Source organism: Sphingomonas sp. (assembly GCF_050725575.1).
Taxonomy (GTDB): Bacteria; Pseudomonadota; Alphaproteobacteria; order Sphingomonadales; family Sphingomonadaceae; genus Sphingomonas.
The window spans coordinates 1-57671 of the sequence record NZ_JBOHHW010000015.1 but is presented as its reverse complement, the minus strand read 5'-3'; the positions used below and the strand labels follow the sequence as shown (position 1 = coordinate 57671).

The 57671-nt window shown below is 62.8% G+C and carries 52 protein-coding genes (1 of these 52 running past the window's edge); 34 read left to right on the top strand and 18 right to left on the bottom strand.

Features of this window, described 5'->3' with window-relative positions:
- The 7 genes from ACRECS_RS12460 to ACRECS_RS12430 form a co-directional block, all read right to left on the bottom strand.
- Positions 1 to 67 carry the 5' end (the start) of a DUF899 domain-containing protein gene (locus tag ACRECS_RS12460; RefSeq protein WP_431583284.1) on the bottom strand. The gene continues 686 nt to the left of window position 1, outside the view, so 67 of the gene's 753 nt are visible here — the first part of the coding sequence; it begins with the start codon at positions 65 to 67; the stop codon falls past the left edge of the window.
- Positions 54 to 506 (bottom strand): SRPBCC family protein, encoded by a 453-nt coding sequence (locus ACRECS_RS12455; protein WP_431583283.1) that lies wholly within the window; start codon positions 504 to 506, stop codon positions 54 to 56. Before ACRECS_RS12455 ends, ACRECS_RS12460 begins: the two co-directional genes overlap by 14 nt.
- Positions 503 to 844, bottom strand: coding sequence for an ArsR/SmtB family transcription factor (locus ACRECS_RS12450; RefSeq protein WP_431583282.1), 342 nt, complete (start codon positions 842 to 844; stop codon positions 503 to 505). Before ACRECS_RS12450 ends, ACRECS_RS12455 begins: the two co-directional genes overlap by 4 nt.
- A 68-nt stretch (positions 845 to 912) precedes the next feature.
- Positions 913 to 1239, bottom strand: coding sequence for a hypothetical protein (locus ACRECS_RS12445; protein WP_431583281.1), 327 nt, complete (start codon positions 1237 to 1239; stop codon positions 913 to 915).
- A 63-nt stretch (positions 1240 to 1302) separates the two neighbouring features.
- The gene (locus tag ACRECS_RS12440) at positions 1303 to 1914 is read right to left on the bottom strand and encodes a hypothetical protein (protein ID WP_431583280.1); all 612 of its coding nucleotides are present in this window, start codon (positions 1912 to 1914) and stop codon (positions 1303 to 1305) included.
- A gap of 294 nt (positions 1915 to 2208) precedes the next feature.
- Positions 2209 to 8277, bottom strand: coding sequence for a hypothetical protein (locus tag ACRECS_RS12435; protein WP_431583279.1), 6069 nt, complete (start codon positions 8275 to 8277; stop codon positions 2209 to 2211).
- Positions 8278 to 8398: 121 nt separating this feature from the next.
- Positions 8399 to 12526: a beta strand repeat-containing protein gene (locus ACRECS_RS12430; RefSeq protein WP_431583278.1), complete on the bottom strand. Its 4128-nt coding sequence runs from the start codon at positions 12524 to 12526 to the stop codon at positions 8399 to 8401.
- Between the two features lie 217 nt (positions 12527 to 12743).
- Here ACRECS_RS12430 and uvrA point away from each other — a divergent pair, with 217 nt between their 5' ends.
- Together uvrA and ACRECS_RS12420 are read left to right on the top strand one after the other, a co-directional pair.
- Complete coding sequence (gene uvrA / locus ACRECS_RS12425; protein ID WP_431583277.1) at positions 12744 to 15836, top strand: excinuclease ABC subunit UvrA; 3093 nt, start codon at positions 12744 to 12746, stop codon at positions 15834 to 15836.
- Positions 15837 to 15925: 89 nt separating this feature from the next.
- Entirely contained in the window at positions 15926 to 16549 is a 624-nt protein-coding gene (locus tag ACRECS_RS12420) for a hypothetical protein (RefSeq protein ID WP_431583276.1), read from the top strand.
- Here ACRECS_RS12420 and ACRECS_RS12415 read toward each other — a convergent pair.
- The gene (locus tag ACRECS_RS12415; protein WP_431583275.1) at positions 16519 to 17196 is read right to left on the bottom strand and encodes a hypothetical protein; all 678 of its coding nucleotides are present in this window, start codon (positions 17194 to 17196) and stop codon (positions 16519 to 16521) included. The two genes, ACRECS_RS12420 and ACRECS_RS12415, sit on opposite strands and share 31 nt — an antisense overlap.
- A 675-nt stretch (positions 17197 to 17871) precedes the next feature.
- Here ACRECS_RS12415 and ACRECS_RS12410 point away from each other — a divergent pair.
- The 4 genes from ACRECS_RS12410 (at position 17872) to ACRECS_RS12395 (ending at position 20789) form a co-directional block, all read left to right on the top strand.
- Positions 17872 to 18744: an aldo/keto reductase gene (locus ACRECS_RS12410; protein WP_431583274.1), complete on the top strand. Its 873-nt coding sequence runs from the start codon at positions 17872 to 17874 to the stop codon at positions 18742 to 18744.
- A gap of 228 nt (positions 18745 to 18972) precedes the next feature.
- Positions 18973 to 19347, top strand: coding sequence for a DUF3592 domain-containing protein (locus tag ACRECS_RS12405; protein WP_431583273.1), 375 nt, complete (start codon positions 18973 to 18975; stop codon positions 19345 to 19347).
- 127 nt (positions 19348 to 19474) lie between these two features.
- The gene (locus ACRECS_RS12400; protein ID WP_431583272.1) at positions 19475 to 20281 is read left to right on the top strand and encodes an energy transducer TonB; all 807 of its coding nucleotides are present in this window, start codon (positions 19475 to 19477) and stop codon (positions 20279 to 20281) included.
- 232 nt (positions 20282 to 20513) lie between these two features.
- On the top strand, positions 20514 to 20789 hold the full coding sequence (locus tag ACRECS_RS12395; protein ID WP_431583271.1) for a hypothetical protein: 276 nt from the start codon (positions 20514 to 20516) through the stop codon (positions 20787 to 20789).
- 40 nt (positions 20790 to 20829) lie between these two features.
- Here the strand turns inward: ACRECS_RS12395 and ACRECS_RS12390 are convergent, their stop codons facing one another.
- Positions 20830 to 21321, bottom strand: coding sequence for a hypothetical protein (locus tag ACRECS_RS12390; protein WP_431583270.1), 492 nt, complete (start codon positions 21319 to 21321; stop codon positions 20830 to 20832).
- A gap of 704 nt (positions 21322 to 22025) precedes the next feature.
- Between ACRECS_RS12390 and ACRECS_RS12385 the strand changes: the two genes are divergently transcribed.
- Positions 22026 to 23420, top strand: a complete 1395-nt coding sequence (locus ACRECS_RS12385; protein ID WP_431583269.1) for a hypothetical protein — start codon at positions 22026 to 22028, stop codon at positions 23418 to 23420.
- Entirely contained in the window at positions 23395 to 23898 is a 504-nt protein-coding gene (locus tag ACRECS_RS12380) for a hypothetical protein (RefSeq protein WP_431583268.1), read from the top strand. Before ACRECS_RS12385 ends, ACRECS_RS12380 begins: the two co-directional genes overlap by 26 nt.
- 152 nt (positions 23899 to 24050) lie before the next feature.
- On the opposite strand, the gene ACRECS_RS12375 is transcribed toward ACRECS_RS12380, so the two are convergent.
- Complete coding sequence (locus tag ACRECS_RS12375; protein WP_431583267.1) at positions 24051 to 24608, bottom strand: hypothetical protein; 558 nt, start codon at positions 24606 to 24608, stop codon at positions 24051 to 24053.
- Positions 24605 to 25459 (bottom strand): peptidoglycan-binding domain-containing protein, encoded by an 855-nt coding sequence (locus tag ACRECS_RS12370; RefSeq protein WP_431583266.1) that lies wholly within the window; start codon positions 25457 to 25459, stop codon positions 24605 to 24607. Before ACRECS_RS12370 ends, ACRECS_RS12375 begins: the two co-directional genes overlap by 4 nt.
- Before the next feature lie 248 nt (positions 25460 to 25707).
- Between ACRECS_RS12370 and ACRECS_RS12365 the strand changes: the two genes are divergently transcribed.
- A complete protein-coding gene (locus tag ACRECS_RS12365) occupies positions 25708 to 26136 on the top strand; it encodes a hypothetical protein (protein ID WP_431583265.1) in 429 nt (142 codons plus the stop codon).
- Positions 26137 to 26177: 41 nt separating this feature from the next.
- Here ACRECS_RS12365 and ACRECS_RS12360 read toward each other — a convergent pair whose 3' ends face one another.
- Positions 26178 to 27302 carry a phosphatidylinositol-specific phospholipase C1-like protein gene (locus ACRECS_RS12360; RefSeq protein ID WP_431583264.1) on the bottom strand — a complete coding sequence of 375 codons (1125 nt, stop codon included), beginning with the start codon at positions 27300 to 27302 and terminating at the stop codon, positions 26178 to 26180.
- A gap of 479 nt (positions 27303 to 27781) precedes the next feature.
- Here ACRECS_RS12360 and ACRECS_RS12355 point away from each other — a divergent pair, with 479 nt between their 5' ends.
- From ACRECS_RS12355 to ACRECS_RS12345, 3 genes are all read left to right on the top strand, one after another.
- Positions 27782 to 28171 (top strand): iron chaperone, encoded by a 390-nt coding sequence (locus ACRECS_RS12355; protein ID WP_431583263.1) that lies wholly within the window; start codon positions 27782 to 27784, stop codon positions 28169 to 28171.
- Positions 28172 to 28243: 72 nt separating this feature from the next.
- Positions 28244 to 28879 (top strand): ArsR/SmtB family transcription factor, encoded by a 636-nt coding sequence (locus tag ACRECS_RS12350; RefSeq protein WP_431583262.1) that lies wholly within the window; start codon positions 28244 to 28246, stop codon positions 28877 to 28879.
- Between the two features lie 11 nt (positions 28880 to 28890).
- Positions 28891 to 29724, top strand: a complete 834-nt coding sequence (locus tag ACRECS_RS12345) for an SRPBCC domain-containing protein (protein WP_431583261.1) — start codon at positions 28891 to 28893, stop codon at positions 29722 to 29724.
- A gap of 10 nt (positions 29725 to 29734) precedes the next feature.
- On the opposite strand, the gene ACRECS_RS12340 is transcribed toward ACRECS_RS12345, so the two are convergent.
- Complete coding sequence (locus ACRECS_RS12340) at positions 29735 to 30235, bottom strand: N-acetyltransferase family protein (RefSeq protein ID WP_431583260.1); 501 nt, start codon at positions 30233 to 30235, stop codon at positions 29735 to 29737.
- 61 nt (positions 30236 to 30296) lie between these two features.
- Here ACRECS_RS12340 and ACRECS_RS12335 point away from each other — a divergent pair, with 61 nt between their 5' ends.
- Positions 30297 to 30746, top strand: a complete 450-nt coding sequence (locus ACRECS_RS12335; RefSeq protein WP_431583259.1) for a hypothetical protein — start codon at positions 30297 to 30299, stop codon at positions 30744 to 30746.
- 45 nt (positions 30747 to 30791) lie between these two features.
- Here ACRECS_RS12335 and ACRECS_RS12330 read toward each other — a convergent pair whose 3' ends face one another.
- Positions 30792 to 31127, bottom strand: a complete 336-nt coding sequence (locus tag ACRECS_RS12330; RefSeq protein WP_431583258.1) for a hypothetical protein — start codon at positions 31125 to 31127, stop codon at positions 30792 to 30794.
- Positions 31128 to 31223: 96 nt separating this feature from the next.
- Here ACRECS_RS12330 and ACRECS_RS12325 point away from each other — a divergent pair, with 96 nt between their 5' ends.
- The 9 genes from ACRECS_RS12325 to ACRECS_RS12285 all read left to right on the top strand — a co-directional run bounded on the left by ACRECS_RS12325 (position 31224) and on the right by ACRECS_RS12285 (position 37924).
- Complete coding sequence (locus tag ACRECS_RS12325) at positions 31224 to 32159, top strand: LysR family transcriptional regulator (protein WP_431583257.1); 936 nt, start codon at positions 31224 to 31226, stop codon at positions 32157 to 32159.
- Between the two features lie 144 nt (positions 32160 to 32303).
- Positions 32304 to 33014 (top strand): SDR family NAD(P)-dependent oxidoreductase, encoded by a 711-nt coding sequence (locus ACRECS_RS12320; RefSeq protein ID WP_431583256.1) that lies wholly within the window; start codon positions 32304 to 32306, stop codon positions 33012 to 33014.
- A 12-nt stretch (positions 33015 to 33026) separates the two neighbouring features.
- Positions 33027 to 33263, top strand: coding sequence for a tautomerase family protein (locus ACRECS_RS12315; protein WP_431583255.1), 237 nt, complete (start codon positions 33027 to 33029; stop codon positions 33261 to 33263).
- Between the two features lie 433 nt (positions 33264 to 33696).
- Positions 33697 to 34329 (top strand): M23 family metallopeptidase, encoded by a 633-nt coding sequence (locus tag ACRECS_RS12310; RefSeq protein WP_431583254.1) that lies wholly within the window; start codon positions 33697 to 33699, stop codon positions 34327 to 34329.
- Positions 34330 to 34423: 94 nt separating this feature from the next.
- Entirely contained in the window at positions 34424 to 34687 is a 264-nt protein-coding gene (locus ACRECS_RS12305) for a hypothetical protein (protein ID WP_431583253.1), read from the top strand.
- A gap of 27 nt (positions 34688 to 34714) precedes the next feature.
- Complete coding sequence (locus ACRECS_RS12300; protein ID WP_431583252.1) at positions 34715 to 35785, top strand: suppressor of fused domain protein; 1071 nt, start codon at positions 34715 to 34717, stop codon at positions 35783 to 35785.
- 130 nt (positions 35786 to 35915) lie between these two features.
- Complete coding sequence (locus ACRECS_RS12295) at positions 35916 to 36989, top strand: suppressor of fused domain protein (protein ID WP_431583251.1); 1074 nt, start codon at positions 35916 to 35918, stop codon at positions 36987 to 36989.
- An 84-nt stretch (positions 36990 to 37073) separates the two neighbouring features.
- Positions 37074 to 37427 (top strand): hypothetical protein, encoded by a 354-nt coding sequence (locus ACRECS_RS12290; RefSeq protein ID WP_431583250.1) that lies wholly within the window; start codon positions 37074 to 37076, stop codon positions 37425 to 37427.
- An 83-nt stretch (positions 37428 to 37510) separates the two neighbouring features.
- Complete coding sequence (locus tag ACRECS_RS12285) at positions 37511 to 37924, top strand: hypothetical protein (protein ID WP_431583249.1); 414 nt, start codon at positions 37511 to 37513, stop codon at positions 37922 to 37924.
- A 174-nt stretch (positions 37925 to 38098) separates the two neighbouring features.
- On the opposite strand, the gene ACRECS_RS12280 is transcribed toward ACRECS_RS12285, so the two are convergent.
- Entirely contained in the window at positions 38099 to 38695 is a 597-nt protein-coding gene (locus ACRECS_RS12280; RefSeq protein ID WP_431583248.1) for a DUF4126 domain-containing protein, read from the bottom strand.
- Between the two features lie 239 nt (positions 38696 to 38934).
- On the opposite strand from ACRECS_RS12280, the gene ACRECS_RS12275 reads away from it, so the two are divergent.
- The 10 genes from ACRECS_RS12275 (at position 38935) to ACRECS_RS12230 (ending at position 50908) form a co-directional block, all read left to right on the top strand.
- Positions 38935 to 41475 carry a penicillin-binding protein 1A gene (locus tag ACRECS_RS12275; protein ID WP_431583247.1) on the top strand — a complete coding sequence of 847 codons (2541 nt, stop codon included), beginning with the start codon at positions 38935 to 38937 and terminating at the stop codon, positions 41473 to 41475.
- A 95-nt stretch (positions 41476 to 41570) separates the two neighbouring features.
- On the top strand, positions 41571 to 42698 hold the full coding sequence (prfB, locus tag ACRECS_RS12270) for a peptide chain release factor 2 (protein WP_431583246.1): 1128 nt from the start codon (positions 41571 to 41573) through the stop codon (positions 42696 to 42698).
- Positions 42698 to 43480, top strand: coding sequence for a class I SAM-dependent methyltransferase (locus ACRECS_RS12265; protein WP_431583245.1), 783 nt, complete (start codon positions 42698 to 42700; stop codon positions 43478 to 43480). The genes prfB and ACRECS_RS12265 overlap by 1 nt, the downstream gene beginning before the upstream one ends.
- A complete protein-coding gene (locus ACRECS_RS12260; RefSeq protein ID WP_431583337.1) occupies positions 43480 to 44274 on the top strand; it encodes a thymidylate synthase in 795 nt (264 codons plus the stop codon). Before ACRECS_RS12265 ends, ACRECS_RS12260 begins: the two co-directional genes overlap by 1 nt.
- Positions 44271 to 44741: a dihydrofolate reductase gene (locus ACRECS_RS12255; RefSeq protein WP_431583244.1), complete on the top strand. Its 471-nt coding sequence runs from the start codon at positions 44271 to 44273 to the stop codon at positions 44739 to 44741. Before ACRECS_RS12260 ends, ACRECS_RS12255 begins: the two co-directional genes overlap by 4 nt.
- Positions 44742 to 44816: 75 nt before the next feature.
- The gene (locus ACRECS_RS12250; protein WP_431583243.1) at positions 44817 to 45983 is read left to right on the top strand and encodes a dipeptidase; all 1167 of its coding nucleotides are present in this window, start codon (positions 44817 to 44819) and stop codon (positions 45981 to 45983) included.
- 84 nt (positions 45984 to 46067) lie between these two features.
- Entirely contained in the window at positions 46068 to 46991 is a 924-nt protein-coding gene (locus ACRECS_RS12245; protein WP_431583242.1) for a bifunctional riboflavin kinase/FAD synthetase, read from the top strand.
- Between the two features lie 62 nt (positions 46992 to 47053).
- Positions 47054 to 49966: an isoleucine--tRNA ligase gene (gene ileS, locus ACRECS_RS12240; protein WP_431583241.1), complete on the top strand. Its 2913-nt coding sequence runs from the start codon at positions 47054 to 47056 to the stop codon at positions 49964 to 49966.
- On the top strand, positions 49963 to 50499 hold the full coding sequence (gene lspA, locus ACRECS_RS12235; protein WP_431583240.1) for a signal peptidase II: 537 nt from the start codon (positions 49963 to 49965) through the stop codon (positions 50497 to 50499). Before ileS ends, lspA begins: the two co-directional genes overlap by 4 nt.
- Complete coding sequence (locus ACRECS_RS12230) at positions 50492 to 50908, top strand: DUF3035 domain-containing protein (protein WP_431583239.1); 417 nt, start codon at positions 50492 to 50494, stop codon at positions 50906 to 50908. Before lspA ends, ACRECS_RS12230 begins: the two co-directional genes overlap by 8 nt.
- Positions 50909 to 51533: 625 nt before the next feature.
- On the opposite strand, the gene ACRECS_RS12225 is transcribed toward ACRECS_RS12230, so the two are convergent.
- From ACRECS_RS12225 to sseA, 3 genes are all read right to left on the bottom strand, one after another.
- Entirely contained in the window at positions 51534 to 53069 is a 1536-nt protein-coding gene (locus ACRECS_RS12225) for a TorF family putative porin (RefSeq protein WP_431583238.1), read from the bottom strand.
- A gap of 193 nt (positions 53070 to 53262) precedes the next feature.
- Positions 53263 to 54465 carry a cystathionine beta-lyase gene (metC, locus tag ACRECS_RS12220; RefSeq protein WP_431583237.1) on the bottom strand — a complete coding sequence of 401 codons (1203 nt, stop codon included), beginning with the start codon at positions 54463 to 54465 and terminating at the stop codon, positions 53263 to 53265.
- Positions 54466 to 54475: 10 nt separating this feature from the next.
- Positions 54476 to 55315 (bottom strand): 3-mercaptopyruvate sulfurtransferase, encoded by an 840-nt coding sequence (sseA, locus tag ACRECS_RS12215; protein WP_431583236.1) that lies wholly within the window; start codon positions 55313 to 55315, stop codon positions 54476 to 54478.
- Positions 55316 to 55606: 291 nt separating this feature from the next.
- Here sseA and ACRECS_RS12210 point away from each other — a divergent pair, with 291 nt between their 5' ends.
- Both ACRECS_RS12210 and ACRECS_RS12205 read left to right on the top strand, forming a co-directional pair.
- Positions 55607 to 56767, top strand: a complete 1161-nt coding sequence (locus tag ACRECS_RS12210) for an MlaA family lipoprotein (protein WP_431583235.1) — start codon at positions 55607 to 55609, stop codon at positions 56765 to 56767.
- A 190-nt stretch (positions 56768 to 56957) separates the two neighbouring features.
- The gene (locus tag ACRECS_RS12205) at positions 56958 to 57572 is read left to right on the top strand and encodes a hypothetical protein (RefSeq protein WP_431583234.1); all 615 of its coding nucleotides are present in this window, start codon (positions 56958 to 56960) and stop codon (positions 57570 to 57572) included.
- Positions 57573 to 57671: the final 99 nt, after the last annotated feature.

The window sequence follows — 57671 nt, the reverse complement described above, 5'->3', positions numbered from 1 at the left end:
CTTCGATGAGCAGTGCGCGCATCGCTTCGATCCATTGCGCCTTGGATATGGTTTCATGCGGGGTCATGTCCCAATCCTTTGGGTGGCAGAAAATAGAGTTCGAGCTTGTCGAGGGCGCCGTTCCAACCAGCTTCATGGCTGATCCGCATTTCCTCGTCGGGCAGGCGGGCATGGGTGAAAGTCAGTTCGGTGCCTTCGGCGATTGCGCGCAACGCGATCTCGATCCGCATGTCGAGATCCGGCTCGTCGACCCATTGCCAGCTCATGATCAGCCGGTGTGGCGGATCGACCTCGAGATAGGTGCCGAAGCTTTCATGCTCGGTACCGTCGAGCATCTGGAAGCGAACGCGAAACGCGCCGCCGACCCGCACATCGGTCTCGGCGAGCAACACCGGCCCGGCGTCCGGGCCCCACCAATGCCCGATCCCTTCGGGCGTGGTCATGGCCTCGAACACGGTTTCGGGGTGCGCACGGATGCGGCGGACCAGGGTAACGCTGGTGGTCATTTGTCCGCCTCCTTCGCTTCGGCATAGGCGACAAGCCGGTCGAGGCTCGCCGACCAGAAGCGTTCGTAACGGCGCAGCCAGTTCATCGCTTCCTCCATCGGTTCGGGCGCCAGCCGCACCGCGACCGTCCGCCCCGTCTTGACGCGCGTGATCAGCCCGGCATCGCCGAGTACATCGAGATGCTTCATCACCGCGGGCAACTTGATTGCGAATGGGCGCGCCAGTTCGCTCACCGACACTTCGGATTCTTCCTCGAGCCGGGCGAGGATCGCGCGGCGAGTCGGATCGACCAGTGCCGCGAAAGTGCGGTCGAGCTGAGGATTTTGATAGTTCACCATGTGGTGAACTATTGGCGATGAGGAGGAGTTTGTCAACCGTCCCGCAGGCGGACCAGCACCGTTGGCGTCTAGCCGGCCTTTTTCTCGAACAGGCGTTGCATCACCGTGCCGATCGCATCGACCAGATCCCGGGCATCCTGTGCGCCGGCCTGCGCCGCCTTTGCCGTCGCATCGGTCGCTTTTGCCGCGACCTTGCCCCCCGCCCGGCTGCGCGCCGCAGCCGTCACCACCGCGGCGATGCCGGCGGCGATCATCTCCCGCCCGACTGGGCTGTTGGCTTTTTCGAGCAGCGCCGCGCCGGATTTACGCAGCTCCTTGGGGACCTTGATCCCGGCGATCTGCTTGGGCAGCTTCGTGGCCTTGCCGGCCTTCGCGCTCTTGTCCTTCTTCGCCATCAACGAGTCCTTCATTGTGTATTGCAGATATAATACACGAAATGCCGTGACCCGTCTATTGCGTCAGGGCACGAGATAATCGTCACAGGCGGGCAGAGGGATATCGATCCGAAACGTGCCGCTCGCGGCGTCGGGCGAGATGGTTCGGCGATAGCTGCACTGCGCATCCTTCACCCATTTAACGTCCTTGCGGCGCAATGGTGCCGCCGCCAGTGAATCCGCGCTGCGCGACACGGGGCCGGGAAAGCTCTTCGCGCTGGTGGTGAAGATGAAATGCGGCGCGCCGGTGCGCACTGTCGGATCGAGCGTCAGCGTTCCGTCGAACGCGTACTCGTCATGGCAGGCACCGGCGCGCTGCTTCATGTCGGCTTTGCTGAAACAGGCGCGGATCAGTGCCGACCCGCGCCACGGTATGGTGAGCACCGCTTTCATCGCCTCGCGTCCCGTCTCGGCCGCAATGAGGGTCAGCATCGCCATACTCGCTCCGCCGCCCGAATAGGAAGTCGAGCTGGTTGCCTCGACGCCGACCAGCACCCGGCCCGACGCCTCACGCACGATCCGCGGCCAGAGCGCCACGCGCGCATTCTCATCTTCAAGCGGGACCACGAACGACGCGACCGCTGGCGCACCCGCTGCACCGGGAAGCCGATCGAACAGATAAGAGCGTCCACACATTGCCATCCACGTCGCGGCTCAGTTGCGCGCAGCGTTGCCGGTCGGGCGTGCAATGGACTGCCGACATTGAATCGTCCGGGGAGTCATCCGGCGCCTTGCCACCAGGAATCGGCGCGAACGTCTCGATCCGGTTGCCGGCGCCGTCGATCTGGGCCGGACGGGAAGGAGTGGGACCTCCCGTCAGCAAGGCCAGAGCGAGCACGGGGATGATCTGCACGTCTTTCGCTCCGCATTTGCTGTGGTTGCGCGGGGCAATTTACCCGGCGCCACGACAACAGTCGCGCTCTTGTCGGATCACGGCACGACAAGGAAATCCGCGCTGGTGATACCCGCGTAACGATCGATGTGGGCAAAAACAACTGCAGCATCCGCACCGGACCCGTCCGCGTCATAAGACAGGTTGCCGGTCGAGGAGTCATATAGAATGCGCTGCGCCGCGGTCGTGGCCGCACTGCCAAAGCCGAGTTCCGCACTGGACAGGGTGCCCAGGCCGAGAGCTGTGAAGATTGACCGGTCGAGCTCAATGTGGTCGATGCCGCTCTGGACATAGTCAATTTTATCGACATTATTCGCGCCGAGCGCGGTATCGAAAACAAAGCTGTCTATGCCGCTCCCGCCGATCATCTCGTCGTTACCGGCGCCGCCACTAAGGCGGTTGTTGCCCCCTTCGTTTTCGAACCGGTCACCAACGAGTATATCATCGCCATCGCCACCGAGTAACGTGTCACTGCCGCCATGGCCAAACAGCGTGTCATTGCCGCCCAGCCCACTCAGAATATCATTGCCGACATTGCCGTGAATAATCTGTCTATATTCATTGCCGGTGAGGCTGATCGGCAAGTCATAGTTTTCAGAGCCGCCATAACCCCAGAGCCATTCGATCTCCTGGCCCGTGGCGAGTGTGTATGACGACACATTTGCAAACACGGCATCGTCACCCTCGCCAGCCCGTTCGAAAATCATCGCACGAGGATCATCGACGGTATAAAGATCGTCCCCACTTCCCCCATATAGCTGGTCGATTCCTATGCCACTCCAGAGCGAGTCATCCCCTCCGCCACCGAAGAGTTGATCATTCCCTGCATAGCCTAGAAGAACGTTCCTCGCCATGTTCCCAATAAGAATATTGTCTAGCTCGTTTCCGTTGGCTGAGACCTCTGATGTGCCAGTTATCGTGAGATTTTCGACCGAAATGCCGCCGAGCGAGAAGTACACCGATGTTTCAACGGTATCTATTCCTTCTCCGGCAAATTCGAAGATGCTGTCAGTATTGTCGCTTATGACATAGCGATCATTGCCCTTGCCGCCGTAAAGTGCGTCGAACCCTGCTCCACCATTAAGCGTATCATTGCCGTCGCCACCAAAGAGGGTGTCGTCACCTGCGCCGCCGTCGAGTATATTGCCGCCGGCATTGCCGCGCAGCGTGTTGGCGAATTCATTGCCGGTCAGGTTGATGAAGCCGGTTCCGGCATCATTGGCCGTTGCCAGCGTTTCGATTTCCTGCCCGGCGGCGAGCGCATAGGTTCGAGCTGAAAGCACGGTGTCGTTGCCACCGCCCGCGCCCTCCAGCACGATATCGCCGGCAACATCGACATAATAGATATCGTCGCCCGCGCCGCCCTGCATCGTATCGACGCCGAGGCCACCATCGAGGATATTTGCCGCCGCATTGCCGATCAGGATATTGGCCAGCGTATTGCCGGTGCCGTTGATCGCGCCGATGCCGGTCAGCGTCAGATTCTCCACTCCGCCAGCGAGCGAAAAGCTTACCGAGCTTTCGATCGTATCCGTGCCTTCGCCATCCAGTTCGGTCACCCGGTCGAGGCTGTTGTCGACGATATAGCGGTCATCGCCTGCGCCGCCGTACAGCCGATCACCGCCGGCGCCGCCGTCGAGCACATCATTGCCGCCGCCGCCGTACAACGTGTTCGCGGCGACATTGCCTCGCATATTATTGTTCAATGCGTTGCCCGTGCCGGTGATCGCCGCAACGCCGGTCAGCGTGAGATTCTCTACGTCGCCCGTCAGCGTGAAGGTCACTGAGCTTTCGACGATATCCGTGCCGTTTCCGGCGTCCTCAAACACCTGATCGCCGACATTATCTACGATAAAGCGATCGTCCCCGGCGCCGCCGGACATCTGGTCGAGGCCGGTGCCGCCGGTCAGGATATCATTACCCGCGCCGCCCATCAGTATGTCATTGCCCGCCTCACCATAGAGCGAGTCAGCGCCCAGGCCGCCGTCCAACTGGTTGTTGCCGCTATTGCCACGCAATTCATTGGCGAGATCATTGCCTGTGCCGTTGATCGCTGCGCTGCCGGTGAGAGTGAGATTCTCCAGCGCTGTCAGGCCATTGAGCGAGAAGTTCACCGAGCTTTCGACCATGTCGATGCCCGCGGCATTGACCTCGAACACCTGGTCGCCGCTGTCATCGACGATGTAGCGGTCATTGCCGGCACCGCCATAAAGACGGTCGGCGCCCAAGCCGCCATCGAGCAAATCCTCGCCATCGCCGCCATAGAGCGTGTCATTGCCGCTGCCGCCGAACAACTGGTTCGCTGCGGCATTGCCGGTCAGGATATTGGCCAGCCCATTGCCCGTGGCATTGAGCGCGGCGACACCGGTCAAAGTGAGATTTTCCACTTCGGGCGCGTTTGCGAGCGAAAAGCTGATCGAGCTTTCGACGCTGTCGGTACCGCCGCCGCTTAGCTCGGTGATCTGATCGCCGGCATTGTCGACGACATAGGTGTCGTTGCCCAGCCCGCCAGCCATCTGGTCCGCACCCAGGGCGCCATCGAGCCGGTTGCCGCCGGCATTACCGCGCAGGATATTGTCGAATTCATTGCCGGTCAGGTTGATGAAGCCGGTCCCGGCGTCATTGGCCGTCGCCAGCGTCTCGATCTCCTGCCCGGCTACGAGCGTATAGCTTCGTGCCGCGAGCACCGTGTCGTTGCCGCCCCCGGCGGCTTCAAAGACGAAATCGCCGGCGACATCGACATAATAGATGTCGTTGCCGGCGCCGCCTTGCATCTGATCGACGCCGAGGCCGCCATCGAGAATGTTCGCTGCCGCGTTGCCGACCAGTCGATTGTCCAGCGCGTTCCCTGTGCCGTTGATTGCCCCGGAACCCGTCAGTGTGAGGTTTTCCACGGCGTTGCCCGCCAGCGAGAAGCTCACCGAGCTTTCGACCAGGTCGGTACCTTCGCCGTCGAGTTCGGTCACGCGGTCGAGGCTATTGTCGATCACATAGCGGTCGTCGCCCGTGCCGCCATACATCCGGTCGCCGCCCAAACCGCCATCGAGCGTATCATTGCCGTCCCCGCCATACAGCGTATCGGCACCCTCCTGGCCGCTGAGAACATCATTGCCGCCAAGGCCGCTCAACACATTGTTCGCGCCGTTGCCGCTCATCGCCTGGCTATAGCCATTGCCGGTCAAGTTGATCGGCAGGTCGCCATCAGACCCACTCCCGGCCATGATGGCTTCGATCTCCTGATCCGCCGTCAATGTGATCGATACGTCGGCGAGGATCGAATCATTGCCTTCCCCGGCCAGCTCGACAATCGTGTCGTTGGCGTCATCGACGAGGTAATAATCGTCCCCCGTGCCGCCATAGAGCTGGTCGCTGCCTGCATCGCCGAACAGGGTGTCACTGCCGACACCGCCGTAGAGCTGATCATTCCCCGCAAAGCCCAAAAGCTGGTCGTTTCCTGCACCGCCTTCGAGTCTGTTGGCGCCGGCATTGCCGATCAGGCGATTCGCCAGTTCGTTGCCGGTCAGGTCGATCGCATCGGTTCCAGTCCGGCGGGTGATCGCCATGTACTCAATTTCCAGCCCGGCGGGGAGGGCGAAACTTATGCTGGTGAACACAGAGTCATTGCCTCCGTGGATCGCCTCACGGATTACATCCGAAGCATTGTCGACATAATAGATGTCATCACCGGCACCGCCTTCCATCAGGTCGGCACCGCTGCCGCCATCGAGGATGTTCGAATTTGTATTGCCGATCAAGATATTGGCGAGCGCATTGCCGGTGCCATTAATCGCGGCGGAGCCAGTCAGCGTGAGATTTTCAACTGCGCTGCCCTCAAGCGAGAAGTTCACCGAGCTTTCGACGCTGTCCGTCCCGCCGCTGCTCAGCTCGATGACCTGATCCCCGACATTGTCGACGACATAGGTATCGTTACCCAGCCCGCCGGCCATCTGGTCCGCACCCAGGCCGCCATCGAGCCGGTTGCCGCCGGCATTACCGCGCAGGATATTGTCGAACTCATTGCCGGTCAGATTGATGAAGCCGGTCCCGGCATCGTTCGCCGTCGCCAGCGTCTCGATTTCCTGCCCGGCGGTCAGCGCATAGCTTCGCGCGGTAAGCACCGTGTCGTTGCCGGCGCCAGCGCCTTCAAGGACGATATCACCCGCAACATCGACATAATAAGTGTCGTTGCCGCCGCCGCCCTGCATCGTGTCCACGCCGGTGCTGCCGTCGAGAATATTCGCCGCCGCATTGCCGATCAGGATGTTGTTCAGGGCATTGCCGGTGCCGTTGATCGCGCCGATGCCGGTCAGAGTCAGATTCTCCAGCGCGGACAGGCTGCTGAACGAGAAGCTCACTGAGCTTTCGACGGTATCCGTACCTTCGCCGTCGAGTTCGGTCACGCGGTCGAGGCTGTTGTCGATGACATAGCGGTCGTCGCCTGCGCCGCCATAAAGCCGGTCGCCGCCGGCCCCACCATCAAGCACATCATTGCCGCCGCCGCCGTACAGCGTGTTCGCCGCGACGTTGCCCCGCATGTTGTTGTTCAGCGCGTTGCCGGTGCCGTTGATCGCCGCGTCGCCGGTCAGCGTCAGATTCTCGACTGCGCTGCCCACGAGTGAGAAGGACACCGAACTCTCTACGGTATCCGTGCCTTCGCCCTGAATCTCGAACACCTGGTCGCCGATATTGTCGACGATGAAATGGTCGTCTCCGGCGCCGCCGTAAAGCTGATCGGCGCCGGCACCGCCGTCCAGCCTATCGTCGCCGATCGACCCTGAGAGCGTATCTGTTACCGAACTGCCCGTTAGCTGGTCGTCACCTGCCCCACCATTCACCGTCACCGAACTTTGGCTGGCGACGACGACGTCGCCACCTCCGCCAGCCTCTATCGTCAACCGGCTGGCCTGTGTTGCGATGACCAGCTGGTCATTGAATTCAGATCCGCGAAGAGAGGTAAAATCCTCGAAATTGACGATCGTCCCACCGGCGTACACGAATGGTGTGGCGCCGGTGATGCCCTGGGTGAAGAAATTCACGCCTGCGCTTGCACCAGCCAGCGACAGGTGCAGCGTGTCGAAATCCGCACCGCCATCGGCATCGTCCCCAATTCCAACCGAAACCAGGTCATTGCCATCGCCGCCGGTAACGATGTCACGTTCGACACCTAAATCGTCGTCCGGGACATTAGGGTTGGAAGAAGCTCCGGCGGAGCCGAATGTGTCGTCGCCGGTGTTTCCAGACAAGCGGTCGGCGCCATCGCCCCCGAAAACAATGTCACCGGACGTTGAGGCGTGAACTTCATCGTCACCGCTTTCACCGAAAACCGCATGGCCCGAATTGAAACGGGGCTGTAGGATAATCAGGTCGTTTCCACTGCCGGCGAAAACAGTGGCATGCGCATAGATCGTGTCGTTCCCGGCACCACCAAATGCGAACGAATAGTTATTAGTATAGATCGTGTCGTCGCCATCGTCGCCATACACATCCCTGAGATACGAGCTGGGACGACCGTCAATGATATCGTTGCCATCGCCACCGAATATAGTCCCTGTATAATAGCCGGCGACTATCGTGTCGTTGCCCCCCATGCCCAGCAATGCGCCATATTCGCTATAGCCCGACCCGATCGATGCTCCATTGATCGTATCGGCGAAATTGCTGCCCTGAACAAAGCTGATATTCTCGATGCCGGTAATTGTGGCGCCACCGACGACTTGCGTGGCCAGGCCTCCGTCGAAAGTGATACCGGTCGGCGCGGCCAGAAAGCTGATATAGAGATAATCGCCAAAGCTGTCGTTGGCACCGCCATCGACGTTGTCGCCATAGCCCGCGAAGATATAATCATTCCCACCACCGCCGCGCAGGACGTCCTGCTCGCCTGTCGGGTCGATAATTGGCGGAATGTACGAACGGGAGTCGTAGTAGGGAAGTGTGAAAACCGGAATTATATTCGCCGAATAAAGCCAGTCATTGCCATCCCCGCCGTCCAGGATATCCGCACCCGAGCCGCCCGCCAGCGTGTCGTTGCCGCCGTTGCCCGTCGCAGTATCCACGTTGATGCCGCCGGTGAAGATGTCATCGCCGGTGCCGCCCACGAAATCGGTCATGCCAGTCTCTCCCCGCCCAAGGCCGCACGGTAGACGAACCGTGGTCGGCACAACAAGTCTCTAGGTGTTCAGTGCACTGAAGAAATAGACCCTATGCCCGCGATGTTGAATCGGCATTGATTCACGGCACGATCAGGAAATCCGCACTGGTGATGGTGGCGGGATGGTTGGAAAGCGTGGCGAAAACGATCGCCGCGCCCGCACCCGATCCATCGGCATCATAGGACAGCTTGCCGGTCGCCGCGTCGTACAGGATATGCTGGTCGGCGGTCGTGGCGGGGCCATTGCCGAACGCACTGGCGCCCAGCGTCCCCAGTCCAAGCCCCGTGAAGATCGACTGGTCGAGCTCGATCCGGTCAGTGCCATGGACGAAGTCGGTGATCGTATCGACATTGGTCGCACCGAGCGCGGTATCAAACACGAAGGTGTCGGCACCACCGAGGCCAGTCAGCGTGTCGCTGCCCAGCCAGCCGTCGAGACGGTTGCCGCCGGCATTGCCGCGCAATGTGTTGGCAAATTCATTGCCGGTCAGGTTGATGAAGCCGGTTCCGGCATCGTTGGCCGTCGCCAGCGTCTCGATCTCCTGTCCGCCGCCCAGCGCATAGGTCCGGGCGGTGAGCACGGTGTCGTTGCCGTCACCGATTTGCTCCACGACAGTATCGCCGGCGACATCGACATAATAGATGTCGTCGCCGGCCCCGCCCAGCATCTGATCGTTGCCGATACCGCCGTCCAGAATGTTCGCCGCGACATTACCCCGCATATTGTTGTTCAGCGCATTGCCGGTGGCGTTGATCGCCGCGTCGCCGGAAAGGAAAAGCTGCTCCACGCCGCTGCCCACGAGCGAGAACGACACGGTACTGAAGACGGTATCCAAGCCTTCGCCGTCGAGTTCGATCACCCGGTCCAGGCTGCTCTCGATGAAATAGGAATCGTCCCCGGTGCCGCCGTACATCCGGTCGCCGCCCGTGCCGCCGTCCAGCACATCATTACCCTCGCCGCCATAGAGTGTGTCGCCGCCGCCATTGCCGTACAGATAATCCATGCCGCCAAGGCCGCTCAGCACATTGCCGGCATTATTGCCGTTGATGGATTGCTGATACTCATTGCCGGTCAGATCCATCGCCAGTGCGTTACCCGACCCATCGACGCGATACGCATTGAGCACTTCTATCTGCAGGCCTGCCGCCAGGATGAAGGACAGGCTCGCGTTGATCGTGTCGCTGCCTTCGCCGGCCGCTTCGATAATCGTATCGTTCAGATCATCGAGATAATAGCTGTCGTCGCCGCGACCGCCACGGAGCTCGTCACTGCCCAGGCCGCCGGAAAGGCTGTCGTTGCCGTCACCGCCAAGGAGCAGGTCGTTGCCCGCGCCGCCCTCCAGCACGTCGTTGCCCAATCCGCCATCGAGCCTGTTGGCGCCGGCATTGCCGATCAGCCAATTGGCGAATCCATTGCCCGTCAGATCGAGTGCACCGGTTGCCGTACGGTCGAGCACCCATAGCCGTTCGATCTCGACCCCCGCGGCCAGCGTGTAACTGGTCGTGACATAGGCCGTGTCGACGCCCGCACCGACGGCCTCCACAAGTGTATCGGACGTATCGGCATAATAGGTGTCGTCGCCGGCGCCGCCCTCCATCCGATCCGCGCCGAGGCCGCCGGTCAGATAATTTGCTCCCGCATTGCCGATCAGGATGTTGTTCAGCGCGTTGCCCGTCGCGGTGAGCGAACCGACTCCGGTCAGCGTGAGGTTCTCCACCTCGGGCGCGTCTGCGAGCGAGAAGCTGATCGAGCTCATGATCGTGTCGGTGCCGCCGCCGCTCAACTCGATCGCCTGATCCCCGGCATTATCGACAACATAGGTGTCGTTGCCCAGTCCGCCGGACATCCGGTCGGCGCCGAGGCCGCCATCAAGGATATTGCCCCCGGCATTGCCGCGCAGCGTGTTGGCGAACTCATTGCCGGTCAGGTTGATGAAGCCGGTCCCGGCATCATTGATCGTCGCCAGCGTCTCGATTTCCTGCCCGGCCGCCAGCGCATAGCTTCGCGCCGTCAATACGGTGTCGTCACCTTCACCGGCCGCCTCACGAACGATGTCATCGGCGAGATCGACATAATAAGTGTCGTTGCCCGCACCGCCCTCCATCCGGTCGATGCCGGTGCCGCCGTCGAGGACGTTCGCGGCCGCATTGCCGATCAGGATATTGGCGAGCGCATTGCCGGTGCCATTGATCGTCCCAATGCCGGTCAGCGTGAGATTCTCCAGCGCGGCCAGGCTGACAAAGGAAAAGGTGACTGAGCTTTCGACCGTATCGATGCCCTCATTGGCATTTTCGATCACGCGATCGAGGCTGTTGTCGATGATATAGCGATCATCGCCTGCACCACCGGTAAGCCGGTCGCCGCCCGCGCCGCCGTCAAGCCGGTTATTGCCCGCATTGCCGCGCACCGTATTGGCGAATTCGTTGCCGGTCAGGTTGATTGCGTCGGTGCCTGCATCGCTGGTCGTCGCCAGCGTTTCGATCTCCTGACCGGCGCCCAGCGCGAAGCTGGCGCTTGCGAAGACGGTGTCATTACCTTCGCCGGCTGCCTCCCAGACGCTGTCGCCGGCATTATCGACATAATAGGTGTCGTTGCCCTTGCCGCCCTCGAGCCGGTCGCTGCCCGCGCCGCCGTCGAGAATGTCGTTGCCGTTCATGCCCTGGAGCAGGTTGACCTCTGCCCCGCCGGTCAGCGTGTCGGCATAGGCCGAGCCGATCACATTCTCCACGCTGGATATCTGATCGAGTCCGGCCGCGCCGGAGACCGTGCCGGAATACAGATTGACCGTCACCGCGCCACTGGCGTCGGCATAAGTTGCCGTGTCGGTTCCCAGGCCGCCAAGAAGACGATCATTGCCCAGGCCGCCATGCAACAGATCGTTATCGTCTCCGCCGTCCAGATAGTCGTCGGCTGCGCCGCCCCACAGCTGGTCATTGCCTGCGTCACCGGTCAGCCCGTCGCTCAGGCTGCCACCGGCGATCAGAACATCGTTGCCGCCACCGCCGAAGAAGCTGTCGAACGTTTCGCCGCTGATGATCGTATCATTCCCATCGCCCCCATACACGCGGTGGTGGGACACGCCGACCGTACCGGTGAGGTCGAAGATATTCGTGGCGTTGGCCAGAAGTATCGTGTCACCATAAACCGCGATTCCGGCGAGTGACACGGTGCCGCCAGTCGTCAGGGTGAGGTTCAGGCTGTCAATCTCGGACAGGCCCATGAGCTGATCGGCGCGCAAGCTGAGCGTTCCCGCCGTCAACCGCTCAATGCCGGTCAGGGTGATGCTCGAGAAGTCGGCGCCCAGTGGAGACTGCACATGTAATGAATCGAAACCGCTGCCGCCATTATACGACGCACCCAGATTCTGGTCCGTGGAAGAGATGGTGATGGTGTCGTCGCCAGCGCCGCCATTGATGATGTCGGCGCCCGCACCACCCTCGATCGTGTCATTGCCCGCACCGCCATTGATCGTATCGGCGCCATTGCCGCTGCCGCCCAACAGCTTGTCCGCCCCATCGCCGCCATTCAGCGTGTCATTGCCTTCGCCCCCATCGAAATAATCGTCCAGGGCAGTACCAGTGATCGTATCGTTACCGATGCGGCCACCTGCCGCGATACCGGAGAACGAGGGGTTGAAGGGCGACAGGATGATCGCACCGGAAAAATCGACATTATTCCCCGCCGCTGCCAGGGAAAAATGACTGTTAAAGTCGATTTTTATACCAGCAAAAGACACGCTGCCGCCATTGCCGAACACGAAATCGCCGTTCATTTGCGCGAAGCCGCTGACTTGCGCGGTACTGATCGTAACGGTGTCGGAGAGAGAATGGATCAGCTCGATCCCGGACAAATTGACGTTGGTCAGATCGGCTGTGGTTTGCACATATAATGTATCGAAGCCGGCACCGCCGTCATACACGTCGCCGACGCTGAGATCACCTTCCTGGACATATAGAAAATCGTCGCCGTCGCCGCCGAGCATCGTATCGGCGCCGCCATCGCCATGGATCATGTCGCTGCCGTCGCCGCCGATCAGCATGTCATTGCCGCTGCCGCCACGCAGCTCGTCATTGCCGTCATTGCCTTCGAGACGGTCATTGCCGCCTTCGCCGGTCAGGAGATCTTTCCCGCCATTGCCCACCGCGGTGTCGTTGGCACTGGTGCCCGTAAACGTGTCGTCGCCCCCGCCGCCAACATAATTCGCCATGTCGATAATCCCCCCGTCCCGAACGAACATCGTTGACGATATTCGACTGATTCTGCAACGATTAGCGAGGTTTCGTGTCAGAATGGCGTCCCGGCATGTGCCGCTACGGCATGCGTGCCATCCTTGCGGGACGGCGACCAAATTCCCAGATTAGGATTCCAGACCCGACCCAGCTCGGGTCTTGCCGAATCCGAACAAATATGGAACATATCGCCGCATGCTGACTCACATATCCGTCCGCGGCGCGCGCGAGCACAACCTCAAGAACGTGTCGGTCGACATCCCGCGCGACACGCTCACCGTGATTACCGGCCTGTCCGGCTCGGGCAAATCGAGCCTCGCTTTCGACACCATCTATGCCGAGGGTCAGCGCCGCTACGTCGAATCGCTCAGCGCCTATGCGCGCCAGTTCCTCGAACTGATGCAGAAGCCCGATGTCGACCATATCGAGGGCCTGTCGCCGGCGATCTCGATCGAGCAGAAGACCACCAGCCGCAACCCGCGCTCGACCGTCGCGACGGTGACCGAGATCTACGATTATATGCGCCTGCTCTGGGCGCGTGTCGGCATCCCCTATTCGCCCGCCACCGGCCTGCCGATCGCCGCGCAGACCGTCAGCCAGATGGTCGACCGCGTGATGACTTTGCCGGAGGGCACGCGCCTCTATCTGCTCGCGCCGGTGGTGCGCGGCCGCAAGGGCGAATATCGCAAGGAACTGGCCGAGTGGCAGAAGGCTGGCTTCACCCGCGTGCGCATCGACGGCGAGATTTACGAGATCGACGAAGCGCCCGCGCTCGACAAGAAATACAAGCATGACATCGAGGTGGTGGTCGACCGCCTGGTGATGGGCGACGGCATCGCCACCCGCCTCGCGGAAAGCTTCGAATCCGCACTCAAGCTTGCCGAAGGGCTGGCCTATGTCGATTTGGTCGACACCACGGTCGCGGAGCTGGCGGGCAACCGGGAAGCGTCCAGTCGCGTCCGGGAAGCGCCGCAGAAGTTCATCGCGGAATCACCCTCCACCGTTCGCCCTGAGCCTGTCGAAGGGCCGTCCTCCTCTTCCACCGCCGCCGGTAAAAAGAAGAACGGTGCTTCGACAAGCTCAGCACGAACGGGAGAGGGGGCGGTCGCCACCACCGATGGCGGCGCCATGAAAGGCGCCGGCGTCCCCGACAACCGCATCGTGTTCAGCGAGAAATTCGCCTGCCCGGTCAGCGGCTTCACCATTGCCGAGATCGAACCGCGGCTCTTCTCCTTCAATGCGCCGCAGGGCGCCTGCCCGGCGTGCGACGGCCTGGGCGAAAAACTGCTGTTCGATGAGGATCTCGTCGTCCCCAACCACGCTTTGTCGCTCAAAAAGGGCGCGATCGTGCCCTGGGCCAAGTCCAACCCGCCTTCGCCCTATTACATGCAGGTGCTGGGCAGCCTGGCGCGCGAATTCGGCTGCAGCCTCGAAACGCCATGGGAGGATCTGCCCGGCGAAGTGAAGCTGATCATCCTCCACGGCACCGGCGGCAAGCCGGTCACCCTGACCTTTGTCGACGGCCGCAAGTCGTATGACGTGAAGAAGCCGTTCGAGGGCGTGATCGGCAACCTCAACCGCCGCCTGCTCCAGACCGAGAGCGCCTGGATGCGCGAGGAACTGTCCAAATATCAGAGCAGCGCCGCGTGCGAAGTGTGCCACGGCGCGCGCCTCAAGCCCGAGGCGCTGGCGGTCAAGATCGGCATGCGCGACATTTCCAGCGTCACCCGACTGTCGGTGGTCGATGCGCTGAGCTGGTTCGAGAATGTCCCCGCCGACCTCACCGATCAGCAGCGCGCGATCGCCGAGCGCATCCTGAAGGAAATCCTCGAACGGCTCGGCTTCCTCAACAATGTCGGGCTCGACTATCTCAACCTCGACCGCACCAGCGGCACTTTGTCGGGCGGCGAGAGCCAGCGTATCCGCCTCGCGTCGCAGATCGGCTCGGGCCTGTCCGGCGTGCTCTATGTGCTCGACGAACCCAGCATCGGCCTGCACCAGCGCGACAATGACATGCTGCTCAAGACGCTGCGCCGCTTGCGCGATCTCGGCAACACCGTGCTGGTGGTCGAGCATGACGAGGACGCGATCCGCACCGCCGATTATGTCATCGACATGGGGCCGGGCGCCGGCGTGCATGGCGGCGAAGTCGTCGCACAGGGCTCGCTCGCCGAGGTGCTCGCGGCGGAGGGCAGCATCACCGCCGATTATCTCAACGGCACGCGCGAAGTGCCGGTGCCGGCCACGCGCCGCAAGGGCAATGGCAAGAAGCTGACCGTGCACAACGCCACCGCCAACAATCTGCGCGGCGTCACCGCGAGCATCCCGCTCGGCACCTTCACTTGCATCACCGGCGTGTCGGGCTCGGGAAAGTCGAGCTTCACCATCGACACGCTCTACGCCTCGGCCGCGCGTACGCTCAACGGCGCGCGCCTGCTCGCCGGCAAGCACGACAAGGTCACCGGCCTGCAATATCTCGACAAGGTGATCGACATCGATCAGTCGCCGATCGGCCGCACCCCGCGCTCCAACCCGGCCACCTATACCGGCGCCTTCACCCAGATCCGCGACTGGTTCGCCGGCCTGCCCGAAAGCGCGGCGCGCGGCTACAAGCCGGGCCGCTTCAGCTTCAACGTCAAGGGCGGCCGCTGCGAGGCGTGCCAGGGCGACGGCCTGCTCAAGATCGAGATGCACTTCCTGCCCGACGTCTATGTCACTTGCGATGTGTGCCACGGCGCGCGCTACAATCGCGAAACGCTGGAGGTGAAGTTCAAGGGTCGCTCAATCGCCGATGTGCTCGACATGACGGTCGAGGACGCAGTCGAATTCTTCAAGGCGGTCCCGCCGATCCGCGACAAGATGGCGATGCTGGCGGAAGTCGGCCTGGGTTATGTCAAGGTCGGCCAGCAGGCGACGACCCTGTCCGGTGGCGAGGCGCAACGCGTCAAGCTCGCCAAGGAACTCTCACGCCGCGCGACCGGCCAGACGCTCTACATCCTGGACGAACCCACCACCGGCCTGCATTTCGAGGACGTCCGCAAGCTGCTCGAAGTGCTGCACCAGCTGGTCGAGCAAGGGAATACGGTGGTGGTGATCGAGCACAACCTGGATGTGATCAAGACCGCCGACTGGGTGCTGGATCTTGGACCCGAGGGCGGGGTCAAGGGTGGCGAGATCGTTGCCGAAGGGACGCCGGAGCAGGTGGCGAAGGCAAAGGGGAGCTTTACCGGGCAGTATCTGGCGCCGTTGTTGAAAAGCCGGGCGAAGGAGAGCGTTGCGGCGGAATAACGCACTTTCCCTGGTTTGCGCGTGGCGGCAATCTCACATCCTGCCTTCGCGCGGATGTACACGACTCTCTTACCTGCTATGCCAGATTCATGGACGCGACATATAACCTCAACGGCGGATTTAAGCCGGCCACGAAGCGCTTTGCCGATCTTTCTGGCCCAGACTTCTATCCTACACCGGAGTGGGCGACCTATGCGTTGATCGACAACGAAAAGTTCGATGGCGAGATCTGGGAGCCAGCATGTGGAGACGGAACGATGGCGCGCGTCCTGGCGGAAACGGGCGAGCAAGTCCTTGCTTCCGATCTATATGATCGAGGTTATGGGGAGGTCGGGGTAGACTTCTTGAAGTCGGATCGGTCTGTCGAGAACATAGTTACCAATCCTCCTTACAACGCCGCTGAAGGATTCCTAGAGACGGGATATAAGCTGGCACGGAGGAAATGCGCATTACTTCTTCGACTTGCTTTCTTGGAAGGAGCAAATCGACAGCGCAAAATATTTTCGAATACACCCCCAGCGCGCGTATGGGTGTTTAGCGAACGTATAACATTCTACCCAGCTAATGCTGAAGTTAAAGGAAGTGGTACGACTGCATATGCTTGGTTCGTATGGGATAAGGGTTATGAAGGGCCAACGGAACTTAAATGGCTACCCCTTGGTTACAAAAAGAGATTCGAAAATCAGGATATAAATCCTACACTCTTTAAATGAGCAATTCCTAGTTCAGTGACACGAAGGCCGTTCGAAGTGCGTTCAGCTAATCCTTCAGTAAAAAGGCTTTTGCTGCTTCCTCGATGGGAAATTACATTGCCCACAATTTGTTGCCACAGCTTCTCTCGGGGACGGCTGCGTGATGGTTCCAAATCTTTTGAAGTTAGAGGGACTAGTTCCGGGACTCTGTTCTTTATATAGTCCGTGGTGGCTTCGAAGTCCTTGCCCTCAGCTGCGATCTTGAGGGCTAGCAATCTAGCTTCGCGCTCTAAGAGGCGATCTTCAATGTGCCGCGGCAGGTGGCCAAACTCAAAGGCCTCTCCATGTTTCCACGCTATGCCCGATGGGGGTACCCTAAGCCCGGCGATTACTAACTCAAGCACCTCATCGATTTCATCGGGATCCACGATTTCGGACGGAATATAGACAGTAACAGTTGCCTGTGGATGGCCATCATATCGTCTTAAATCGAAATTAACATGATTTCCAATTACAAACGAAGCAACTAGGAAAACGTCAAGCTCATCTTCGTTTTTTTGTGGATTTAGAGCGAAGCACTGTATGCTACGCCAGAATATGGCTTGAGGAATTACATCATATTTTGCTGTATTGCTTAAGCGCTTTACAGTTGGAGGAGGTGTATTCATGGTTGCAGATTCACAACATTTGCCGCAATACAGGCATACTCATTTCCCTGTTTGTCGTGCCTTTGTTGCACGCCGGGGGTCTCATGGAGGTACCACCTCGCCTCGAGAGGAGAGCTACCCTTTTGGGGTTCAATTTTTGTATCAAACTCAACTCCTCGGACGCCGTTCAAAGTGCCGGGATAGGCTTGAACTGTCGGACATTTCCCACCGTTCTTTGGCGTGCTGCCCCAGATCTCACTCGACTTTACCTGATTTATCGCATCGATCCTTGTTTGGTACTTCGTTTCTTTTCGATGAAAAGGTCCAAAATCTGACATTCCTTCCCCCAAATTCTATAGTTGACCTTTCTTCTAGCGGCAGTTCGTAAAAAGTGAAAGCACCACTCCGGAATCGCGGTGGGAACTACGGTAACAGTGCATTAAATCCGGAATTACGGTGACACGTGCAATAACCCCCAATCCCGTCACCCCGCCGCATTGATGAGCCCAACTCACCACCGCAAAGAAATTTCGCCCATTATCCGCGCAAAGCGGGCTCCCTATCTCCCCAGTCGACCGCCGGACCGGTGCTGTGGATGCCGACCATGCGGTGCCGGATCGATGCGGATCCGGCCATCATCAGTGTCGGTCCGGGCTGTACCCGGCTCATCCGGCGCTCAGCGAAAGAGGAGCTATCATGACGATATTTGACGCAAGCCTGTCCGGCACATTCGCCATCGGCGGTGACATGACGGTGAATCGCCTCGGCTTTGGCGCGATGCGCATCACTGGCCCGGGCATCTGGGGTGAGCCCGAGGATCGGCCCGAGGCGCTTCGCGTGCTCCGCCGCCTGCCCGATATCGGCGTCGATTTCATCGATACCGCCGACAGCTATGGCCCGTTCGTGAGTGAGGACCTGATCGCCGAGGCGCTCCATCCCTATAAGGGGCTGCTGATCGCGACCAAGGGCGGCCTGGTGCGCCCCGGCGTCACGCAAGGCGAATGGCCCAATGTCGGCGATCCGCATTATCTCGGCCAGGCGGTGCGGATGAGCTTGCGCCGGCTCAAGGTCGACCGCATCGACCTGTGGCAATTGCATCGCATCGACAAGAAGGTGCCGCAGGACGAACAGTTCGGCGCGATCAAGTCGTTCATCGACCATGGCCTGATCCGTCATGCCGGGCTCAGCCAGGTGTCGGTCGCGCAGATCGAGGCGGCGCGCAAGATCTTCCCCGTCGCGACCGTGCAGAACCTCTACAATCTCGGCAATCGCGCCGACGAGGATGTGCTCGATTATTGCGAAGCGCATGGGATCGGCTTCATCCCCTGGTTTCCGCTCGCGGCGGGTAGCCTCGCTCAGCCAGGGGCGATCGTCGACACTCTGGCCAAGGCCAAGGGAGCCACACCCGGCCAGATCGCACTCGCCTGGCTGCTCAGACGCAGCCCGGTCATGCTGCCCATTCCGGGCACGAGCCGGGTCGCGCATCTGGAGGAGAATGTCGCCGGCGCCGCGGTCACGCTGACCGATGCGGAGTTCGCCGAGCTCGACGCGGCCTCACCGCGAGGTTGAGTAATATGAGGCGGCGGCTGGCCCGTCGCCTCATATTCCAAGGTCGCTGACGCAACATGCCGATGTATCGAAGGTGGGTGGGCGAGGGTGCCTATATTTCTAAATCGCTCAATTCGCCGGTTTTCGATTATGGTGCCGGTTTACTGAACCCCCGGATTGCGTGACAGTGGATCCACGATGACCGGGCGATCACCCCCAAGGAAGCCAAATCTCGCAACGGTCATCATGATGATCATCGGCCTTGCCGCGCTTGCCGCCGCCGGCGTGCTGGCCGTCCGGACCGCGCTGTTCCTGTCTCACGCCGCTCGAACCACGGGAGTGGTCAGCGACCCGCGCCAGCATCCGAAAATCCGCTTCACCACAGCGGAGGGCAAGGCCGTCGAGTTCGTGCAGAACGGCTGGGTCTCGCGCCCCGCCGGCGCGCCGGTTCCTGTCGCCTATGATCCGCGCGACCCGGCCGGCACCGCGCAGGTGGCGACCTTCTGGGCCTGTTGGGGCCTGCCCTTGTGGCTGCTGCCGATGGGGCTGGCGTTCACCCTGCTCCCCCTGTTCGGCTTTCAGGCGGAGTTTCGTGGCTCAAGAGATGCCGAAGCCGAAACGTGAATTTCGGTGACAGCGCACTTTATCCTGACCGCTTAACCCCTGCGTGGTTGAAGCGTACGAGATTGACTGGGGGGCTCGGGTCCCCAATGATGACCGCAGCGTCGTCAACAAGGGTTCGGGGGTAGGGGTGCTTCACGCAGCGATCGCAATGATATTGGCGCAAGGCGCGGCCCAGCCCGCTGCGCCGTTGCAGCCGGCCGGGCAATGGACCGTGGATTATGCAGCACAGGCTTGCATACTGACCCATGACTATACCGGTCCCAAGGGCCAATTGGGACTGGCGATCCGTTCCTGGCCGTTGAGTGAGGACATCGATCTCGCCATCATCGAGCGCATTCAACGTCGCGCGTTAACGACGGGAACCGCGACGCTTACCTTCTCGGCCGACAAGATACCCCTGACCAAGAATTTCACGACCAGCCCGTCAAACGGGGGCCGTACGACGCTGATCGTCATGCGGCGTCCATCCTTGCAGACGATGGAGGCTTCAACCGAGGTTACCGTGGCCTTGGGCAAGGCGCCGCCGATCGTGCTGCCGTTGGACGGGATCGCCAGGGGCCTGGCGGCATTGAAGAAATGCAATGACGATCTGCAGGCCAATTGGGGCGTCGATCCGGCGGAAGTGGATAATATCCAGACCCATGCGGTCGCCATACCCTATGTGCCGACGGCTTCCGAGAAGAATGCCTATCCGGAAGAGCCGGCCAATGCTCAACTTGAAAATGAGTATCAGATTATTTCGCTCTATTTGATCGGCACTGACGGCAAAGTGAGTCAGTGCAAGATCATGTCGAGTGGCGGGAACGCCGAAACCGATCGGTCTCTCTGCGAAAATGTTTCCGCCATGCGCTTCACGCCCGCGGTCGGGCGCGACGGCAAGCCGGTTGCCGAGCATCGGGTCGAACGTCACGTCATTCGAACGTCGCGCTTTTGATAGTCGGGGCATGCCCTTAATTCCGTCCACCTGAACGCCTGCGCAGAATGCGCGGCGTTCGCGCAATTTTGCTGAAGATGTGATGGAAGTAATTGATATTCATGGATAAATTCTGACACCTGCCCGACGCCCCGGCGCCAAAGATACGACACAACCGGTGTCCCATATCTCCCCCGCGCTTCATTGCGCCGCTCGATTCAAGCACCGCTCAATCGCGGCTATCGCAGCAGGCATGAAAACATGCCCCTCGACTTTCAAACCCGATTATGTCCGCCAGGCCCGCGCGCTCTGCGCCCGGGGCTTCACCGATCGCGAGCTTGCCGAGGTGCTCGGCGTCGGTCGCATGACGATCTTTCGCTGGTGCACGGCCTATCCTGAGTTCGCCGAGGCGAGGCGAGCCGGCAAATCCGCCGCCGGCGACGGGGTGACGGTAAGGATTACGCTGCCGCGCACGATGGTGCCGGGAACCAGGGTGACCGTGCATCTGCTCCCTGCCGCCCGCCCTTGATGGCCGGATCGGCCAGCCGGCACGGCGTCAGCGCCGCGGCTTATTGCTCGCCGCCGTCCAGATCCCCCACGCATTGCAGGTCCGGATCGGTCTTCGCCATGCGCTTCAGCTCGCGCGTGCGTGCAGTGATGCCCGGGAACAGTGCGTCGGGCGCGACATGATAGGCGGTGATCAGCCGCACCGCCCAGGCATAATGCCGTGCGCCGACCACGCAGCTGTTGCTGCCGCCGGCGCCCTCGCCCCAGACATCGCGCCACGCGGCCTTGCCGTCGCGGGTCAGGATCGACTGGAACCAGCCCATCGCACCCTCGCCCTCGACATAGGCGATCGCCCGCTGCCCGTCATGGACGACGCAGAACCGCTTGAAGGTGAAGCGGAAGTGCGGATCGTCATTCCCGTGCAGCGTCTTGAGGATCGCGGCGCGTTCCGCACTGCCGACGACCGGCGTATAGACCGAACTCGGCCCGGCAACGGCCGGCGCGACGGCCAGCACCATGGCCGCGGCGCTCAAGAGGCGCGGCCAGGCCGTCATGCCGTCCGCTCCGGTGTTGCGGCCAGCGGGGCGAGGGTGTCGCCGGTTGACCCGGATCGTCTCGAACCATCGGCGGCGCGGCTGGCCTCACGACAAAAGAGCGTTCTGGATGCGGCTATCATGTTCTACCTCATAGGCGCGAACGCTCCCGGCCGCCAAGACCGGCGCGTGACGGCATGGAACAGGTCGCCATCGAGCGAGGACGCGTCCACGGATGTTCTTGTTATGTACGCGCCGTTGCGGTATGGCGTCGACATAGCCCTGGTTGCGGATGTCGCATCAAAATCCCGTGCCGGCCATGAATCAATCCGCCGCCCGCTGATGGCAGCGCGCGCCCGGACGGAACGCCGTCCCGCTCTTTCTCATGGCTGGCAAAACATCAACGAGAGGCGCGGCGTCGCCATGTCTCCACAGTCCCGCAGCAAGGGGGCAAAATTCCCGTATCGTTCCAACAAAATTCCCGCAGGATTTCCCGTAAATTCCCGTAACGCTCCCAAAAGGCATTTTCCCGCAAAAATTCCCGTAGCTGCGGGAAATCGGAACGGGAATACGGGCCACCGGACAGGCTGCGGCATCCCCATGGCGCGTATCGGTTCACGTCTTATCGGTGCCGATCTCCGGCCCCGATTCAACATTTCCGTCCCGCGGCTAACCCTCCCGCGACATGCCGGTGACCGCCGCGCATGGGATTGCAGGAGACACAGGTGCAGCAACACTTCGACCATGATCCATCGGCTCACCCGATCCAGCCCACGGATCTGCCGACGGCAGACGCCAATACCTCCGCACCGGCCGGGGATCCGGTCGGCGATGACCTGGCCGATATCGCACCGGCCGACCCCGCCATGACGGACCAGCCGGGCGAAACGGCCACGCCGTCCCGGGAGCCTTTCGTGACTCCGGCCATGATACCGCCCAGGGCAGATGACGCCGGTGCGGCACAGCGCCGCATCAGGATGCAGCTCTATTCGCGCATGATGACTGACCTGCAGGTCCTGACCGGCGACAAGCGCATGGCGACCGATGCGGAGATCGACGACGCGCTGCACCGTGCGGCCCGCGCTTTGGGCGTGTGGCGTCCGGCCACGCAGGACGCGGTATGGCAAAGGCCGATGCCCGATCCGCTGAAGGGCGAAACGGCGCGACCGCATCTGCCGGACATGGCCGTGTTTACGGGCGAAGATCCCCAATCCGTTTCGAACAGGTCCGGGCTGGATGTCGGGGCGCCGGTCGATCCGGCTCAGCTTGGCATTGTGTCCGGCAATCCGACGCCGATGCACGCGCTGGACTCCGGCGCCGACACCCAGCCGCTCGAAATGTCACAGCGCGGCAAAGCAGGCACCCCCTATGGCCGGTCGGCAAAACCGGCAAAGGATTACAACAAGATCAAGCTTGGGCCGAAGGATACCGCCTATCAGAGCAACCTGATCCCGTTCGACAATGGCATGATTGAAAACAATCTTCTTCCTTCCGGACGAAAAAGGAAGGAGTTGGAAAAGCTGTTCAGCAATGGGAAGACGGATGAAATTATCGCAAAGTATTTTCAGATAGAAAATACCCGAGATTTCACCGCAGATAATCCTCTGCGCAGGGAAGCGCAAAAAAATCTGATGGATAGCCTGAGAATTCTTGTCAATACGGATGTCGGAAGGAGAATAATTCTGAACATGGCGTATAAAGGCGTGAAGCAAAAGATATTTCTCAGCCCGGTCGGTGAGACGCAGGCAATGTCAGGAGAGGGGAGCGCTATATTATTCAACTTCCGTCAAGTGGGAGAGGTTGAAGATCTTCCTGCCAATGTTTCCGCAGCATATCGTTTCGCTATCGCCATGGCGCATGAACTTGGCCACTCGATTTTCGGCTATTCCGATCCGGCGAAGATGCATGGAGCCAATGAGCCGGATATGAGGGTATTTCTGAAGATGTCAAAGGCAGAACAAAAGAATATCATCGATACGATATTGCCGAATTCAATGGGTGACACTGTAAAATATGTGGAAAATACACTCAGGAAGGAGCTAAATGTTACTCCAAGAAAATCATATTTGCTAGAGACAAAATGGAGGCCATATTATGAGGTATATGCGAGGGGCAGGTGAAATATTTGTGATTTCCTGTGCGATGATGGCTTTGATCTCGTGTGGAAATAATTCAAATTCGACAATAAAGAACGAAAATCAGGCTAAAATTGATTGCCCATTATTGTACATGCTTGATGAGGATAGTTATCTGGATTTGCGAAAGACGGGCTGGGATGCCACGAAGGACGCCAGCAATCAAATCCGTAAAGGAAGGCGGCATCTCATCCATGTGAGTAGCGACCTTGAGGGGCATATAGTATTACATGATTATAAATACTCAAAACTCTTGAAAGACATTGAGAGAAATGGAGAAAAATACAAAAAATATAATGTGGATATTGGCGGTATCGGGTCGCCGGAAGGCTTGCGCTATTTGATAGGCGGGAATGATATGGAATCATGTAGCAATCAGATGAAAAACGTTAAGCCATATTCACAGGAATATAATGATTATATTCTGCAGAATATCACAGAAATGTCGGAAAAATCAGGTTGAGTGATGCCGGATTGCGTCAGATATATATACCGGGCAATATAATATTACGTGTTGAATGATATTGCCAATGATCCGAATTACCGGACCTTGTTGCGCGAATAACCTCGCGGGCTCCGTTCTCGATTGTGCACCGTCGCGGCCGCAGCGGCGGCTCAGAACCAGCTATCGGTTTCCGTCCTGAAACGGATCGGCACGGCGCGGTCGGGCACCGCGACCCGCGCGGTGAAGGTCTGGCCGGCCGCGACCGGCGGGTCCGTTGCCGGCGGCCCGAACTCGGCGGTGATGGTCCGCGTCGCGCCGGGCGCCACGGTCAGCGCGCGCACAACGCCCGGACTCTCGACAGTGTACAGCGCCGCGGAATCGGTGTCGGGATTGTAGGTCGGGCTGTCCGCCGCGGTGACGTCGGTGACCGAGCGCAGGGGCATGCGCTGCGCCGCGCGGTCCAGCGTCAATCCGGTGACGGTAATGCTGACCGGCGTGGCGGCGCCATTGTGATAGCGCAGCAGCAATGTCTGCGAGCCGCGGTCGGCCCAGCGGCCGCTGACGGTCAGCGAGAGCGGGCCCGCCGCCAGCTGCGCGGTCGGGCTGCCCTTGTCATCCTTCCCGATCGTGATGCCGGGATCGGCGACCGGCGCCATCGGTCCGGCTTTTTCCGGGGTGCAGGCGGTCAGTGCGACCGTCGCCAGGATGATCGACAGGCGGCGGATCATGGCGCGGCGATCAGCTGCCCGATCGGCAGCGCGAGGCGCCGGCGCGTCTCGCTGTTCGGGCCGCCAAGGTCGCGATCGACCTTCAGGCTGTTGCGCTTCTGGAACTCGGCCACCGCGTCCAGCGTGGCGCTGCGCTTGCGCCCGATCAGGCCGTCGGCATAGCGCGGCTCGAGATAGCCGAGCGCGACCAGCCGCTCCTGGATCGCCTTGATCGCCGGGTCGCCGCCCGGGGTCAGGCTGGTGACCAGCGCGCGGTACGGCGCCTGGCGCTTGCCGACCCGGATCACGTCGCGGATATAGGGGAAGCGCGGGTCGAGCGGGGACGCGCCGCCGCCGATCACGCCGGGCCCGAAATCCCATTTCAGCCGCCGGCGGTCGGGCTCGCTCAGGAACCAGCTCTCAACCAGCGACGCCTGTTGCTCGACGCCGAACTCGCTCCACTTCTTGCCCCAGTCGTCGCCGTGCAGCGTATAGGCGCCGGAGCGATGCTCGTCCCATCTGCGGTATTCGCGCTTCTTGATGATGTCGCGCACGCCCTCCTCGATCTGGTCGAGGATCGACTGGCCCATATAGAAGGTTGGCCATACGCCATGATGCCCCTGCCAGACATGGCAGAGCTCGTGGATCAGCGTCGTGCGCAACGCCAGCGAGTTCATGATGTTGAGAAAGCCCTGCGGCCAGCAGATCCGGTAGATAAAGCGCCCGTCGGCAAGGTTGACCCCGGCCAGCGTGACCGCGGTGCTGCCGATCTTCCAGTCGGAGATATAGACGCGGTCATAGGGCAGGCTGGTGCCGTAGACGCTGCTCGCAAGCGAGCGCTCCTGCGCACTGAGCAGGCGAAGGCGTCCCATCGATGACCTCCTGCCGGCCGGTGTGAATACTCGCCGGACCATATGGACGGGTGGCGGGCCTGTCCATGGCGATCTCGTGAATATGGTTACATGCCCGGTCGTTATGCCGGCATCATGTCATGTCGTTCCGGCGGTGCGGGGTCGGTCCCTGGCGCGCGCGTTGACCCTCGTCATTTTGCCCGGCACGATGACCGCGACAGGCGATGGTCGAGTCCGTCCGGGCCACCGGATGCGTCGCCTATGGGGACATGCGATGGGGAACGGGTATCGGCAGGCATGGTCGTGGCGCGGTGCATTTGCCGCCTCGCTCGCCCTCTGCCTCGCGCGGCTGCGTGCGCGACAGCTATGCGGGGATTTCGCTGAAGCCGGGCGGCGCGCCGGCCGATCTGCAGCGGCTCGCGGAGCGCGCCCTGACCGGCGACAAGCAGGCGCAGCTCGAACTGGGCGAGCGCTATGAGGAAGGGCGCGGCGTGATCCCCGACCGCAAGCGCGCGCGGCATCTTTACGGCCTGGCCGCGACCACCACCGGCGGGACGATCTATGTCTATGTTCCCCCGGCCAAGAAAGGCGGAAACGGCTATACCATGCCCGTCTCGATGGGCCCGGTGGTGCAAGGATTGGCGGAGGCGAAGGCGCGGCTGAGGGCGCTCAGATCGGCATCGCGGCAACAGGAATGACGGCGGCGTGCGCGGCGCATCCGCCTTGAAACGCCGCGTCCCTACCGTCCCCGCTCCACATCCCCACCCGCACAGCCGGTCCCGGGCCGCACCGGGCTGCACCGCGCGACCGCCCCGCCCGGCAGCGTCACCGTATATCCCCCGGCAAACCGCGCATCCGGCCATATATAGTCGGTCGAGACATATTGCGCGCCGCTCGCCAGCGCCGCCTCGCGCCGCTTTGTGTTGTTGACGCGCGCTTCCTTCGTGTCGGCATCGGCGCGAGTCCGCACCAGATAGCCCGCCGCGACGTCGCGCGCGATGCGCGCGCCTTCCGCGATCGGATCGTTAATCGTCAGATAGGCGGCGGCGGGCGAGTCCTCGTCGGTGCTGATGAAGAAGATTCTGCCCTCGAGCGATGCGCGCGCGCCGCGATAGGCCGCGACCTTTTCCGGCGTCTCATCCAGCGTGAACAGGAATTTTCCGCGCGACTTGGCCAGCGTCGGCCAGTTGCCGGCGCGCACCGCGTCGCGCAGCGTCGGATATTTGCCCTGCACCTGATCGGGCACGATCAGCTTGCTCGCCGGCAGCACTGAGCGGATCTCGGCATCGAGCGCGTCCCAGGCGGCGGCGTCGAACGGCAGTGCATTGATCCCGCCGCGCGCCGCGAGCTGTTCGTCCTTGGCATTGAACATCAGCATGATCGGCACGTGCCGGGGGTGTGCGTCCGACCAGCGTTTGAGGATCGTCAGGCACTCGGTCAGCAGCACGCAGCTGCTCGAATTGTCGATCCCCGGCACGTGCAGCACCTTGAACCCGGGGCGCAGCAGGACCGGGTCCTTCGATCCCCGCGCATAATGCCCGCCCTTGGGATCGTAATTGACGTCGAGCTCGATCTGCCGCGCGCCGGCATCAAGCTGTTCGGGGAGCGGCCGGTGCGCATAATCCAGCGACTCGGCGATCGCCGGGCTCACCGCGCGGACCAGCTTCATGGTCTGCTCCGGCATCGCCAGCTTGTAACTGTTATGCGTGCCGATCACGCTGATATCGTTCAGCCGCAATGGCCCGGTCCGGGCGCGCGCGCGAACCGGATCGGCGGGGCGGGCAGCCGGAACGGGAGTCGGGGTAGGACGTGCATCGGCCTGCGCCGTACCGGCCGCAAGCAGCGCCATCAGGGACAGGATCATCCGCTCTACTCCGCCGATTATGCCGATTCTCGAGTCGGGACCCGACCCTTGTGTGAACCTCGACAAACAGGCTCCTCCGGTCAAGCGGCCGCTGGTGCTTTCGTCAGGTCTTCACCGCATTTGGCGCATCGTTTGTTCGGCCAGGGACGGCAGATCGCCCACCGGCCCGACGCTGGCTGAAAGCCGATTCACTTCAAGCCGGACATCGTGGATAGAATGCCTGCGCGATCATGACGGCGAACCAGAAAGGAGCGAGATGCCACGGGAAAAATCATATCCGGCTGACGGATGATGGCCCGGGCTCTCGATCCGGCGGCATGAGGTGAAAGCGATGATCGGCGTGGCGAGCGCTGTAATCGACTTGTAGTCCGCCCAAATCTATCTTGACGATAAGATATCTCGCGTTAAAACTATCTTACCGCCAAGATAGTTCGAGGCCGCCTCGTCGTCTCATGCGGGCGCACGCCGGGAGACAGGCCATGGCCAAGACCGATTATAAGAGCATCGACGACTATATCGCCGCCTTTCCGGAAGGCGACCAGGCGGTGTTGCAGGCGATGCGCGCCGCGATCCACGCCGCGGTTCCCGACGCCGAGGAAGCGATCAGCTATCAGCTGCCGGCCTTTCGCTACCATGGCTGGATCTTCTATTTCTCCGCTTACACCGACCATTATGCGATCTCCTGCCCGCCGCCTTTCGCCGTGTTCGAGGCATTTGGCGACCAGCTCGCCGGCTATGAGATCAGCAAGACCGCGGTCAAATTTCCAAAGAGCAAGCCCGTGCCGCTAACCCTGATCGGCGAGATGTCCGCCTTCCGCGCGCGGGAGAATCTCCAGCGCGCAAGCGGGAAGCGTGCCGGGAAGGGCTGATTCTGAATTGTCGCTGACAGTGGGTGCCGGCGCCAGCCTTGACAAATAAATCTGTCAAGGCATGATCGCACCATGCTCGACCTTGATGTCATCGACCGCCCCGACGCCGCGATGGTCGCACTCGACCCGGTCAAGGCGCGCATCCTCGCGGCGCTGGCGACGCCCGGATCGGCTGCCTCGCTCGCCGCGCAGGTCGGGCTCACGCGTCAGAAGGTGAATTATCATCTTGGTGTGCTTGAGCGGCACAAGCTGGTCGAGCCGGCCGGCGACAAGCGCTGGGGCGGGCTGACCGAGCGGCTGATGGTCGCGACCGCGCGCTCCTATATCGTATCGCCGGCCGCGCTTGGCGCGATCGCCGTTGATCCGGCGCGCAACAATGACCGGCTTTCGGCAAGCTATCTCATCGCCTTGGCGGCGCGCACGGTGCGCGAAGTCGGCAAGCTGTGGCGCGGCGCCCGCACCAGCGACAAGCGGCTGGCGACTCTGTCGATCGACACGGTGATCAGCTTCGCATCACCGGCCGATCGTGCCGCCTTTTCCGCCGATCTGGCGGATGCCCTGGCGACGCTCGCCGCGCGCTATCATGACGAACGGCCGGGCGCCCGCCCGCACCGGCTGGTCGTCGCATCCTATCCCGCACCCGATCCCGCCCCGAATTCGGCCGGGGATCCCGCACGGGATTCCGCTCACGCCACGGGCGATAACTGACAGGAGACACCATGCCGATCAGGAAAGACGAAACCGGCAAGCACTGGGTGGAAATGGAGCTTCTCCTCCCCGGTACGCCCGAACAGGTCTGGCATGCGGTGGCGACCGGCCCGGGCAATGCCGCCTGGTTCACCAGGGGCGAGATCGAACCGCGCGTCGGCGGCGCATTCAGCCTCGATTTCGGGGGCGGCGCGACCACTATGGGTGAGGTGACCGCCTGGGACCCGCCGCATCAGTTCGGCTATGTCGAACGCGACTGGGCGGAGGGTGCGCCGCCGGTCGCGACCGAGATCACCATCACTGGCCGTGCCGGCAATCAGTGCGTCTTGCGCATGGTCCATTCGCTGTTCACCACCTCGGACGACTGGGACGACCAGATGGAAGGGTTCGAGAGCGGCTGGCCCGGTTTCTTCGCAGTACTGCGCCTTTATCTCGGCCATTTCGCGGGCGCGGAGGCGGCGTCGTTCATGGCCGTTGCGCCGACCGCTGGAGAAAGTCTGCCGACCTGGCGCAAGCTGATCGAAGATCTCGGCCTGACCGGCGCCGATGTCGGCGACCGACGTACGGGTGTTGGGCCGGAAGGCCTGTCGGGCCAAGTCGCGCACATCCACCAGGACGGCGTGCAACGCTATGTCCTGCTGCGCATAACTGATCCCACGCCCGGCGTGCTGCTGGCCGGCACCTATGACAAGAGCGCGAAGGAGACGGGCGGGGAAGGGGGCACCAATGTCAGCGTGCTGCGCTATTTCTACGGCGACGATGCCGCGGCGGTCGCTGCAATCCGGGAATCGAAATGGCGCGACTGGCTGAATGCATCCCATGATGATGGCGGCGAAGCGGATTGAGTATCCCGCCTCAAAGCCACCGATGCATCACGTTCAGCGCCACATCGCCATGTACGGGATGCGCGAATGCGCCCGGCACCACGCCGACGATTTCGAACCCGAGCGAGCGCCACAGATGCATCGCCGGCTCATTGGTCGACACTACCGCGTTGAACTGCATCGCGCGGAAGCCGGCTGACCGCGCCCAGTCCATCGCTGCCTCGCCCAGCGCGCGGCCAACCCCGCGACCGCGGCCCGCCGGTGCCACCATGAAGCTGGCATTGGCGACATGGCTGCCCGGTCCGGCCTGGTTACGCGTCACCTTGGCCGTGCCGAGGATCGGGCCCGCCGAGTCGGTCGCCACCATCGTCCGCTCCGGCGGCGGCACCATCCACAATGCTTGGCCGGCCAGTTCGTCGAGATCGACCGGATAGGTGTAGGTATCCCCAGCCGCTGCGACGTCTCGCATGATCGGCCAGATCGCCGGCCAGTCGTCCAACGTCGCGGTGCGGATGATCAGGTCATGGGGCACGGACGTCTCCTTTTCGGGTGCCCCGATAGCCGGTCGTCCGTTTCCATGCCATGGGGCGCACATGATCCGCGCCACCGACAAAGCGAAGGCCGACAGGCTCCATTCCAAGGCACTCGACATTCGTGAAGGGAACGCATTCGGGCTGTGGGTGCCAATCATGCGCCATCTGGCACTGCGCGGGCATCAAGCCGCCATGATTGACCTGGCGGCATGGTTCTCGCAATCCAACCGGCTCGCGGATCTTGGCAGTCCGGCCGATAGCTTTAGTGCCGCCGGGCTCTATCGTCGCGCCTGGCGCCACGGCAACGCGTATGCGGCACAGCATCTCGCCATGAGCTGCTTCAATCGTGGCGATCTGCAGGGTTATCGGCACTGGCTCGGCCATAGCGCAAGGGCAGGCGACCCTGACGCCAAACGGGAGCTTCTACGCTTCGAAATCCGTTTGCCCCATGCGAACGCCCGCAAGGTCCGCCGCCTCAGGCCGTTCGCTCGTCGCGACGAGGTCGTATAGCATCCGGCCGCCGCACCGCCTCTTCCTTGACGCCGTCTGCGCGACTTATCCGAAGATCGCCATCCCCTCGCTGATCCGCTCCGTGATCGCGAAGAGCGACAACAGCATGACCAGCCCAAGACCCACCGCGCCAACCATGAGGCATAGTGTCAGCCGCCGCAGCGGGACATCGGCATCCCGCGCCTGCCGCCGCACCCGTAACAAATAAAGCTGAGTGAAGAAGATGAGCAGGCCGATCAGGGCATAGATTGACGCCACAGCCAGGCTGATCAGCAGGACCGCGCTGTTGCCGCCCATGACGACGCCATTGGCGGCGATGATCAGCGCGTTGATCCAGCACAGCGCCGCGACCAGCAGGAAAATCGTGCGAAGGACTGCCATCACCGCCTCCTTGTGTCTCGCATCAGCGATCAGCCTCCTATCGCAGGCGTCGACATCCTGTGCAAAGGCCATAGTCTCGGCCGACGGAGACTCTGCATGGACCGGATCGACGCGATGAAAGTATTCATCGCCGCGCTTGACGAAGGCAGCCTCGCCGGCGCGGGCCGGCGGCTGGGGCGGTCGCCGGCCGCGGTCAGCCGTGCGATCGCCTTTCTCGAGGCGCATGTCGGCGCGGAGCTGCTTCATCGCACCACCCGCACGATGAAGCTTAGCGAGGCGGGGGAACGCTATGCCGCCGCCTGCCGGCGCGTGCTGGTCGATCTGGAGGAGGCCGATCTGTCCATCGCCGACCAGCGCGCTGCGCCGCGCGGGACGCTCACCATCACCGCCCCGCCGATCAGCGGCGAGGAAATCCTGCGTCCGATCGTCGATGCCTATCTGGAGGCATTTCCGGCGGTCGCGGTGAACCTGGTCCTGCTCGACCGCCACGCCAATCTGGTTGAGGAAGGCGTGGACGTTGCGTTGCGCGTCGGCGAATTGCCGGATTCGTCGCTCGTCGCGATCCGTGTCGGCGGCGATGTGAAGCGGGTGATTGTCGCGTCGCCGCGCTATCTGGCGGCGCATCCGCGCATCGTCGAGCCCGGTGATCTGGCCAGGCACCGCATCGTCACCACCACGCATTTCGGGCATGACAGCTGGGTCTTCCCGCCGGCACCGGGCGCATCGATCGCACGATCGATTCACTTCAAGCCGCGGCTCGTCGTCAACAGCGTCAGGGCGGCGCTCGCCTCGGCGGTTGGCGGCCATGGTGTGACGCGGCTCTACACTTATCATGTGGCGGAACGCGTGCTGGACGGGTCGTTGCAGATCATATTGCGCGACGCGGAGCCGCCCCCGCTGCCGGTTCATCTCGTGCTGCCGAATGGCCGCACCCTGGTGCCGAAAGTGCGCGCGTTCGTCGATTTTGCCGCACCACGGCTGCGCGCCGAGTTCGCCCGGCTCTCTGCCGAAGCCGGTGCGTTCCAGTCCTAGGCGCTTCATTGTTCCGATTTAAGGAAGAGTGATCGCCGTGTGACAAATATTCTGCCGAATAACGACCGTCTCTAAATGAATGTTACCGGCCCGGACAGGCCGCCGGCGGCAATCTCGCTCGCTGGACATTCATCGAGGCAGATCATGAGCAATCAACAGAAAGTCGCCATCGTCACCGGCGCATCGCAAGGCATCGGCGCGGCGGTGGTCAAGGCATATCGCGACCGGAATTACCGCGTCGTCGCGACATCGCGTTCGATCAAGCAGGGTAGTGACCCCGACATCGTCGCCGTCGCGGGCGATATCGGCGACCCCGCAACGGCGGAGCGCGTCGTCGCCGAAGCCCTGTCGCGCTTCGGACGCATTGACACGCTGATCAACAGCGCCGGAATCTTCCTGGCCAAACCGTTCATTGACTACACGATTGAGGATTTCACTGCCGCGATATCGACCAATGTCGCTGGCGTGTTCCATATCTCGCAGCGCGTCGTCGCCGAGATGGTGAAGCAGGAGGCCGGCCATATCGTCAACATCACCACCAGCCTGACCGATCAGGCGATTGCCGGGGTCCCGACCGTGCTGGCCAATCTGACCAAGGGCGGCCTCAATTCGGCGACCAAGGCGCTGGCGATCGAATATGCCACGCGCGGCATCCGCGTGAACGCCGTATCGCCGGGTGTGATCAAGACGCCGATGCATGCGCCGGAAACCCACGAGTTCCTGGCCGGGCTCCACCCGGTCAAGCGCATGGGCGAGATCCGCGATATCGTCGATGCGATCCTCTATCTCGAATCCGCCCCCTTCGTGACCGGCGAGATTCTCCATGTCGATGGCGGCCAGAGCGCCGGACACTGAGAGGAGCATATCATGCCGATCGTCACCATCCAGGTCACCCGCGAAGGCTCCGGCCCCGGCCGCGACTCCGTCACGGCGGAAGAAAAGGCGAAACTGATCGCCGGCGTCAGCCAGTTGCTGCTCGACACACTGCACAAGCCGTTGGAATCGACTTTCGTCGTCATTGAGGAGGTCGATACCGAAAATTGGGGCTGGGGCGGCCTGCCGGCCCTGGAATACCGCAGGAAGCGCGCGGCGGGCGGGGCCTGACCGAACCGGAGGCCGGCGACGACGCGCCGGTCTCCGGTTCGCATCGATTCAACCTCATTGCACATCACGGCAATATCGGAGCGACCGGGAGGCGATAGGTGTCCCGGCCGCTCTTTCTCATCATGAAACACGCTGACATCGTCGTTCCAGCGGAAAGGGTCCTGTTTCGGCCCCTGTTCACCGCTGTTAATGGCTGTCTCACCCCTGTTATCACGCAGTTCGACCGCTGTTATTGATAACAGCGGTCGAAGCTCTCAAGGTACTGAAAGAAGGGCGGTAATTTGCTTTGAAAATCCAACTTAACAGGGGTGGCTTTTTTATTTTCGCCGGAACAGGGGATAACAGGGGTGTGGCCGCCTTGTTTGACGTGGTGACAGGCGCGAAAGAGCGCCGGAGACTGGCCTTCTGAGCGCTCGCGAACGGGAGAGATTCGATGTGGTCGGCCAAATTGAGTCTCGTTTTCGGGGCACCATTGCTGCTTGCGGCTGCCGATACGGTCGCGGCGCCCGAAAGCGGCCCGAGCCGCGGGCAATACAGGCTGCCTTACGAAGATGGCGCGACGGTGAAGGTGTTCGACGACTTCACCTCGCACCGGCCCGTCGGGCGGGTCGATCTCTTCGCCTTCGCCGTCGCGGGCGGCAAGCCCTATAAGGTGCTGGCCGCCGCGGACGGGGTGGTGAAGGCAATTCAGGATGGATTTTCCGAGCAATTGTCCGGCCGCGCGGCCAAGGATTGTCACAACAATTATGTGTGGATCGCCCATGCCGGTGGTGAATGGTCCAATTATTCACACGTCGCTCATGGATCGGTGACCGCCGTCGGGCTGCACGTCGGCGACCGGGTCAAGGCCGGGCAGGTCATCGGCATAGAGGGGGCGGTGGGATGCGCGATGCTCGACCATGTCCATTTCGAGATCGCGGTTCCGGCACCGGTCGATCCGCTCGATGCCAATGGGTTCCTGACCGACAATGACGGCGGCAAGCGTGAACGCAATCCGCGTTTCTGCGGGCTTGGCGATCATCCGGCGGTCAAGGGCCAGACTTATACCGCCCGCCCCTGCGACTAAGTCGCCGACTGGTGTGCAGCAGGCGCCTTACCTCGATTGAGTATCGGTTGCGCTCCCGCTAGTCTCCTGCGGCAAACAGGGCGGGGGCCGGGTCATGGGCGATGCGATCGGATTGTTGATACTTCTGGCATGCGTCGCTTTTCCCTTTGTCGCGATGCCGCTGTTGTGGCGGCGTATGAAACGGGTGCGCAACGAGACCTATGACCGCAGCGAACCCGCGTCGCACCAGCCTGCCTGGCAAGAGCCGATCCGCTCCGAGGACGGCGTCAGCCTCGGTCGCGCGAACAGCCCCAATGGCGACCTGATCGGACTGGGTGACAAGGCGACACAGGCGCGCTGGCCGCTCGATAATCAGTGAGTTGATGTTCGAAGCCGGAAAGCAATGATGACGACATCAGACGATCAAGATGACGCCGCGCCCGGTTGGGATGCAATCACCGCAGCCTTCAAGCCGCTCTACCCTGATCAGGAACCCAGGCATGTCGGCCCGGTCATCCCCTGGCAGTTCAACGGCAATGATCCGCTCGACGGCATCAGCGCCTGGAAGCGCCTGGAGCCGGTGCCACACTGGCATTTCGTCAGCTACGGCCTGTCCGAACTTTACGACAAGGCGTCCGACGACCCCGCGCTCAGCGGCTATGGGTTCGAGTTGACTTTCCGTCTTGCCTGCGATCCTGACGAGGCCGATCCGCCGGCCTGGGCATTCAGTCTGTTCCAGAATCTTGCCCGTTATGTCTTCCAGAGCGGCAATGTCTTCGAGGACGGCCATTGGATGAACCTCAATGGTCCCATTGCGCTGGAAAGCGACACGCTGATCGGCTCGCTCGCCTTCGTGCTTGATCCGGAAGTGCCGCCGATCGAGACGCTCAATGGTCGCGTCGCGTTCATCCAGCTCGTCGGGCTGACGGTGGATGAGGAAGCGGCGGGAAAGCGCTGGGATGCTCGCAAGATGCTGGACACGCTGCTCCCGCTCATGCCGCTCTGGATCACCGACATTGCCCGTGCGTCGCTGCTTGACCGTGCCGACATCCGCGCGTCGCTCGATGCCGGGTCGGCGCGCGACGGTTCCTCGACCGCGATGCTGTTCAACGAAGCGCTTGGCTGGACGCACCAGAGCCGATGGTTGCGCGCTGATCTGACCACGGTCACGATCGGCGCCAATCATGTCGAGAATATCCTCACGCTGTTGCGGCTCCGTCTGCCGTTCGGCAACGAGTTGCGTCTTATCGGCCCGGAAAAATACATCCTGATCGAACCAGGCGAGACCAATGGCCTGGAACCTGAGAAGGAGCAGCTGCGCGTGCACCTCACCAACGCGACGGTGGAGGCGCTCGCCGCAACGCTGCGTCCACGCGCCGGCATCTATATGGTGCCCGGCCTGGACACGATGCGCTGGGATATCCGCCAAACCCAGATCAAGGACGTCGAGGGCAAGGTGGTCGAAACGATCGGCTGACGGCGTGTCGCGACGTCGGAATTCGGATTTCGGGGGATAGCGACGACTTGCCCCAATAACCCCGTGAACCGCACGGCATCGCCCGCCCACCCGGCTGCCCCGGTCCGGTATTTCATGCCACAATCCGGGCATGGACACGGACGACCAGCAAGACGTCAGCACTCCCGGCTGGGATGCGATCAACGCCGCCTTCGAGCGGCTCTATCCGGGTCAGGAGCCCAAACATGCCGGGACGATCATATCGTGGCGGCTCGGCGGTCAGGATCCGCTTGACGGGATCAGCGCATGGAAGCGACTCGAGCCGGTGCCGCACTGGCATTTCGTCAGCTACGGCTTGTCCGAACTCTATGAAAAGACCTCCGACGATCCGGAACATAGCGGTTACGGGTTCGAACTGACCTTCCGCTTGGCCTGCGATCCGGCCGAGGAGGATCCGCCGATTTGGGCGTTCAGCCTGCTTCAGAACCTTGCCCGCTACGTGTTTGAGAGCGGCAATGTCTTTGCCGACGGGCAATGGATGAACCTCAACGGCCCGATCGAGCTGGAGAGCGAAACGCTCATCTGCTCGCTCGCTTTCCTGAACGATCCGGAGGTGCCGGCGATCGACACGCCGCATGGCCGCGTCGCCTTCATCCAGATCGTCGGCCAGACGCTCGACGAGGAAGCGGCGGGCAAGCGCTGGCGGACACGCAAGCTGTATGAGATGTTCCTGCCGCACCTGCCGCTCTGGGTCACCGACGTGTCGCGCGCGTCGTTGCTCGATCGGCCCGAACTGCGTGCACAGGCCGATGCCGGCCTGTTGCGCGACGGCTCCTCGACCGGCCTGCTCTATACCGACACATTGGCCTGGACGCAGCAGAACCGGCTGCTGCGCGCGACCCTGACCACGATCTCTCTCGGTGCAGGGCAGGTCGAGGATATCGTGTCGCTGCTGCGCCTGCGCTTGCCGTTCGGTAATCCGCTGCGCATCGTCGGCGGCGACGCGCAGATCTTCTTCGAACCCGGCGGCAGCGCCAACGGCGCAGCTGCGCAGGATGGCGACCTCCACCTGCAGCTCACCAACGCGGCGGTCGAGGCGCTGGCGACCACGCTGCATCCCCGGGCCGGCATTTATACCTTACCCGGGCTGGACACGGTCCGCTGGGACATCCGCCAGACCGAGATCAGGGATGTCCAGGGCAAGGTGATCGAGACGATCGGCTGATTGACGGCGGCGGCATCGGGCAAGGAACGGGGGCGTGCTCCACCCGTTGATGTCCGGACCGCATCTTATTCCGGAGCTCCGATCATGGCCGCTACCAGAACCACCAGGCCCCGCGCCAGAAAAACCACCGTCCCGGCCCCGCGCAAGGCCGCAGCGAACAAATCCTCGCCAAAGCTCAAGACCTCGACAATGTTCTCGATCGGTGCCGGCGTCCTGACCGTTGGCGTGGCGCTCGCCGGCTGGCTTGCGCGGCGTCAGATCGCCGCATGGGCAGCCCCTGGCTCGGCCGAACATGACGCGCCCGATCTCGCACTCGATCAGCCGCGCCCAAGCGCCGGCGACCGCGCGCCGGTCGATTTCCGCCCCGACATCGACGCCCCCATGTCGCCCGCCGAACGCGAGGCGCTGCGTCCTGCAGCCGTCCCGGCCCGTTCATAACCAGTCCTCGCGCGGGAATCTTATCGCTAACGCAACGAATTGGCCGCTCGCGCATTACCCCTGCACCAAAGAGGAGAGAAGCAATGCGCGCACTCACACTTGGCCTTGTCGCCGCGGCGACCATGGTGACCGGCTGTGTCGGTACCGATGATGGCGGGATGGACCCGCGATATCGCAGCTATAGCCAATATGACTATGACCGCCCCGACCCCGCCTATAACGGCTATGACGCCGGGCGCTATTATCGCGAGGACAATCGCCGCTATCGCGAGCGTCGCCTGAGCAGCAACGACCGCGTCTATCGTGGTCAGGACGGGCGCTATTATTGCCGTCGCAATGACGGCACGACCGGCCTGATCGTCGGCGGCATCGCCGGCGGTGTACTCGGCAGCCTCATCGCCCCCGGCGGTTCAGGCGTGCTCGGCGCGCTGATCGGCGGCGCCGGCGGCGCGGTTGCCGGCAAGGCGATCGACAAGGATGGTGCGCGCTGCCGCTAAGGCGCACCTGACCGCATTTCACCCCTGGCCCGTCCCATAATGTCTGGGGCGGGGCAGGGCCGCGGCGATGAACAATCTTCCGGTGATCGGTACTGGCGCCGCGGTGTCGCAGCCCGCCTGGCCCGCCTCCCGTGCGCCCACAGGGTAGCCCATAGCGGGCGGGTGGAAACAGGCCTAACCCGCCTTCACCTTCGGTCCCATCAGCATCGCCAGCATCCGCCTCAGCACCACCAGCGCTGCCACCGCCGCGCCGATGATGCCCAGTGCGATCACGATCGCCGCGATCGGGTTGGCCAGCGCAAGGACCAGCAGCCCGCCAGTCGCGACATCCTCACCGGTTGACACGACGACGTTGCTCACCGGCTCGGGGCTGGCATTGACCACCGCGCGCGTGCCCGCCTTGGCGCTGTGGGTCAGCAGCGAGGCCCCACCGCCGAGCAGGATGGCGATCACTTGCCATTCGGGCTTGCTCGGGTCGACGATCGCCAGTGCGAGCAGCGCGCCGCCGACCGGGCGCACCAAAGTGTGAACCGCGTCCCAGGCGCTGTCGATCCACATCACCTTATCGGCGGCGAACTCAATCAGTGCGAGCAGGCCGGCCACGCCAAGCACCCAGGGATTGGCCAGCACGTCGAGCTGCATCAGATGATCGGGCAGCGGCACCCAGCCGGTGCGCATCGCCAGCCCGACCGCGAACACGCAAAGATAGAGCCGCCATCCGGCGAGCAGGCTGACGCTCGCCGCGACGCCGAGGATCTCGACGATGCTCATGCTCGCGTGGCCCGATATGAATGCTTTGCGCGCGTCGTCATGATCGCTTGTCCTTTCGGAACGTCGCTCGGCGCAGCTTAGCCGTGGTGAGGCAGGGTGCAAGCCACCCTCTAATTCCTCCCCTGGGAACCGGGGGAGGAATTAGAAGGGAGATATGGTCTAGCCGTCACGCAATATGGCGGGTCGTTCCAATCAGCCGCTGGCAAGCCGCGTCAAACTTGCTAGAGGCTGACATAAGTATGACCGCCACCGAATCCCCCCGCGTCAAATTCCGCCTACGCCGCGATGTCGATGGCTTTCGTGGCTTTCTCGGCCGGGCCTGGGGGCGCTGGTGGGTGAAGACGCTTGCCGTGCTTGGCGGGCTGGCGATGATAGGCATCCTGCTGATCTGGCTGCTGATCGCGCGCGACCTTCCTTCGGTCGACAATCTGCGCGCCTATGAGCCGCCCTTGCCGACCAATGTGCGCGGCATCGATGGCACGCCGATCCATAGCTATGCGCGCGAACGCCGCGTCGAGTTGAGCTACGACGAATATCCGCCTTTGCTCGTGCGCGCCTTTCTGGCGGCCGAGGACAAGACCTTCTTCGATCATCACGGCGTCGATTATCCCGGCATCGCCTCAGCGATCCTGATCAATCTGCGCAATTCCGGCCGGCCGGTCGGCGCCTCCACCATTACCCAGCAGGTCGCGAAAAACCTGCTGATCGGCAATGAGGTGAGCTATCTGCGCAAGGCGAAGGAAGCGATCCTCGCTTACCGGATCGAGGATACGCTGACCAAGCAGCAGATCCTCGAACTCTATCTTAACCAGATCTTTCTCGGCCGTAACGCCTATGGCGTCGCCGCGGCGAGCCATGCCTATTTCGACAAGGATCTGGACGAGCTCAGCCTGCCGCAGCTTGCCTATCTTGCGATCCTGCCCAAGGGGCCGGCCAATTATGATCCCGACCGCAGCACCGAAAAGGCGCTGAAGCGGCGCAATTTCGTGCTCAGCGAGATGCAGCGCAACGGCTTCATCACCCCGGCGCAATATCAGGCTGCGGTGGTCCAGCCGATCGGCGCGGTCGCGCGGCAAAAGCCGAAGTTCGAGCGTGTCAGCGGCTATTTCGTCGAAGAGGTCCGGCGCGAGCTGATCGACAAGTTCGGCGAAGCGGCCGACAAAGGCCGCAACCCGTACAGCGTCTATGCCGGTGGTCTGTGGGTGCGCACCTCGCTCGACAATAAGCTGCAGACCTATGCCCAGGACGCGCTGCGCGATGGCCTGTTGCGCTATGATCGCGGGCGCGGCTGGAACGGGCCGATCCGCCATGTCGAAATTGCCGACAACAACTGGCTGCCGGCCTTGCTCAACACCAATATCGGCCTCGACTATACTGACTGGGTCGCAGCGATCGTGACGTCGGTCGGCGGCGACAGCGCCGGGATCGGCTTCGCCAATGGCCGGACCGGATCGCTGCCGCGCTGGGGCGCGCAGATGCCGGTGCGCGGCACCGGCGGCACCGCCTTCGCCGCACTGCAGGTCGGTGACATCATCGCGGTTGCGCCCGAAGGCGGCAGCTATGCGCTGCGTGCGATTCCGAAGATATCCGGCGGCATGGTGATCATGGAACCGTCGACCGGGCGCGTGCTGGCGATGCAGGGCGGGTTCGATTCGCGGCTGCAATCCTTCAACCGCGCGACTCAGGCGATGCGTCAGCCGGGCTCGACGATCAAGCCGATCGTCTATTCCGCAGCACTCGAGCATGGCATGACTCCGGCCTCGATCATCGTCGACGGGCCGTTCTGCGTTTATCAGGGCGGACGGCTTGGGCAAAAATGCTTCCGCAACTTCGGCGGTGGGTCCGGCTCGGGACCGCACACCATGCGCTGGGGCATCGAACAGTCGCGCAACCTGATGACGGTACGCGCCGCCGCCACCACTGGCATGGACAAGGTGGTCGGGCTGATGGACCAGATGGGCGTGGGCAAATATCCGCCCTATCTCGCCTTCGCGCTGGGTGCCGGTGAGACCACTGTGATGCGCATGGTCAACGCCTACTCGATCCTGGAAAATCAGGGTCGGGCGCATTCGGCGACGCTGATCGACTTCGTTCAGGATCGTCACGGCAAGGTGATCTGGCCGGAAAATTGGCGCGCCTGCGACCGCTGCAACGCGCCCGACTGGAACGGCAAGGCGATGCCCCGTCCGGTGGTTCGCGGCAAGCAGGTGCTCGACGCGATGACCGCCTATCAGATGGTCCATATCACCGAGGGCGTGATCCAGCGCGGCACCGCGACCACGCTGCGTGATCTCGACCGGCCGATCTTCGGCAAGACCGGTACGTCGTCGGGGCCGACCGATGTGTGGTTCATCGGCGGCACGCCGCAGATGATTGGTGGCCTTTATATCGGCTTCGACAAGCCGACCAGCATGGGCGGCTATGCGCAGGGCGGCACGCTCGCCGCGCCGATCTTCAAACAGTTCGCGCTGAAGGCGTATGACGGGATGGAGAAACTGCCGTTCCGCGCGCCCGCCGGCATCCGCATGGTGCGCATCGACCGCGCTTCGGGCAAGCCGGTGTTCGGTGGCTGGCCCGGCACCGATCCCAAGGCGGGGATGATCTGGGAGGCGTTCAAGCCGGAGAGCGAACCGCGCCGGTCGGTCAAGCGCGCGTCGCCGGAAGAACTGGCTGCCCAGGCCCAGGCCGCAGCGGTCAAGGCGCGCGCGGCGCAGGCCGAGCAGCGCAGCGAGCAACGCCGCGACACCGATTTCTTGCAAAGGGAAGGCGGAATCTACTAGTCCGCGCCGTCTGTATTATATCTATCCAGCACTCTATCATATCGTCCCACGCCCGGCCCTCTACCGGGACCTGTAATTGACCCGGAGTATTTCCCATGCGCGCTGAAGCGCAGGCCCATGTCGACACTATCAACGAGGCGCTGGCGCTGTTGCGTCGCTTCCTCGACTGGGACCGTGCGCTCCGCCGTCTCGACGAGCTCAATGCGCGGGTCGAGGACCAGGCGCTGTGGAGTGACCCCAAGGCCGCGCAGGAAGTGATGCGGGAGCGCCGCCGCCTCGATGAGGCGATCGCCGCGACGCGTGCGATCGAAAGCGAGCTGGCCGATACGTCCGAACTGATCGAGATGGCCGAGGCCGAGGGTGATACCGAGATGGAGAGCGAAGGCGTTGCCGCGCTCGCCGAACTCGCCGCGCGCGCCGACCGCGACAAGGTCAAGGCGCTGCTCGCCGGCGAGGCGGATGCCAACGATACCTATATCGAGGTCAATGCCGGTGCCGGCGGGACCGAGAGCCAGGATTGGGCCGGCATGCTCAGCCGGATGTATTCGCGCTGGGCGGAACGCCACGGATTGAAGGTCGAACTGATCGACCAGCATTCGGGCGAACAGGCCGGGATCAAGTCCGCGACTCTGCTGCTCAAGGGCGAGAACGCCTATGGCTATGCCAAGACCGAAAGCGGTGTACATCGCCTGGTCCGCATCAGTCCGTATGACAGCGCGGCGCGCCGCCACACCAGCTTCGCCAGCGTGTGGGTCTATCCGGTGGTCGACGACAATATCGACATTGAGGTGAACGAGAGCGAACTGCGCATCGACACCTATCGAGCATCCGGCGCCGGCGGGCAGCACATCAACACCACCGATTCGGCGGTGCGCATCACGCACATCCCGACCAACATCGTCGTCCAGTGCCAGAACCAGCGGTCGCAGCACAAGAACAAGGCCGAGGCGATGAACCAGCTCAAGGCGCGCCTCTACGAGCGCGAGCTGCAGGCGCGCGAAGCGGTGGCCAATGCGGAGAACGCGGCCAAGACCGATATCGGCTGGGGCCACCAGATCCGCTCCTACGTCCTGCAGCCGTATCAGCTGGTCAAGGATCTGCGCACCGGCGTGACCTCGACGTCGCCGTCGGACGTGCTCGACGGCGATCTCGATGCATTCATGGCAGCGGCGCTGTCGCAGCGCGTGACCGGCGAGGCGGTTGAGGTGGAGGACGTGGACTGATGCGTCTGCTGTCCACCCTGCGCTCGACGCGAACGATGGTGCTGGCTGGACTCGCTGGCCTGACCCTGCTCGCCGGCTGCGAACCCGGCCCGCCGCGCGTGAAAAAGACGGTCGATACGGTCGGTAAATTCCCCGCTGCCGATCGCCCGGTCGCCCATATCGTCTCGTCGCGCTGGTCGACCGAGGAAGCGCGCGACCGGCTTAACGAGGCGAGCGAGGTGATGGACAAATCGGGCGTCAAGCCCGGCATGACCGTCGCCGATATCGGTGCGGGCGAAGGCTATTACACGATCCGCCTGGCGCAGCGGGTCGGCAAGGACGGTCGCGTACTCGCTGAGGATATCGTCGCGGGCGTCCGCGATGCGCTGGCCGAGCGCGTCGCGCGCGAGCGGCTCGACAATGTCAGCGTGCGGCTGGGCGAGGCGGACAATCCCAAGCTGCCTGACAACAGTTTCGACCGGATCCTGATGGTGCATATGTATCATGAGATCGCCGAACCGTATGAGTTCCTGTGGCGCATGCGGTCATCGCTGCGCCCCGGCGGCGAAGTGGTGGTGGTCGATGCCAAGCGCCGGACCCAGGATCACGGCACGCCGCCGAGCCTGTTGAAGTGCGAATTCGCCGCGGTCGGCTATGCGCTGGTCGAGATGCACGACATGCCGTCGGCCGGTGGCTATCTCGCGGTGTTCCGCGCCGCCGGGCCGCGACCCGAGCCCGAGGCGATCAAGCCGTGCGTCACGGTGTCGTCGCCTCCCCCCGCCACGCCGGCGGCAACCGGCTGATGCAGCCCTATCTCGCCCTGATGCAGCGCGTGCTCGATCATGGCGCGACACAGATGGATCGCACCGGCACCGGTACGCTCAGCGTGTTCGGGCACCAGATGCGCTTCGATCTGGCACAGGGCTTCCCGGTGCTGACCACCAAGAAACTGCATCTGCGCTCGATCATTGTCGAGCTGCTCTGGTTCCTGCGCGGCGACACCAATGTGCAATGGCTGCGCGACCGCAAGGTCAGCATCTGGGACGAATGGGCCGATGAGGATGGCGATCTCGGCCCGGTTTACGGCAAGCAGTGGCGGGACTGGGAAACGGCCGATGGCCGCCATATCGACCAGATTGCCGAGCTGATCGCGCTGATCAAGCGCGACCCCGGCTCGCGCCGCCAGATCGTGACGGCCTGGAACCCGGGCGACCTTCACGCCATGGCGCTGAGCCCGTGCCATTGCCTGATCCAGACCTATGTCGCAAACGGCAAGCTGTCGCTGCAGCTTTATCAGCGCAGCGCCGACATCTTTCTCGGTGTGCCGTTCAACATCGCGAGCTATGCGCTACTCACGCACATGCTGGCGCAGCAATGCGGGCTTGAAGTCGGCGAGTTCATCTGGACCGGCGGCGATTGCCATCTCTATTCCAACCATCTGGAGCAGGCGCGCGAGCAGTTGAGCCGCACGCCGGGGCCACTGCCCAGGCTCGAGATTCTGCGTAAGCCGGATGCGATCGACGGCTATGAATATGAGGATTTCGCGCTGACCGGCTATGAAGCGCAAGCGCATATCAAGGCGCCGGTGGCGGTTTGATCAGCTTCCATCTTGCCCGGGCCGACAATGGCGTGATCGGCCGCGACGGCAAATTGCCCTGGCATCTTCCCGCCGATCTCAAGCGCTTCAAGGCGCAGACCATGGGCAAGCCGATGGTGATGGGGCGCAAGACCTTCGAGAGCTTTCCGAGCCCACTGCCCGGGCGTCGTCATATCGTGCTGACGCGCGACCGCGACTGGTCGGCGCCGGGTGCGGAGGTCGCGCATACCCCTGACGAAGCGTTTGCGCTGGCAGGGGACGGCGATGTGGCGGTGATCGGCGGGGCGGAGGTGTTCGCGCTGTTGCTCGACCGCGCCGACCGGGTGGAGCTCACCGAGGTTCACATTACGGCCGAGGGTGATGCGGTGGTGGCGGCCTTTGCCGGCTGGACCGAGATCGCGCGCGAAGATCATCCAGCCGAAGCTGAGCGTCCGGCCTATAGCTTCGTGACCTTGGCGCGTAAGTAACCTAATTGTGCCCCCGTAAAGGCGGGGGCCAGACAGGGCTCCCGCCTTTGCGGGAGCCCATCAGGGGAGGCGGCGATGAAGAAATGGCTATGGGGCATTCTCGCCCTGATCGTTCTCGGCGCAATCGCCTTTTTCGTCTTTGCCCCCGGCCTGGTCGAGAAATCGATGAACAAGGTCGAGCCGGTCGCGCTGAAGATCAGCCCGGCGGCGCGCGCATTGCATGCCCGACTGCAGGTCGCGGACATGCATGCCGATACCTTGCTGTGGAAGCGCAGCCTGCTGACGCGGTCAGCGCGCGGGCAGGTCGATCTGCCGCGGCTGGTCGAGGGCAATGTTGCGCTGCAGGTCTTCTCCTCGGTGACCAAGACGCCCAAGGGGCAGAATTACGACGCCAATTCCGCCGCGACCGACAATATCACCTCACTGGTGATCGCCGATCTGCAGCCGCTCCGGACGTGGAATTCGCTGCTGCAGCGCTCGCTCTGGCATGCGACCAAGCTCAACCGCTATGCCGCCGCCTCGAACGGCCAGTTGCACGTGATCCGTACCGCGGCCGATCTCGACGCGCTGCTCGCCGCGCGGGCGGGCGGTGCGAAAATGGTCGGCGGGATGCTCTCGATCGAGGGGCTGCAGGACCTGGAAGGCAAGATCGGCAATCTCGACATCCTGTATGGTGCGGGCTTCCGCATGGCGGGCATGGCGCATTTCTTCGACAATGACGTCGCGGGGTCGATGCATGGCGAGAAGAAGGGCGGGCTGACTCCGCTCGGCCGCCAGGTGATCGCGCGGATGGAAAAGCTCGGCATGATCGTCGATGTCGCGCACGCCAGTCATGAGACGGTGGCCGAGATCCTCAAGCTCGCCAAGCGCCCGGTGGTGTCGAGCCATGGCGGGGTGCAAGCGACCTGCAACGTCAACCGCAACCTGACCGACGCGGAGATCAAGGGTATTGCGGCAACGGGCGGCGTGATCGGCATCGGCTATTGGGACGCGGCGATCTGCGGCACCAATCCGAAGCAGGTGGCATTGGCGATTGCGCATGTCCGGGATGTGGTCGGGGTCGACCATGTCGGGCTGGGGTCGGATTTCGATGGCGCGGTGACCACCGGGTTCGATGTGAGCCAGCTCGCCGCGGTAACTCAGGCGTTGCTGGATCAGGGCTTCACACCGGAGGATGTGGGCAAGGTGATGGGCGGCAATGTGCTTCGTGTGCTGCGTGCGGGGATCGTGCCGCAACCCTGAATCCTAATCTCCCTCTCCCACAAGGGGAGAGGGGTTTTAGAGAGGGGCTTTCGCCGCTCCCTCGTCCCCCCTATAGCCCGCGTCATGCAGCGGCTGGACGGCAGCGCAACCATCCCGCCCGAACTCCGTGGCGGCATCGTCGCGCTCGGCAATTTCGACGGATTTCATCGCGGTCACCAGGCGGTGGTGGGGGCTGCGGTCGCCATGGCGAAGGCGCGCGGCGTGCCGGCGCTGGTCGCGACCTTCGATCCACATCCGGTACGCCATTTCCGCCCCGACGCACCGCCCTTTCGCCTGACCACGCTCGACCAGCGCGAGCGGCTGTTCGGCGAGGCGGGCGCCGACGCGATGATCGTGTTCCATTTCGATGCGACGCTCGCTGCGTTGACTGCGGAGCAGTTCGTCACCGAGCGGCTGTGCCGCAATATCGGGGTCAGCGGCGTGGTGACCGGCGAGGATTTCACCTTCGGCAAGAACAAGGGCGGCGATGTGCGCGTGCTGGCCGAATTCGGCCGGCGCGACGGCTTTGCGGTCGAAACGGTCGGCGCGGTGGCGCAAGACGGCGAGACCGTCTCGTCGAGCCGGATCCGCGAGCTGCTCGTCGCGGGCGACCCGCGTGGTGCAGCGAAATTGCTGACCCGGCCATTCGCGATCCAGGGCAATGTCCAGCATGGCGACAAGCTTGGCCGCACGATCGGTTACCCGACCGCGAATGTCGATATGGGCAATTATCTGCGCCCCGCTTACGGCATCTATGCGGTGCGTGGGCATTTGCCCGACGGGCGTGTGCTGAACGGCGCGGCGAATCTCGGCATTCGCCCGACCTTCGACCCGCCCAAGGAATTGCTCGAACCCTATTTCTTCGACTTTTCCGGCGATCTGTACGGGCAATGCATCGAGGTCGAGCTGATCGAGTATCTGCGGCCCGAGGCGAAGTTCGACTCACTCGACGCGCTGACCACGCAGATGGCGGCGGATTGCGCGCGGGCGCGAATTATTCTCTCCTAGTTCCCCGCCCGCGGGGAACTGCTTTCCAAGTCCCATCGCTCTCGTCTAAAGCCCCGAAACTCATGACCGACACGCCTTCCGACACCGCACGCGACTATCGCGACACCGTCTTCCTGCCGAAGACCGACTTTCCGATGAAGGCGGGCCTTGCCGCCAGGGAACCGGCAATTCTCGAGCGGTGGGAGAAGCTCGGCCTGTACGACCGCCTGCGCGAACAGCGCGCCGGGCGCGAGCGTTTCATCCTGCATGACGGCCCGCCCTACGCCAATGGCGACATCCATATGGGCCATGCGATGAACAAGGTGCTGAAGGACATCATCGTCCGCAGCCAGTCCCTGCTCGGCAAGGACGCGCCGTACGTGCCCGGCTGGGATTGCCACGGCCTGCCGATCGAATGGAAGGTCGAGGAAGCGTATCGCGCCAAGAAGCTCGACAAGGACCAGGTGCCGGTCGCGCAGTTCCGCGCCGAATGCCGCGCCTATGCCGAGAAATGGGTCGCAGTGCAGCGCGCGCAGTTCGAGCGGCTCGGCGTGATGGGCGACTGGGAAGATCCGTATCTGACCATGAAGTTCGACGCCGAGGCAGCGATCGTCGGCGAGCTGTTGAAGTTCGCCGAAAGCGGCCAGCTCTATCGCGGCGCCAAGCCGGTGATGTGGTCGCCGGTCGAAAAGACCGCGCTGGCCGAGGCCGAGGTCGAATATGAGGATGTCGTGTCGACTCAGATCGACGTGGCGTTCGAGATCACGGAAGCGCCGAACGCCCCCGAACTGGTCGGCGCGCATGCGGTGATCTGGACGACCACGCCTTGGACGATCCCGGTCAACCAGGCGCTGAGCTATGGGCCTGAGATCGAGTACGTCGTTGTGCAGGCGATGACTCAGGATGACCTGGACAAGGGTGCTGCAGTCAGAAGATTTGTAGTCGCTGAGACTCTGCTGGATGAATTCATGCGGCGTTGCGGCTTTGTGCTTCAACCGAATGTCAGCGACCCTTTTCCTGGCTCCGACCTAGCCGGCGCAGTCGCCCGTCACCCGATGCACGCCCTTGGCGGCTTCTTCGCCAAACCGCGCCCGTTCCTGCCCGGCGATTTCGTCACCACTGATGCCGGTACCGGTCTGGTGCATATGGCGCCGGATCATGGCGAGGACGATTTCCTGCTGTGCAAAGCGCATGGCATCGATCCGGTGTTCGCGGTCGATGGCGCCGGCATGTACCGCGCCGACTGGCTGTGGCTGGGCGGGCAGGGGAGCGTCATCAACAAGAAATTCGTCGCGTCGGACGGGCCGATCTGCACCGACCTGCGCGCGGCCGGCGCATTGCTATCGGCGAGCGACGATTTCGCGCACAGTTATCCGCATAGCTGGCGCTCCAAGGCGAAGGTGATCTTCCGCGCCACGCCGCAATGGTTCATTCCGATGGACCAGCCGACCGCGCCGTCGCTGACGCCGGCCGAGGCCGCGGTGCCGGGCGCGCATGTCCAGCCGATCGAGATCCCCGCTTTCGGTGCGCTGGCCGGCTTCGAGCCGGTGGTCGGGCACGGCGTCGGCAATGGCCCGACACTGCGCGAGGTCGCGCTCGATGCGATCGAACGCACGCGCTGGGTGCCGGCGCGGTCGCAGAACCGTATCCGCGCGATGGTCGAGCAGCGCCCCGACTGGGTGATCAGCCGCCAGCGCGCCTGGGGCGTGCCGATCGCGCTCTATGTCGATCGCAAGACCGGGCAGTATCTCAATGACCCGGCGGTCAATGCGCGCATCGTCGATGCGTTCAAGGCGGGCGGCGCGGATGCGTGGTTCGACGCCGACCATCAGGTGCTGCTCGGTGAGAAATATGCCGCCGCCGATTATGAGGTGATCACCGACATCCTCGATGTGTGGTTCGATTCCGGATCGACCCATGCGTTCGTGATCGAGGCGCGCTACGGCGAGGGCACGCGTGCGAACCTGTATCTCGAAGGCTCGGACCAGCATCGCGGCTGGTTTCAGTCGTCGCTGCTCGAAAGCGCGGGGACGCGTGGCCGCGCGCCCTATGACGCGGTGCTGACGCATGGCTTCGCACTCGACGGGCAGGGCCGGAAAATGTCGAAGAGCCTCGGCAATGTCGTGGACCCGCTCAAGATCATCCAGGAATCGGGCGCCGATATCCTGCGCATGTGGGTCGCGCAGACGGATTATTTCGAGGACGTCCGCATCGGCAAGGAAGTGCTCGGCACGACCAGCGACGCCTATCGCAAGCTGCGCAACACCTTCCGCTATCTGCTCGGCGCGCTTGACGGCTTCAGCGATGCCGAGAAGCTCGACGTCGGCAAGATGCCCGAGCTCGAGCTCTACATCCTGCACCTGCTCGGCAAGCTCGATATCGAGCTGAAGGCGGCGACGGCGAATTTCGAGTTCAACCGCTATCTGCGCCTGTTGACCGATTTCGCGGCGGAAGACCTATCGGCCTTCTTCTTCGATATCCGCAAGGACTCGCTCTATTGCGATGCGCCGGACGATGTGAAGCGGCGTGCCTATCGCACTGTACTCGACATATTGTTCCACGCACTGGTGCGCTACGCCGCGCCGATCCTGTGCTTCACGGCTGAGGAAGTGTGGCAGTCGCGCTATCCGAGCGAGGATGGGTCGGTTCACTTTCTCGACTGGCCGGTGCTGCCCGCGCTGCCCGGCGACGATGCGATATCGACCAAATGGAATGATATGCGCGCGCTGCGCGTCCAGGTGACCGAAGCGATCGAGCCGCTGCGCCGCGACAAGCAGGTCCGCTCCAGCCTTGAGGCCGAAGTGACGGTGCCGAAGTCGGCGATGTCGCTCGACGCGCTGGCCGAGGCGTTCATCGTGGCGAAAGTGACGCAGGCCGACACCGTATCGGTGACGCCGACCGATTTCCATAAATGCGGCCGCTGCTGGCGCCATCTTCCCGAAGTGACGGAAGATGGTACGCTGTGCGCCCGTTGTGCAGAGGTTGTGCCCGCATGAAATCGCTCCGCCCTGCCGGGCTCATCACCGCGGCCGTCGTGCTGCTGGTCGATCAGCTCGCCAAATTTATCATGACCGGGCCGCTTGGCATCGACCATCTCGGCGCGGTGCGCGAGATTACGTCCTTCTTCGATCTGCGCTTCGTGCCCAATTTCGGCGTCTCGCTTGGCCTGTTCCAGGCCGATGGCGCCATGATGCGCTGGGGCCTGGTCGCCCTGACCGCCGCGATCGCGATCGGCGTGCTGGTGTGGATGACGCGCGAAAAGAACCGCCAGGATCAGATTGCGCTCGGCTTTGTGCTTGGCGGCGCGATCGGCAATATCCTCGACCGGGTCCGTCTGGGCTATGTCGTCGATTTCGCCGATCTGCATTTCGGTGAGTGGCGACCCTTTTTGGTCTTCAATGTCGCCGATGCGGCGATTACGATAGGGGTGCTTGTCTTGCTTGTGCGCGCGCTTCTGGTACGCGACAAACCCAAGAACGGTCAGGACACGGGCGCGGAACGTGCTCCAGTGGAGAATTTGAATGCGTAAGATGGCGTCGATCGCAACCGGGCTGGGCCTGGTGGGTATGCTGGCCGGATGCGGTACGACCGGGGTCAACCGCGCCCGCCCCGACGAATTCGCCGTCGCGCGCCAGGCGCCGCTGGTGATTCCGCCCGATTTCTCGCTGGTCCCGCCGGCGCCGGGCACCGCACCGACCTCCAATGCCAATCCCAATGCCCAGGCGCTTGACGCGCTGTTCGGCGGCTCTGCGGCACGCAGCGCCTCTGAAAGCGCGACGGTTGATGCGGCGGGTGGCGATTCGGCGGCACCGGGCATCCGCTCCGATGTCGGCGATCCCGGCACCGCAGTGGTCGACAAGGGCGGCACGACGCGCGACATCGTCGCCGCACCGGAAGGCGACGGGCAGGACGCACGGACGACCACGCCGACGCCGTAACGCGTCGCTGATTTTTACGGACTGTTGAAAGGCGGGCTCGACGCGTTGCGTCGAGCCCTGTCGAGTCGCGCGCGGACCAGGCACGCCGATTGGCGGGAGCCGCGAGCTCATGCTCGCAAGGCGGCCCGGGTCATGCGCAGGGCCATTGCGCTGGTGGCGCTGTAGCCATGCTGTTGTCGACACTGAGAAAGAGCGTGCCGGGATCAGTCCGGCAAGGCCGGTATGCGTGATCCGCTATGATGGTTGAATCGCCGGGCCGACAGCACTGGGCGGGGCTGAGACGGGGCTGAGACGGGGCTGGGGCGGAAGAGCGGCGAGAGATATGGGACACCGGATGTCCGATATTTCGAGCGGCCGCTTCGGCGAGAGTTTGGAGATATGGGACACCATGTGTCGCATGTTTTTTCGGGCTGCCTCGCCGGCGCGAAGCTTGAGATATGGGACACCATATGTGCCGTATCTCAGGCCGCCCTCCACGACGAGGTCGAGTATAATATTTCAATATATCAGATACTTAGGATGGCGCTCTTATCTGCATGGCTGGACTGATCAGCAGATCGCTTCCCCTTCCGCGGACCGCCGGCGGCGATCGCGAAAGGGGAGGCCAAGTGTCAGAAGGACGGGATCAGAAGGACGCGCCGATCGAGAAGATCACCGCGCCGTCCGCGCCGAGCAGTTCCTTGGCGTTGAGGAAATTGGTCTCGTCGGTGTTGACGTAGGAAACGCCGAAGGTCAGCGCTTTCCAGGTCGCCGTCGCGCCGACCGAATAGTCGAACACGTCGCCGGTCACGCCGCCCAGGAAACTGTCGCTCTTGGCATAGCCGAGATGGCCAGTCAGGCTGAACGGCGTCTTCGGGATCGCGGCGGTCAGGTCGCCATGGAAGTAGATGCTCGAATAGTCGCCCAGCGCGGCCTGGCCGCCCCAGGCATAGTTCGCGCCGACCTTCGCGGTGACCGGGCCGAGCGTGCCGCTGACATTCACATAGGGCTCGAAATAGTCGGTGTCGGCATTGCCGTGCTTGGGATAGAGATAATAGAGCAGGCCGCCGTCGAGCGTGATGCCATTGATGGTCTTCGAATAGCCGCCATAGAGATCGACTTCGGTATTGCCGGCAAAGCCCACGCTCGAGGCCCAGGTGCCGACATAGAAGCCGCTGTCATGCGTCAGGTTGATCGTGCCCTGGATCGCCGCATTCTCGTTATTCTGCGTGAAGCCGCGGAAACGATAGTCGCTGACCAGGGTCGCGCCGCCGGTGATCTTGATCGACGAGGGGGCGGAGGTGTCCGATCCGGCCGCCGGCATCGCCGCGGTCAGGCTGAACACCACCGCGCCGTCGGCACCGATGGCGTTCTTGTAGCCGCCGGTGAACAGGCCGCCAAAGGTCGAATTGGTCTCGTCGGTGTTGACGTATGTGACGCCGAAAGTCAGCGATTTATAGGTCGCGGTCGCGCCGATCGAATAATCGATCACGTCGCCGTCAATGCCGCCGGGAAAGGCGTCGCTCTTGGCATAGCCGATATGCGCGGCGAGGCCGAACGGGGTTTTGGGGATGGCCGCGGTCAGATCGCCGTGCAGATAGACAGCCGAATAGTCGTTCAGCGCGGACTGGCCGCCCCAAGCGAAATTCGCGCCGACCTTTGCCGTGACCGGTCCGACCGTGCCGCTGACATTGATATAGGGTTCGAAGAAGTCGGTGTCGGCATTGCCCTTCTTCGGATAGAGATAATAGAGCAGGCCGCCGTCGAGCGTGATGCCGCCGATCGTCTTGGTATAGCCGCCATAGAGATCGACTTCGGTATGACCGGCAAAGCCGACGCTTGACCCGAACGTGCCGATATAGAAGCCGCTTTCGTGGTTCAGGTTGATCGTGCCCTGGATCGCCGCATTCTCGCCGGTCTGCGAGAAGCCGCGGAAGCGATAGTCGCTGACCAACGTCGCATTGGCGGAAATGGTGAAGGGCGATGCGGGCGCCGCAGCTTCGGCGGGCACGGCATCTTGTGTTGCGACGGGCGCGGTATCATCGACGACCGTTGTTACGGCGTCGGTGGTTGTAGCAGGTTCCGGCGCCGCAGTCGTGGCGCCCGGGGCGGTTTCGGCGAACGCCGGAGCGGCGCTGGCGAACATCAGCGCACTGAGGCTGATCATGGAAATACGGCGCATGGATACCCTTTCAATTAAGATCTGGTTCCACACCTGCGTCCGCCGGGTAGCGCATCTGTCGAAAGGATTGGATCCTCCCCGCGCCGCTTCCCCGATCGGTACCCTGAAATCGGCTAGAATTTGCTGCAGCACAACATAAATCGACAGAGCAGCAACAATCCGGCAATATTGTGTTGCCGCGCTGCAACAGTGATTAGCGGCTCGACACAGCCGCCCGGAAGCGCGCGAGACCGGCGGACAGGTCGTCGATCAGGTCGTCGACATGCTCCAGCCCGATCTGCAGCCGGACGATCGGCCCTGCATCGTCTCGCCTGGTCACGCTGCGATAGCGCACCGGATCGACCGGCAGCGCGAGGCTTTCGAACCCGCCCCAGCTATAGCCGATACCGAAATGCTCCAGCCCGTCGATCAGCGCGGCGCGGGCCGCTTCATCGCCCCCCTGGAGCACAAAGGAGAACAGGCCCGAGGCGCCCTTGAAGTCGCGCAGGAAGAATTCATGGCCGGGGCAGCCGGGCAGGGCAGGGTGAAGCACAGCGGCGACCTCGGGCTGCTGCTGCAGCCAACGGGCAATGGTCAGCGCGCTGGCCTCATGCTGTTTCAGCCGCACTGCCATGGTGCGAAGTCCGCGCGAGCCGAGCCAGCAATCATCGGGACTCGCCACCTGGCCGAGCTGCAGGCTGGTGTCGCGCAGTTTCGCGAAATGCCCCGGCGCGGCGGTGACCGATCCAAGCATCACATCGGAATGGCCGACGACATATTTGGTGCAGGCCAGCATGGTCAGGTCGATGCCGTGCGCTATTGCGGGGAACAGCAGCGGCGTGGCCCAGGTATTGTCGAGTATGGTGGTCACGCCGCGCGCCTTCGCCACGGCGACGATCGCGGGGATGTCCTGTACCTCGAAGGTCAGGCTGCCCGGGCTTTCCATCAGGATGGCTCGGGTGCGCTCGCCGATCAGGTCGGCGATGCCGGCGCCGATCATCGGGTCGTAGAAGCGCGTGGTGATGCCCATGCGCTTGAGCAGGCCATTCGCCATCGACCGGGTCGGGTCATAGGCAGTGTCGACCAGCAGCAATTCGTCGCCCGGCGACAGGACCGAGAGCAAGGCGGCGGCCAGCGCCGCGACGCCCGAGCAATAGAGGAAAGTGCCCTCCGCGCCCGGCTCCAGCTCGGTCAGCGCATCGGCCAGCGCCCATTGCGTCGGTGTGCCGCGCCGGCCGTAGAATAATTTGTGATGCGTGTCCGATACGCGCGCGCGCAATTCCGCGACCGAATCATACAGGATGGTCGAGGCGCGCCACACCGGCGGGTTGACGATCCCGCCGGTCCATTCCTTGCGCCGCCCGGCGGAAACGACGCGGGTCGCGTCATCCTTCGGGCGGCCGGTGTCGTCCGTCACGCGTTTGAGCTCACTGGTTGCCCGTCGCTTTGGGGGTCGAGCTGTCGGCGCCCCATTCGGACCAGCTGCCGTCATAGACCGCCGCTTCATTGCCGAGCAGGTGCGCACCGAAGGCGAGGACCGAGGCAGTGATGCCCGAGCCGCAGGTGGTGACCAAGGGCTTGGCGAGGTCGATCCCGGCGCCTTCGAACGCAACCTTAAGATCGTCGCCCTGCTTGTAGGTGCCGTCAGCATTGAACAGCTCGCCCTGCGGGAGGTTCTTCGATCCCGGGATATGGCCGGCATGAGTCGCCGGACGCGGATCCGGCTCCGCACCCGAGAAGCGTGCTGCCGAGCGCGCATCGAGCACCTGCTCCGCGCCGCTTTCGAGATTGGCTTTCATCTGGGCGAGATTGCGCACGCCCTTGTCGTCGGCCCAGACAGTGAAGTGACGGTGGCGCAGCTGTTCCTTGCCGCTTGCCGTGTCGCGGCCTTCGGCCTTCCACTTGGCCAGGCCGCCATCGAGGATCGCGACGTCATGCGCGCCGAAGGTGCGGAGCATGAACCAGGCGCGCGCGGCGGTGTGATAAGGCGAATCGTCGTAGAGCACGACACGGCTGCCATCGCCCAGGCCGAGCGACTGCATGCGGCTGGCGAATTTCTCCGGCGGCGGCAGCATCGAGGGCAGGTCGGTATTGGTGTCGGCCAGCTCGGCCAGGTCCATGAACACGGCGCCGGGGATATGCGCCGCTTCATATTCGGCGGCCGGATCGCGCTTGTCACCGGCCAGTACATAAGTGGCGTCGACGATACGCAGGTCGTTCGCGCCCAGTTCGTTCGCGAGCCATTCGGTCGTCACCAGCGAGTCCATTACCATCTCCCTTACAGATAGCGGATCACTAGGGTCCAAAGCCAATCACCGCAATGGTCGGGCGACCGCTTCGCGGCGGGCTGGCACAGTCTAAACCGGAAAGACTCCAGGCGACCGCGGCAGCGCGGTCGATTTCGCCTTCGCCAAACGCCGATTGGCCTATTTATTACAAGTTAGAGTATTGATCATTGGCGCGCGACGAATATCTGAGTCGCGCGCGGGCAGATTCGCGCAAACGAATCGTGCGCAGGGAGCACGGTGTGCCGGTCGGCGGCAGGAGATAAAGAAATAATGGTTCCTGTATTCGGCGCGGTGGTGCTGTTCGCAAATTTACCCTTGTCCGCTGTCGAAGTGCCGCTCCCCCCCGTCGTGGTCCAGGCGGCGAGCGGTCAGCAGGCCCCGGCCACAACGCCGGAATCACCCGCGCCGGCTCCGGTCCCCGCACCAACAACGCCCGGCGCCCCGCCAGGGGTTTCGCCTGTGGCGCCGGTGGCGCCCGCAACGGCGGTCCAAACCCCGGCAACACCCGACGCGGCGGTGCCGGCGGTGGATCCGGCGGCGCAGCAAGTGTCCGGCGGCGGCCTGGTCGATGACGACATCCTTGTTTCGGCGCGGCGCCGCTCTCCCGGCGATCCGGCCGAACGCGTCAATGTCGAATCCTACAAGGCGGTGCAGGCAGTGGACCGCGCCCTGGTGGCCCCGATCGCCAAGGGCTATAAAAAGGGGCTTCCCAAGCCGGTGCGCGACGGCATCCACAATTTCCTCGATCATGTTCAGGAACCGATCGTGTTCCTGAACTATCTGCTGCAGCTGAAGCCGGGAAAAGCGGCCGAGACGCTGGGCCGTTTCGCGATCAATTCCACGGTCGGGCTCGCCGGAACGATCGATATCGCCAAGCGCCGCCCCTTCAAACTGCCGCATCGCCCGAACAGCCTGGCCAATACGCTGGGCTATTACGGCGTGAAGCCGGGCCCTTATCTGTTCCTGCCGCTGATCGGGCCGACCACGGTGCGTGACCTTTTCGGGATCTCGATCGACCGGCTCATTATGCCGGTGACCATCGGGACGCCGTTCAACAAGCTCTATTATACCCTTCCGGTCAACACGCTCAGTGCGCTGGATTACCGTGTGGCATTCGACGACAAGCTGACCGTGCTCCACACCGCCACCGACCCCTATGCCGCGACGCGCGATGATTATCTGCGCAAGCGCAAGGCGGAAATCGATCGCCTGCACGGCCCGAGCTGGCCCGGGCATCGCCTGTCGGCCCCGCAGATCGCGCCAGTCGCCGCGCCTGCGCCGGAGGTGGGGAGCACACCCGGCGCACCCGGCGCAACCGCCGTGCCCACCGTACCGGCACCGGCCGTGCCTGAATCTGCCCCATTGCCGGCAGCCCCGCCGGTTGCCGGTTCCGAAGCCAAGGTGCCGGATACAACGCCCCCGACACCATAAGATACGACCGAATAAGATACGGCCGAGCTCACTCGGGGCGCGGCGCCCGCTTCCATTCGGTCGTGGACTCAGCAAAGCCGTTGGTTGGCAGCGACCCAGTTGCCAATGCCCAGCCAGATCGGGGCGAGCTCGATTGCCGACATTTGTGGATCAGCTCATATAGCGGCCTCGGCTCGAAAAGAGGTTGATCATGAAGTTCGCGCTACGATTGTGCATTATCTCGTTGTTGCCCCTTGGCGCTCCGGCATTTGCGGACATCACCGCGAACTACATGGCCCCTAACAATGCCATGTCCATGAAGATCGAAGTCGCCTCGAACAGCGATGTTCGAGCGGCAACAACCAACCCGAACAGCTATTTCATCACGCGTGAGGGTCATGACTATGTAGTTCAGGCCAGTTTCAACGGCCCGGCGGTCATGCGCGTCGAGGACATGGCTTCGGTGATGGCCGAACAGATGAAAAAGATGATGCCGAACATGCCCGAGGACAAAGGCAAGGATGCGCTGGAATTCCAGCTGGTAAAGGGAGGCGTCGTGACGATCAGAGGGCGCCAAGGGATCGCGTATTATGGGGGTATGCAGAAGAGTGGCGCGCCACTCGGCGAACCGGTCGTCGTGATCAGCACCGACCCGGAGCTTGCGCCACTGGGCGCCGCCATGTCCCATCAGTTCGACATGTCGATCGCGATGATGGGTCAGATTCTCGGTAACAAGAACCCTTTCAAGGGTATGCAGGACATTCTCAAGACTGGCGCTCCTCTGGTGTTTACTCGCATGGGGGACTGTCAGGAATTTTGTGCGTGAGGTCATATAGATGGAAGAGAAAGGACCATCGATATGGCAATCGACAAGGACGTTTTGGACCAGCTTCTGGCTGGTCGTGACCCGCAGGAACTGTTTGCC

Bases quoted from the DNA above. Each gene is read 5' to 3' on its own strand.
- ACRECS_RS12455 (WP_431583283.1), bottom strand. From the start codon at position 506: ATGACCACCAGCGTTACCCTGGTCCGCCGCATCCGTGCGCACCCCGAA.
- ACRECS_RS12450 (WP_431583282.1), bottom strand. From the start codon at position 844: ATGGTGAACTATCAAAATCCTCAGCTCGACCGCACTTTCGCGGCACTG.
- ACRECS_RS12445 (WP_431583281.1), bottom strand. From the start codon at position 1,239: ATGGCGAAGAAGGACAAGAGCGCGAAGGCCGGCAAGGCCACGAAGCTG.
- ACRECS_RS12440 (WP_431583280.1), bottom strand. From the start codon at position 1,914: ATGTGTGGACGCTCTTATCTGTTCGATCGGCTTCCCGGTGCAGCGGGT.
- ACRECS_RS12435 (WP_431583279.1), bottom strand. From the start codon at position 8,277: ATGACCGATTTCGTGGGCGGCACCGGCGATGACATCTTCACCGGCGGC.
- ACRECS_RS12430 (WP_431583278.1), bottom strand. From the start codon at position 12,526: ATGGCGAATTATGTTGGCGGCGGGGGCGACGACACGTTTACGGGCACC.
- uvrA (WP_431583277.1), top strand. From the start codon at position 12,744: ATGCTGACTCACATATCCGTCCGCGGCGCGCGCGAGCACAACCTCAAG.
- ACRECS_RS12420 (WP_431583276.1), top strand. From the start codon at position 15,926: ATGGACGCGACATATAACCTCAACGGCGGATTTAAGCCGGCCACGAAG.
- ACRECS_RS12415 (WP_431583275.1), bottom strand. From the start codon at position 17,196: ATGAATACACCTCCTCCAACTGTAAAGCGCTTAAGCAATACAGCAAAA.
- ACRECS_RS12410 (WP_431583274.1), top strand. From the start codon at position 17,872: ATGACGATATTTGACGCAAGCCTGTCCGGCACATTCGCCATCGGCGGT.
- ACRECS_RS12405 (WP_431583273.1), top strand. From the start codon at position 18,973: ATGATCATCGGCCTTGCCGCGCTTGCCGCCGCCGGCGTGCTGGCCGTC.
- ACRECS_RS12395 (WP_431583271.1), top strand. From the start codon at position 20,514: ATGAAAACATGCCCCTCGACTTTCAAACCCGATTATGTCCGCCAGGCC.
- ACRECS_RS12390 (WP_431583270.1), bottom strand. From the start codon at position 21,321: ATGACGGCCTGGCCGCGCCTCTTGAGCGCCGCGGCCATGGTGCTGGCC.
- ACRECS_RS12380 (WP_431583268.1), top strand. From the start codon at position 23,395: ATGAGGTATATGCGAGGGGCAGGTGAAATATTTGTGATTTCCTGTGCG.
- ACRECS_RS12375 (WP_431583267.1), bottom strand. From the start codon at position 24,608: ATGATCCGCCGCCTGTCGATCATCCTGGCGACGGTCGCACTGACCGCC.
- ACRECS_RS12370 (WP_431583266.1), bottom strand. From the start codon at position 25,459: ATGGGACGCCTTCGCCTGCTCAGTGCGCAGGAGCGCTCGCTTGCGAGC.
- ACRECS_RS12365 (WP_431583265.1), top strand. From the start codon at position 25,708: ATGCGATGGGGAACGGGTATCGGCAGGCATGGTCGTGGCGCGGTGCAT.
- ACRECS_RS12360 (WP_431583264.1), bottom strand. From the start codon at position 27,302: ATGATCCTGTCCCTGATGGCGCTGCTTGCGGCCGGTACGGCGCAGGCC.
- ACRECS_RS12355 (WP_431583263.1), top strand. From the start codon at position 27,782: ATGGCCAAGACCGATTATAAGAGCATCGACGACTATATCGCCGCCTTT.
- ACRECS_RS12350 (WP_431583262.1), top strand. From the start codon at position 28,244: ATGCTCGACCTTGATGTCATCGACCGCCCCGACGCCGCGATGGTCGCA.
- ACRECS_RS12345 (WP_431583261.1), top strand. From the start codon at position 28,891: ATGCCGATCAGGAAAGACGAAACCGGCAAGCACTGGGTGGAAATGGAG.
- ACRECS_RS12335 (WP_431583259.1), top strand. From the start codon at position 30,297: ATGATCCGCGCCACCGACAAAGCGAAGGCCGACAGGCTCCATTCCAAG.
- ACRECS_RS12330 (WP_431583258.1), bottom strand. From the start codon at position 31,127: ATGGCAGTCCTTCGCACGATTTTCCTGCTGGTCGCGGCGCTGTGCTGG.
- ACRECS_RS12325 (WP_431583257.1), top strand. From the start codon at position 31,224: ATGGACCGGATCGACGCGATGAAAGTATTCATCGCCGCGCTTGACGAA.
- ACRECS_RS12320 (WP_431583256.1), top strand. From the start codon at position 32,304: ATGAGCAATCAACAGAAAGTCGCCATCGTCACCGGCGCATCGCAAGGC.
- ACRECS_RS12315 (WP_431583255.1), top strand. From the start codon at position 33,027: ATGCCGATCGTCACCATCCAGGTCACCCGCGAAGGCTCCGGCCCCGGC.
- ACRECS_RS12310 (WP_431583254.1), top strand. From the start codon at position 33,697: ATGTGGTCGGCCAAATTGAGTCTCGTTTTCGGGGCACCATTGCTGCTT.
- ACRECS_RS12305 (WP_431583253.1), top strand. From the start codon at position 34,424: ATGGGCGATGCGATCGGATTGTTGATACTTCTGGCATGCGTCGCTTTT.
- ACRECS_RS12300 (WP_431583252.1), top strand. From the start codon at position 34,715: ATGACGACATCAGACGATCAAGATGACGCCGCGCCCGGTTGGGATGCA.
- ACRECS_RS12295 (WP_431583251.1), top strand. From the start codon at position 35,916: ATGGACACGGACGACCAGCAAGACGTCAGCACTCCCGGCTGGGATGCG.
- ACRECS_RS12290 (WP_431583250.1), top strand. From the start codon at position 37,074: ATGGCCGCTACCAGAACCACCAGGCCCCGCGCCAGAAAAACCACCGTC.
- ACRECS_RS12285 (WP_431583249.1), top strand. From the start codon at position 37,511: ATGCGCGCACTCACACTTGGCCTTGTCGCCGCGGCGACCATGGTGACC.
- ACRECS_RS12280 (WP_431583248.1), bottom strand. From the start codon at position 38,695: ATGAGCATCGTCGAGATCCTCGGCGTCGCGGCGAGCGTCAGCCTGCTC.
- ACRECS_RS12275 (WP_431583247.1), top strand. From the start codon at position 38,935: ATGACCGCCACCGAATCCCCCCGCGTCAAATTCCGCCTACGCCGCGAT.
- prfB (WP_431583246.1), top strand. From the start codon at position 41,571: ATGCGCGCTGAAGCGCAGGCCCATGTCGACACTATCAACGAGGCGCTG.
- ACRECS_RS12265 (WP_431583245.1), top strand. From the start codon at position 42,698: ATGCGTCTGCTGTCCACCCTGCGCTCGACGCGAACGATGGTGCTGGCT.
- ACRECS_RS12260 (WP_431583337.1), top strand. From the start codon at position 43,480: ATGCAGCCCTATCTCGCCCTGATGCAGCGCGTGCTCGATCATGGCGCG.
- ACRECS_RS12250 (WP_431583243.1), top strand. From the start codon at position 44,817: ATGAAGAAATGGCTATGGGGCATTCTCGCCCTGATCGTTCTCGGCGCA.
- ACRECS_RS12245 (WP_431583242.1), top strand. From the start codon at position 46,068: ATGCAGCGGCTGGACGGCAGCGCAACCATCCCGCCCGAACTCCGTGGC.
- ileS (WP_431583241.1), top strand. From the start codon at position 47,054: ATGACCGACACGCCTTCCGACACCGCACGCGACTATCGCGACACCGTC.
- lspA (WP_431583240.1), top strand. From the start codon at position 49,963: ATGAAATCGCTCCGCCCTGCCGGGCTCATCACCGCGGCCGTCGTGCTG.
- ACRECS_RS12230 (WP_431583239.1), top strand. From the start codon at position 50,492: ATGCGTAAGATGGCGTCGATCGCAACCGGGCTGGGCCTGGTGGGTATG.
- ACRECS_RS12225 (WP_431583238.1), bottom strand. From the start codon at position 53,069: ATGCGCCGTATTTCCATGATCAGCCTCAGTGCGCTGATGTTCGCCAGC.
- sseA (WP_431583236.1), bottom strand. From the start codon at position 55,315: ATGGACTCGCTGGTGACGACCGAATGGCTCGCGAACGAACTGGGCGCG.
- ACRECS_RS12210 (WP_431583235.1), top strand. From the start codon at position 55,607: ATGGTTCCTGTATTCGGCGCGGTGGTGCTGTTCGCAAATTTACCCTTG.
- ACRECS_RS12205 (WP_431583234.1), top strand. From the start codon at position 56,958: ATGAAGTTCGCGCTACGATTGTGCATTATCTCGTTGTTGCCCCTTGGC.